Here is a 45,751-nt window from a genome sequence, read left to right as displayed (position 1 = left end):
ATTAAATGGGTTAACGATATGCTGGTAATGACGTTTGTGTGACAAACACTATTTCACTGAGGAGCCGTATGATGCGAAAAGTATCAAGTACGGTTTTGGAGAGCAACGGCTCTCGTGAGAGAGTCGTTGACTTTAATCATTAGGGAAGAAGGTATTAAAATTCTGTCAACAAATACGGTAGGACATACCGAATTTCAAGCTTGTGGAGAGAGCGTAAGACTAGTTGGTACTAGTACCAAAAAGCAGCACTCGAAGAAACAAGAATCTCCCGTCAAGCTAACGCTGTGACGGGAGAGTGTCAATCTTCGACTTTGTAGCCAAATTCAGCCAAACGTAGGCGAGATTGTCGCCATTTTGGTTGCACTTTCACAAATAATTCTAAATAAATCTTCCCAGCAATTAACTTTTGCATTTGTTCCCTAGCGGCGCTACCAATTGCTTTAAGCATTCCGCCAGCTTTACCGATTAAAATACCTTTTTGAGAATCACGTTCAACATGAATTGTTGCCCAAACGCGAGTAATTGTTGCCGATTCTTCTACTTGCTCAATTGTCACTGCTACTGAGTGGGGAACTTCTTCGCGAGTTAGCAACAAAATTTGTTCGCGGATTAATTCGCCCATAATAAAACGTTCTGGTTGATCGGTGACTAAATCCGGGGGATAATAATAGGGCCCTGTTTCTAATTTACTAATTAATAAGTCTTTAAGTGTTTCTATTCCTTCACTTGTCAGAGCGGAAAATTTGACAAAAGGCCAGTTATATTTTTTAGCTATTTGAATGTAACTATCATCAATCGGTTGAAAATTTGCGGGTTGTTGGTCTAATTTGTTCAATCCTAAAATTACTGGGGTTTTGGTTTTTTCTAATAGTTCGACAATAAAGCGATCGCCTCCTCCCGCCTCTTGGGAAGCATCCACCAAAAACAACAATAAATCCACTGATTGCATCGCAACTTGGGCATTTTTTACCAAAACTTCCCCTAAGCGGTGATGGGGTTTATGAATACCGGGAGTATCGACAAAAATTATTTGGGCTGTTTCTGTGGTTAAAATTCCTTGCAAGCGATTGCGGGTAGTTTGCGCTACTGGGGAAGTGATGGCAATTTTTTGTCCTACTAACAAATTCATTAGGGTAGATTTGCCCACATTAGGACGACCAATAATGCCGATAAAACCTGATTTAAACCCCGGTGGTGCAACGGGGATAGTAAATATTTCTGATTGCTGGAAATTGTCTTCTTGGTTACTCATTTGCTCATCAACCTTGATAATTGCTTTTGCCCTGATTCTGCTTAATTAAGCCAAACGATCGGTTTTCAAATAATCTAGCTTTGGTAAGGTTTTAGTTTGATTATTCAGTATTTCAGTAGCAGCTTGAGCAGTGACAGGGGGACTAAAGAAATAACCTTGGATACCATCACAATTTATCGATCGCAAAAATTTTAATTGTTCTGCTGTTTCTACTCCTTCGGCAATTAATTTTAAGTTTAATGCGTGCCCCAAATCAACGATCGCGGTAATAATTGCGGCATCTTTGGGATGGCTGATAAAATCATGAATGAATAAGCGATCGATTTTCAATTTATCTAAGGGAAATCTTTTCAGCGACCACAGGGAAGAGTAACCTATACCAAAATCATCCATAGAAATATGTATTCCCATACTTCTTAAAGTATGCAACACTGCAATTGTAAAGTCTACATCTTGGATGGCAATACTCTCAGTAATTTCTATTTCTAAATACTCTGGTTTTAACCCGGTTTCATGCAACACTTTAGCAATAGTTTTTACCAAATCTTGTTGCTGAAATTGTCTAGCAGAAAGGTTGACTGCGACGCGGATTGGTGGTAAACCAGCTTGTTGCCAAAGTTTGTTTTGTTCGCAGGCGGTTCTTAATACCCATTCGCCAATTTGAAAGATTAATCCCGTCTCTTCCGCCACCGGAATAAATTGATCGGGGCGAATTAATCCTTTCTCTACAGATTGCCAGCGAATTAATGCTTCCATCCCGACAATTTTACCTGTATTTATATCTAATTGGGGTTGGTAATGTAATAAAAATTCGGCTCTTTGTAGGGCTTTGTATAAATTATTTTCCAACACCATGCGTTCTAGGGCTTTATCCCCGATCGCTGGTGTATATACTTGATAGTTATTTCGCCCTTTTTGCTTGGCTTTATACATAGCAGCATCGGCATTTTTCAGCAGCGTTTCTGCATCTTCACCATCATAAGGAGCAAAGGCAATTCCAATACTAGCTTTGACGTAAAATTCTTGACCGCTAAAATTAAAAGGAGCGCTAATTACGTGCAGAATTCGTTCTACAATATGAACAGCATTTTCCGCACTCTGAACCCCAGCTAATAAGATCGTAAATTCATCTCCGCCCCAACGCGCTACTAGATCTCCTTCTCGTAAACAAGCTTGCAATCTTTGGGCAACTTGTTGTAATAATTGATCGCCTGTAGCATGACCGAGAGTATCATTAATGTTTTTAAAATAATCTAAATCGAGAAACGCTACCGCCAGCATTTTGCCACCTTGTTGCAGATGAGCTAATTCTAGGGAAAGGCGATCGCTAAATAGCAATCTATTCGGTAAACCTGTCAGTAAATCATGAGAAGCTTGATGTTTAATTGTATCTTCCACCCGCTTTTGCATCACAGCCATATAAAGATGTAATCCCAAAGCTTGCCCTAACTTAATTTCATCTTGAGTCCACTCTTTACTTTGTCCTTTTCTCACATCTCGCCAAGCTTGAAAAGATCTCCGAGGACGAGAGTTTCTTTTGTCTTTTCTGAGTCTTCCCGCCCATAATGTTTCCGTTTCAATTTCATTTCTAAATATTGTCAGACAACCTACACATTGTTGATGATATCGCAATGGTACAATTAACAAAGAGCGAATGCCAGTGGTTTTAAATGCCGGAATTAATTCTTTAAATTGAGGTTCTTGGTAGATATCGGTAATAATATAAATCTGCGAAACAGGATGTTTATTATCAGGAGATTCTAGATTTGTTGCCTCTATAGATTTGCTTGAATCTTTGGGAAAAAAATTAGTTTTGATGGTTGGTTTCGGTAGTAACCAAGATTGGGATAAAATAGAGGAGTTAAGATATTCTGCCTGCTTGTTTTTGTCTAATTCAATAATTTTTTGCCAAAACAGAGTTTCTTCCAGTTCCGGTATATTTGCTTGTTTACCACAGACAAAAACTTGTGCAGATTCTCCTATGCCATTGGGCGTAATATATAATCTGCCACCAGAAGCATCTAGGACTTTGACTGCTTGTTCGAGGACGGTTTGGCGAATTTTAAAAATGTTGATTGGGGAGTGTAAAATTTGGCTGATTTGATTGATAGTTGCTTCGTGTTCTGCTTGATTTCTGGCGCGAAACAGTAGATCGGATTGAGCGATCGCGATCGATAATTGATCGACTAACAATTGCACAATTTTTAACTCTCTTTCCGTATAGCGGCGCGGTTTTGCATGATGAGAAACCAACAAACCCCAAAGTTGATTTTGGTGCAAAATTGGCACAGTTAACGAAGAACGCACCCCCATTGTCGATAGATATTCTACATGACACTCATCTACTTGACAGTAACGAATATCCTCCGAGATTAAGCTTTCTCCCGTATGTGGACAATCTAATTGACTGAGAATTTTTCGCCCAGCAGCCACATCGACAATTACCCTTTGACGGGCTTTCAAAAACATCTGACGCGCATGATATGGAATATCGTCAGCCGGAAAACGTAAACCCAACAGAGAAGGTAAACGATGATTATTGATAGACTCTGCAATTACTTCGCCACTCTCATCAGCATGAAATGAATAAATTTTTACTCTGTCTGTATTTAAAAAAGCCCGAATTTCTTCCGTCGTCGTTGTTAAAATTTCTGGTAACTCCAAGGAACGACGGATTTTAGTAGCAATTCGATTCAGTAAGCTCTCCTCGGCGCTGAGTGAAGCCGCCTCTATTTCTTCTTGTAACTGAGATGTTGTTTTACTTTCTTCTTGAGCCATGCTCTTAATCTAATTACTCCGAATAGGCTGTTATGTTACTCTTAGCTAAATTTAACTATTTGCTCTACTTTGGCATCCTTAAAAGATTTTTAGTATATGTCTTTGTATATAATTTTACTTTATTTCTCTTAGTAATTCATAAAATTAGATTTAATTTATTTAAATTTACATTAATTAAATAAATTCTCTAACAAATTTATGGTATTAGTTCCAATTCGCAGTCAGGGGAAGGAGCCTGGTTGAGCGGAGCTATTGACAAAAATTCCTTGTAATCCTCAGTTCCCTCTCTTAAAATTAGGTTAATCTTTTATTTTACACCTGATTAATTGCCAACAAAAACACAAACTTTCTGTAACAGGCATTTTAATATTGTTCATAGTCAAAGACTAACTTACGGCAATGACATTAACTCCAACAAAATCAAAAGATTGGGATGCTTCCACCCTATTTCCTGGAATTGAGGTAATTACTGATCCAGTGCAGGTGGCAAAGCTTTCACAGGATTATCATACTTTTAGTCCTGTATTGCAACCGAAGTTAGCCGGAAAAACCGGAGATGTGGTAGTTCGTCCGGTGAACGAAGCCGAAGTTCTCCGAGTAGCAGCGGCTTGCGTTGAGTATAAAATACCTCTGACAGTGCGCGGTGCAGGAACGGGTAATTATGGACAATGCGTACCTTTGCATGGTGGTGTCATTCTAGATATGACGCGAATGCAGGAAATTTTGTGGGTAAAGCCAGGGGTAGCCAGGGTAGAAGCGGGAGTGAAACTGGCGCAGTTAGATAAAAAAGCCAGAGAAATTGGCTGGGAAATGCGAATGGCTCCTTCTACTTATCGTACTGCGACAATTGGGGGTTTTATTGCTGGGGGAAGTGGTGGAATAGGTTCAATTAATTATGGCTTACTTGGCGATCGCGGCAATCTTTTAGCATTAAAAGTTATTACAATGGAAGACCAACCCCGTGTAATTGAATTGCGGGGAGATGATGTGCAAAAAGTCAATCATGCTTGGGGTGTGAATGGCATTATCACAGAATTAGAAATTCCCTTAGCGCCTGCATATCCTTGGGCAGAAATAATAGTCACTTTCGATGATTTTATGACATCTGCCAAATTTGGGCAAACTTTGGCTGATGCAGATGGGATGATTAAAAAGTTAATTTGTCTTACTGCATGGCCGATTCCTACTTATTTTACGGCTTTGCGATCGTATCTTCCAGACAACACCCATGCCGCCCTATTAATCGTATCAGAAACCAGTTTAGAACCCTTACAAGATTTAGTCCAGCAATTTGACGGCAAAATTACATATCAAAAATCAGCCCAAGATGCAGGTAAAGGTTTTAATATTGCCGAATTTACTTGGAATCATACAACTTTACACGCCCGAAATGTCGATAGTTCCTTAACATATTTGCAAAGCGTTTTCCCCCCCGATAAAAATCTCTCACTAGTTGAAGAGTTATATTATCATTTCGGTGGTGAAGTAATGATGCACTTGGAATTTTTGCGGATTGCTGGGGTAGCCGTTCCCGCAGGATTGCAAGTAGTTCGCTTCACCACAGAAGAACGCTTAAATGAAATTATTCACTATCACGAAAAACGCGGAATTTTCATCCCCAATCCTCATGTCCATATATTAGAAGATGGCGGGAGAAAAACTGTTGATATCGCCCAAGTCAAATTTAAAGAAATGGTCGATCCTTACGGTTTAATGAACCCCGGCAAAATGCGCGGTTGGATGGAACGTACTTAAATTATTTTTAGGACAATCCGTAGGGTGCGTTAGTCTAACGTAACGCACCATTTCCCTGTAATAAATTTAACCCAACAACTCACAAATTAACTATGCAATATACCATTTCTCAACTCAATCAAATGAATCAAGAAGCTTTTACCGAAGCTTTAGCAACAATCTTTGAACATTCACCTTGGGTGCCGAAAAATGCTTGGGAAAAACGCCCTTTCGCTGACTTATCCGCCCTACATCAAAGTATGGTAGAAGTCGGACAAACAGCCAGCAAAGAACAACAATTAAACTTAATTTGCGCCCATCCAGACTTAGGAACTAAAGCAAAAATGGCGGAAGCTTCCGTAAAAGAACAAGCTGGCGTAGGTTTGGATAGATTAACACCTGAAGAATATCAAAGATTTCATTCCCTGAATCAATCTTACAAAGATAAATTTGGTTTTCCCTTTATTATTGCCGTTAAAAATCATACAAAAAATAGCATTTTAGCTGCTTTTGAACAAAGGATTAAAAATTCGCCAGAAGCAGAAATGGCACAGGCATTAACCGAAATAGCCCAAATTGCCAAATTTCGTTTAAATGATTTGATTATTGTCCAAGACAGTTAAAAATTAAAAGTTTGAAAATCAACTATTAAACTTCACCTTTTCTCGACTGTTTGGAGAGATTTTTTCTGGCTTGATCTGCTCTAAAGAAAATACCTTATTATTAAACTAATAAACTGAGGAACAAAAATGCTGAGTCAGACAAGCTATAATCAAGCTTGTAAAAACTTCGAGCAAATTTACAATTTCGCACAAATTGAGCAGTCCTAATTGCTTCATCAATAGCTTTGTATTGAGTTGTTTTCCCTTGGGCTTTAAACTCTAAAACTATCATCTGACGTGGAAAACTTCTACGGCAATTAGCTTAACACAATTAAAGCCCCCCTACAAGGGCGGGGCTTGTATCCCATTTTCTTTGGTCAAAATTTTGGACTGACTGAGGATTTGGACTGACTGAGGAAGTGTATTAACTCAAAGCGATCGCATTGTTTACCTAGTCAGTGAAGATAGAATAGAATTTTTACAGGCACCCTATCATTACAGCGATCGTTAATAATTTTTCTGCATTAAGCATAAGCATCTTGATTCGCCTTATTTTCTTTCCTTATTTTAAAATCGCAGTGAGACAGACCAGAATTAATTCAATTTCAAAGCACTTACTGGCACTTCTTCCCATGATTCTACAGTTCGCAGACTCACTACCCAACCTGCCAACTTCTGCTCCTCCGTCAAGTTCTCCTGAAATGATTTATGGCAATCTTTGGCTTGCTCTTCGTCACAAGTAGCAATACAAGAATAGATAATACCTGATGGATCGATCTGTTCGTTTACCCAAATAGTCACGGTTTAGTTCCTGTAACCTTTAAAAAGCATTTTATACCAAATTCAGGTTAACTACTCCCTTGACGTTCTTCCGTCTCTCTTCTTCTTTCTTCGCGCTCTTCGCGTCTAAGTGCTACGCACCGCTACGCGAACGCGGTTCAAAAAAAAAGGAGTAATTCTGGAAAAACCCGAATTACCCCAATTAAATCACTCTTGAATCTAACTAAGCTAAAGAAGCCATTTTGACATCGCTGCTTGCCAAGATTTCTTGCAATTCATCAGCGTCTACAGTTTCTTTTTCAATTAACAAAGCTGATAAGTGATCCAACAAAGAACGGTTACTTACTAACACATCCTTAGCTCGTTTATAAGCTTCATCAACTAAAAGGCGAACTTCTTCATCTACCAACGCTGCTGTTTCTTCGGAGAAATCACGTTCTGACATGATATCTCTGCCTAAGAACATATTACCTTGCTGACGACCGAGCGCAACTTGTCCAACCCGATCGCTCATCCCAAAGCGCATCACCATCTGACGTGCTACCCTTGCAACTTGCTGCAAGTCACTCGAAGCACCAGTAGTCACCTCTTCTTCACCAAAGACGATTTCTTCTGCTACTCGTCCACCCAACAGCATCGCCATCCGGTTTTGCAGATAAGAACGACTCAATAAACCAGAATCTAGTCTATCTTCACTGGGAGTAAACCAAGTAATCCCACCCGCTTGACCGCGAGGAATAATGCTAATCTTTTGTACTGGGTCAAAGTCAGGCATTAAAGCACCAACGACTGCGTGACCAGCTTCGTGATAAGCTACTACCGCTTTGCGTTTGTCGCTCATCATCCGGTCTTTCTTTTCGGGTCCCGCTAACACGCGATCGATCGCATCATTGACTTCATCCATCGAGATTTCCGTCAAATTGCGTCTTGCTGCCAAAATTGCCGCTTCATTCAGCAAGTTAGACAAATCTGCACCAGTAAAACCTGGAGTCCGACGGGCAATTCTTTCCAAGTCTACATCTTGCGCCAAAGTCTTGCCACGAGCATGGACTTTCAGAATTTCCAAACGTCCCGCAAAGTCAGGACGGTCTACCACTACTTGACGGTCAAAACGACCCGGACGCATTAACGCTGCATCCAATACATCAGGACGGTTGGTAGCTGCAATAATAATGATGCCAGTGTTACCCTCAAAACCATCCATTTCGGTTAGTAATTGGTTTAAGGTTTGTTCCCGTTCATCATTACCACCACCTAAACCTGCACCACGCTGACGACCGACCGCATCAATTTCATCAATAAATACGATACAAGGCGCGTTAGCTTTCGCTTGTTCAAACAAGTCGCGGACGCGGGAAGCACCCACACCGACGAACATTTCTACGAACTCAGAACCGGAAATGCTGAAGAAAGGAACGCCAGCTTCACCAGCTACCGCACGGGCTAACAATGTTTTACCAGTTCCCGGAGGGCCAACCAAGAGTACGCCTTTGGGAATTTTCGCACCAACTGCGGTAAAGCGATCGGCATTCTTCAAAAAGTCTACAACTTCATTAAGTTCTAACTTCGCTTGGTCAATACCCGCCACATCCCCAAAAGTTACTTGAGTTTGTGGTTCCATTTGCACTCGCGCCTTCGACTTACCAAAGTTCATCGCCTGCGAACCCGGGCCATTTTGAGCGCGTCTGAGTAAAAAGAACAGTCCCACTAAAAGTAAAATCGGGAAAAATAAACTGCTGAGTGCTCTCAACCAGAAAGCATCATCAGCTGGTGGTAAAACTGAGATGTCAACGTTATTGTTAGTTAAAAAATTGATTAGATCTGGATCGTTGGGGAGGTTGACTATAACTGTTTTGCCTTTCGGATCGTCTGGATCTGTCAGACGGGCAAACGATCGATCGGCACTAATACTGACTTTTGCTACTCGTTTGCTTTCAACTGCCTGGATCAACTGGCTGTAGCGCCAAGTTTCTCTCGTTTGGGGTTGTTTGTCAAAAAAAGCGGTTGCCAATGCAACTACTACTAAGGCTAGCAGTGCATATAGCCCTGCATTTCTCCACTGCTTATTCACTCTTGGTCAATCCTCCAAGCTTTTTTATCGTTCCGGCTTTATTGCGTACTCTTATGTTAATTTATCTTAACCTATCTGAGAAATTCGCAACATATCAGGTATGGAATCTCGCAGTTTTTCATGAGAAATATGAGAAAGGGACTGGCGACTGGGGAATGGGGACTGGGAAAGGCAGAAGGCAAAAGTTAAAGAGTCCCCTTGTCCCAAGAGTCCCCTTGTCCCCTTGTCCCCCCATCTCCCCATCCCCCCACCACTGTATGAATGGGTACGACTTCGACGACGCTGTTACTGTATGCGATCGCTTCCATCCCCAATACTAAATCAGCTGTCCAAGGTTCTTCCTCTACAATCTGATTCTGACTTAAAAGCCAATCAATTAACTGCTTTCGCATTAACCCCGGTAAAATTCCCGCTGTTAATGGCGGAGTCCACCATCTCCCATCTTGCCATCCCCAAAGATTTCCTGTACTCGTTTCTAACCAGTTGCCAGATTCATCTATTAATATCGCTTCCTTAGCTCCATACTTTTTCGCTTGATTCAATGCTAACCAAGCAGTTAAATAATTGCCTGTTTTATGTTCTCCTAGACTACGCCTAAATTCTGCTCCTTGTGCTAACCACGCAACTACACCTTTCTCCTGTCTCTCAACTAAATCTTCCGGCAACTGTCGCCCCACTATCCACTCCCTACCATCGGGAAAAATCGTAATTCTTAATACCGGAAACTCCCTCCCCAAAACTTCTGCACCTTCTCTGATCCTCTCCCATTTTGGTTCTTGCCAGCCAAATGTTTTAATGCTATTGCTTAGGCGGCCCCGGTGTCCTCTCCAGTTCGTTCTCCCATCATCCAACGAATGATGATAAACTCTTAAAGTCGTGAAAACTGTCGCCCCATAAAGTAATCCCGGATCGTCGATTCCTAACTCTATTCTCCCCAACTCAATCAGCTTTCCCGCATACCACATCTTTTAATCAAATTGTTGAAAAAAATCTTAAATTTAGCAAAAAAAAATTTATTTTTCGGCTTTTGGGATTGTTTTTTTAGCCTTTTAAGTTTATAATTTAGATAATGGGAATATCGCCAAAAATATTATTTGTAGCAATATTCCCATTATTTAAATTATACGCCAAAAACCGCCCGGACACAAGCCAATTTAGCTTCTTTTATTTTCGCCAACCTATACAAAAAACTTATAACATTTTGCATTTTTTCATTCCTTCTGCTGTCTGCCTTATCAATTAAACCAAGAGCGAACTAAATTCAAAAACCCTTCCCAGAAGTTTGGTTTAGAGGAGTTTTGGAATTGGTGGTAAGATTGCCAATCGGCGGCAGTTTGGCAGTTAATTGTGGATAAAGTCGGGAAGATGGGAGTGAGATTTGCGATCGCCTTAATTTTCAACTTTTGCTGCATAGCCAAAGCAAAAACATGAATTAGCTCACTAGCTTCAGCACCGACAATATGAGCACCGAGAATTTCACCATTGGCACGAGTAATAACTTTGCAAAAGCCTGTAATTTCACCGCGAATTTGAGCCTTATCAACCATTTTAAAATAGCGGCGTGTCAGCAAAACATCAGCATAGCGGCGTTTAGCTTGAGCTTCAGTTAAACCAACCCTTGCTAATTCTGGATCGGAAAGAATTGCCCAAGGAATGTAGCGATAATCAACTTGGGAAACAGGGAAACGGAGGAGATTTTTTAAAGCTATTTGTGCCTCATAATTAGCAATATGAGGAAAGCGATAGCCACCCAAAACATCACCACAGGCATAAATTCGGTGATTCGTAGTTTGGAGTTTTGAGTTAACTATAATTCCATTACTATTGCACTTGACACCCACAGCATCTAAATTTAAAGCAGTAGTATGAGGCTGGAATTCAGTAGCAATTAAAATTTCATCAGCATCGATCGCTCTATTTCCCGCTTGAATCCACTTTTTATCTTGTAACCATCTAACTTGAGTTACATTATATTCCGTAAAAACTTGAATACCTTCAGCCTCTAATTGCGACTGAATTAAAAGCGCCGCTTCCTCATCTTCCTTAGCTAAAATCCGAGAACTACTAACTACTAAAGAAACCTTTGTCCCCAACCGAGAAAAAGTTTGCGCCAGTTCCACACCTACCGGATCGTTACCAATCACAATCAAGCTTTTTGGTAACTCAACATTTGCCAATTGCCAGATGCTATCAGGAGTCAGATAACCAGCACTTTCTAAACCGTCTATTTCGGGAATAACTGGAGTAGAATTAGTTGCGATTAAGTACTTGCGCGATCGCAAATATTGGTCTTTAACCGCAAAAGCAATATCAGTTGCATGACGACAAAATTCCCCTTCCCCAAAAATCACATCTACACCCAAAGAAGCCAACACAGCAGGAGAATAATTTTCATCCAAACTAGCAACTATTCCTTTCGCCCACTTTAAAGTCTCGCCAAATTCTAAACTTCTATTTAACTGTTCCTTTTCCGACCAACCAAATATAGCAGCATCTTCCAAAGTTCGCGCCACTTTCCCTATATAACAGAGAGACTTATTATATTTAGAACTAGATTCTGACCAAGTAGAACCGAACAATGGAGAAGCTACCAAAGCAACACGAGCATTAGAATTAGTTGCTTTCACAGCAGCATAAATTCCAGCTGGACTACCACCAATTACCACTAAATCATAATCAAGCATAGGGACTTTTGGGACTTTTGGGACAAGGTGATAAGGAGAATTTTTATCTTTTGCCTTCTGCCTTCTACTCAGATCTTGCAGAGTATGGAGGTAGAACCTCCTTTCGTCTCGTTTTCGTCTCGTTACCAGGTTCAACCTGGTAACGAAAAACAGAGGCTCTGCCTCAAAGTGCTCTTATCTCAGTTCTACCTCATAATAGAATTTTTGCTAATCCAGTAATTAAACGTTGATTATCTGTTGGGGAACGTACTGCTACGCGAAAATAGCGATCGCCCAATTCAGGAAAACTCAAACAATCACGAATCAAAATTTGACTTTCTTTGAGTAACTTTTCTTGCAGTAAACAACTAGACATCGCTGATTTTACCAATAAGAAATTAGCTGCACTCTCATAAGGTTTTAAACCGGGAAGATCGGCTAAACCTTGAAATAATTTAATGCCAGATATTTGTAACCAATCCCAAGTTTGCTGTTGAAAAACTCGATCTTTTATTGCCGCTTGGGCCGCTGCCGCTGCTAAAACATTGACAGGCCAAGGGTCACGTTTAGCTTGCCAGCGTTTCAATCGATCTGGGTGGGCGATCGCATACCCCAATCGCAGACCAGGTAAACTATAAAACTTAGTCAAACTTCGCAGAATCACCAAATTCGGAAACTCACACACCAAAGGAATTAAACTTTGCTCTCGATCCGGTGGCAGAAAATCCATAAAAGCTTCATCCACCACCACCAAAGCAAACATTTCCAACAAAGGCAGAATAGTTTCTTTGAAAAACAATTTACCCGTCGGATTGTGCGGATTATTCAACAGCAAACCATTGTTGAGTGACGAGGAAGTTAATTTTTGCCAATCTAGAAACTCTAGACTGAGCACCTCTTTTGCTGCACTCAGCAAAGGCAATTCCACAACACTGGCATTAAACGCCTTAAGAGCCCGCCAGTAATCATTAAAAGCAGGCGTAATCAGGAAAGTCCGATCTAATTGGGACAAATCCCAGCCAACCCAAGTCAGTAACTCTGCTGAACCATTACCCGGAAGAATCCAGTCAGGAGGTACTTGATGCACCTCCGACAAAGATGCCCTTAGCTGATGATAATCCGGGTCAGGATAAGCTTTCAGGTTTGGTAAGTGCGACATAATCGCCGCAATCACTGACTCAGGTGGGCCTAAAGGATTGATACTGGCGGAAAAATCTAAAATAGCATCAGGGGAACAGCCGGAGAGTGCAGCTGCCCAGGCAATATTCCCCCCATGCAGTGGTCGATTGAACAAAGAACCTGTCCCTGTGACGATTATTGAGGCGCGACCTTTTCCTTAAACAGTTTGCCTGGAGAAAAAGCCGGAACTCTGGTTTCTGGAATTTCCATTTTATCGCCAGTTTTCGGATTTCGGCCTTCACGAGCTTTCCGTTGGCGTGGTTCAAAAGAGCCAAAACCCACTAGCGTTACCTTATCACCAGAAGAAACCGCTTCCACGATCGCATCCAAAGCTGCTGTCAAGACAGCATCTGCTTGCTTCTTGGTTACATTAGCTTTTTCAGCTATTACGTCAACTAATTCACCTTTGTTCATGTTCTTGCTTGAACTCCTTAGAAATCAGCATTTGGTGACTTTTCACCCCATCCAATCCCTGTGGTATGGGGCACCTGAATGAATTTAGGTCTAAGTAAAAATTCCTATTCACTCAGCAACGAGAGAGGGGTTCAACAAACAAAACGCTGAAATGCCCATCTACCCAATGTTTCACTGCCTTATTCTAAGGTGTACAAGCTGAATATGGAATGGTGAAACCTTTAAGATATATGGATTTCAGGACTTTTTTAAGCAAAACCTTAGATTTTTGCCCAAATTTTCCCTCTGAAGTCCTAGCCTCAAAAGCCCTGAAATCCCCACTGAGTAAGCATTAGAGACTAATTAGCCGCCAACGGGAGAAGATGAAGACGGCAAAAATTAATTTTTCCAAACTTCCCCGTTTTTTCGTGCGATCGCCTTTACTCTACTTAAGGTTGCGGGTTATTATTCGGCGGAGTAAAACCACGTTGCCGCAGCAATTGTTGTACCTCTGGGCTCGGTCGATAACGATAACCAAACGGTGCATTACCTGAGTCATCAAGAATCTGAGGAGTCAGCATCACAATCACTTCATTACGCTCATTGGTTCTACTTGTTTGTCTAAAAAGCGCCCCGATAATCGGAATATCACCCAAAAGCGGTACTTTTCTGACTGCTGTACGGTCTTCATCCTGAATAATTCCCGACATAATCAAAGTTTGAGCATCGCGGAGACGAAGTAACCCAGAACGCAATTGTCTCTGTTGCAGCAGCGTAATTACTGCACCGCCCGTTAATTGTATCTGAGTCCCAGGTGTACTAACTGTCGGATTCACAAACAGAGTCACAAAGCCGTTATCGTCGATGCGATCGATTCGGACTTGTAAAGTCAAACCAGCATTGCCTTTTTCAAACCTTTGGGTCGGAACAATAAGCCCACCCACATTCTCTCTTTCAGTAACTACGTTGGTAATGATTTCCTGACCTATATTTACTGTAGCTGTCTCACCCTCTTGAATCACCAATGTCGGGTCTGTCAGGATTTTGCCATTGCCACTGACAATCTGCGCCTGCAAAAATCCTAATAACCTCTGAGGGAACTGAAACAGCTGTGGTAACTGTGGGAGACCAGTTTGAGAACTGATTCCTGGTTGTAGGGGATTAATATTTGTACCAAATGGTGGACGGATTAAGTTACCGAAAGGAAATTGGGGGTTTCCTGAGCTTGACGGGAAACCTGTACTGCTACCAAAAGGAGCATTTGGTTGAGCATCACTGAAAGGTGTAAGTTGGCTTGCATTGGGAAGGAACTGATCGTTACCAATAACAGGTGGGCTAAACTGTCCGGTCACGGGGTCTCTAACCTGTTCAATTGTTGGTGGTCTAACTCGACCAAAGTTAAGGGCTGCGGCTCCATTATCAAAGGTAAAGAAGGCTCCGCCAACTCCAAAGGAGAAGCTAGCACCAGCAGTATCGGAGTTATTTAAATTCAGATCGATGATTTTGACGTTAACTGCCACTTGACGACGACGCGCATCCAGTTGGCTCAAGAAAGCTGTCGCAATTTCTACTTTCCGGGGGTCGCCTACTAAAGTAATTGAGTTTAATCGCTCGTTAGTCAACACGGACAAACCGGAAAGAATTAACGGCCCAACACCTCTTTGCGCCCTTAGTACTTTAATATCTGGTTCTCTAATTTCTACTGTCCTAGCAGCTGCACCTTCACCAATAGTATTAATTTGTACCCGTTCAATGGGTAATTGAGTTTCCGCACCTTGGGCAGTTAAAAAGTTAGCGGCAGTTGCAGCCGGAACCTGATTCAGACGCAGACTCCGCACAATAATGTTACTAGCTGCTTCTGGTAAATTATTCCCCACAAAAATCGTATTTCCACTGCGGTTAGCTTGTAACCCTGTAATCCGCAATACATAATTAAAAACTTCTTGTAGCGGTTCGTTTTCAATATCTAAAGAAATTGTCGAATCCAAAGTAGCCGCAGCACCTTGTTGTCCTTGTTGTTGTTGTTGTTGTCCCTGTTGTCCCGGTGCCCCGGCTTGCCCAGTCAAAAATACTACATTGCGATTAGCAGCACGGGCTAACAAAGTCAATACTTCTCTGACGGGAGCATCACGTAATAACAATCGTGGCACTCGTTCCGCTGTTCCCAAATCGATCGCACTAGCAGTAGAATTTACCTCCGAAACCGCAATATCTCCCACCGGGGGCGCAACTGCTCTAGGTAGAAAAGGTGGGGCGGGACTCACAGGTTGTACTGCTCCGGCTGCTGGTGCTGGGCCACCCTCATAAGTAATTGTCGGATTCGGAACTAAGGGTGTTTGATTAGCTGGTGCCTGAGCAGTTGTCGGATTATTGGGGGCGGGTGCTGCGTTTGGCTGAACTGCGGTAGGTGTTCTAGGTGCTGCTGCTGCACTACCACCCCCCATATTCAAATTGAAGGTGATGCCTTCGCTTTGTTTGGCAACTTCTCCTGAAGGCGTTCCATTTGCCCCTACAACTTGTAACCGGATGCTATTAGGAGCTAATTGAGTTACCGTAACAGCAGCAATCCCTGGTGCGGGGTTTTGCTGATTAAATTCTTTACCTTGGGGTAAACGTAGCTGAGTATTGGTAATGTCGGCTACAAAAACATTTTGGCGATTGACGGTAAATATTTGTGGGCGATCGCCTTCCTTCGTATCCAATATTACCTGTATACTGTTACCTACTGGCTGCACTCTTACTCCCGTCACTTGAGTGGGAGCCGCCCATACAGGCTGTGTGGCTAGGAGAACCGCTGTTCCCCCAAATAACAATCCACCGAGTCCTTGATTATACTTCACCTTGCCTCCTCACACTAACAAGTTGACTGACCCAGGCTATATTATATGGCTAGCATTGACTTACGCTGCTTATAGCACTTCAATTGACTATAAGCAATAGAGAGAGCTACTTAGGGGCTAGGAGTTGCTCCCGGACTAGGAGTTCCTCCTTTATCTGATGCTGGTGGTGGTTGTACCGACTTTTGTTCTTCTGGGGTCAGCGGTCGGAGCATATTTAATTTAAAGGAAGTTGTAATACTAGTTGCTGGTTTACCCACAGGAACTATTTGACCCTGCTGCCTGTCCACCACTATTCTTTGGAAAGAACCATCCAACAAAGTCCTAAAGTTGTTGGCTACCAAGAGATTCTTTTGTCGTTCTAAGTCGATCAGAAATACTCTAGTTTGATCGAAAGTCCCTTGCATTTCCATGTTGTATACCTGACGGTATATTTGGTTATTTGCTAGGGTACCAAAAGAACCATCATTAACAATACCAGAAGCACCTGGGTCTGGGTCAAATCTTGTCAATTTCGCCTTAATATCTTCTGGCTTCAGATTGGTATTTCTAGCTTCAATACGCTTGTTCAGATCGAGCAGCAAAGTTTTCAGGCTTTGTTCATTACCAAATAAAGCCGCAACTGTGTTTTTTTGTCGTCTTGCTTCATTGCTTTCGGCAACTGCTTTTTGCATTAACTCAGGAAAATTTTCTCTTTCTTTGAGTTCTGATTCTTTTTTCGCCAAATCTGCTCTAAGTTCATCATTTTTTTGCATTACTGGCATCACAAACTGATAGAACAGATAACCAGCTGCACCTAATCCTAAAACTCCTATTAAGGCACCAATTACAGGTGGGGTCAATTGAATCCCAAACAGACTACTAGAACCACCATTTTCGGTTGTTTGTTGTTCAGGTCCGTCTAAGGTCAAATCAGCATTACTCATTTTTTAATAACTCCTTGTTGTTTGAGGGCTTCCATGCGAGCAGTTAATCCTAAATCACCCAAATTGTATAATTGGGGCAGTAATTGAGAAGCCGTTTTATCACTCAGGCTGGTGAGAACTTTAAATTGTACAACCGGGGGTAATGCTGGCACTTGGAAATTATTACCATTCGATTGTTGAGTCCCCGGATTACGTTCTAATTTAATCGGGTTATCCACCAATCTAGCGGTGACTAAGCGAGTTTCTTTGTTGTTTAAAAATGCCGATCGCTGCAAAGTTAATATCAAGTCATTCACATTATTAAATGACGAAGCTATCCCGGTTATTTCTACTTTGTCTTGCGGCACAACTACTGGAGCATTAGCTGTAGTAGTAGTGGGAGCAGAACTGGTTGTGGTAGTAGGTGGGTTGGGTACATTTTGACAACCATTACTAGAAGAAGATGTACCACTAGCTGGAATTTGAGCAATACAAGTAATTTGAATTCCTGGTGGTACTCTTTCGCTAATATCTTTTATCATTGCTGACCAAGGTCTAATTTGCTCAAACACACTAGCTAACGCCTGAGTTTGTTGTTTATATGAATTAGTTTCTTGGCGAATTTTTTGTAATTCTCCTTGTTCTTTAGCAGCTTTATCCAAATCTGCTTGAACTTGAGCAATTCTTGCTTCTAAGCTACTTTGTTCTGACTGTTGCCACCACCAAAACCCAGCTACCGCTAAGGGCAGAAAAGCTGCAACTGCAATGCCCGCAACTAATGGTACATTACCACTGACATTAAAGTTCTTCTTTTTCTTGTTCTGCTCTGGTTTCACAAACTCAGGCCGATCTTTCAGAAAATTAACATCTAAACTGTACATTTTTAAACCTCCCTAAGTCCTAAGCCCAGAACAACACCTAAACCAGGTCGTTGTACTGAGGCAATTTCATCTCCAACTTCCAAAGATAGTGCCGCTACTGGGTCTACTTGAATAGTAGGTAAACTCAACCGAGATGTGAAAAATTCATCTAGTTGACCAATACCACCACCGGGCCCTGCTAATAGTAATTGTGCCACTTCTAAATTGTTACTTTGATTTAAATAAAAATCGATCGAGCGGCGTAATTCATCAGCTAATTCTCCCAACACCCTCAGCATAGCTGACATTCCCGGATTAATCCCCGTAGAACCAGTGCGAACACTATCTGGTGGTGTCGAAGGAATAGTCATACTTTTCAAGAAATCAGTATTTCTGGTACTCGGTAAATTCATCGCCCGGTTGAGAGCACTTTGAATTTGGAACATTCCGATCGCCACAGTCCGCGAAAATTGCGGCACCCCATCTACAATAATCGCAATTTCTGTACTTTCAAATTCCACATCTACTAATACCACAGCTTCTTGCGGAGAAAACTGCCGTAATTGTTCCCGAATTGTCCGAATTAGTGCAAAACTATTAATCTCTAAAACATCAAGAGTTAAACCAGCTTGTTTAAACGTCTCGATGTAAGTATTTGTCACATCTTCCCGCACTGCTGCTAAGAGCACTTGCACTTTTTCAATCCCATCCTCATCGGTAAAGAAACCGAGTTTCTGATAATCCACATCAGCTTCTTCCCGGGGAAAAGGCAAATACAAACCTGCCTCATGATCTAATACCATGCTGCGGAGTTCTTTATCATCCAATTCCGCTGGAACTGGTATGATTCTAACAATTGCTCCCGCTGCTCCCGGTACAGCACTAGCAACTTTTGTTGCCTTAATTTTTTTTTCCGTTAATGCAGTTTGAATGATTTCCGCCATCGTTGGCGGGTCGGTAATCATTCCTTCTTGGAAAACTCCTTCTGGCACCTCTACCGAATGTAAGGTAGATATTTTGTAGCCATGCCCTTGTTTTCGCAGTTGGGCAATATTTACCCTTTCCGGCCCTAATTCAATGCCAATACCAGGTTTACGCTTGGAAAATAGATTACTTATGAAGTTAACCACTGTTGTAGCCCGTTTTGTGTCAAGTTTAATTTGCAACAGCAAGTAGAAAAATTATTGATTGAGATAAATTTAATATACCTGCTACCCAATTTAGTCTAGGATTACCACGTTTGTCCTGAAAGTGCGATCTTTTATTGACATGATTCGACACCAAACTTGGAAACGTTTAACTGTGTTTGCTTTATTAGGACTATTGCTCAGTTGGATTGTCAGTTGTGGTACTGGCAATGTGAGCAATAATCAAGCTACATCTGGTCGTCAGGAAGTGGAATTCTGGACGATGCAGTTACAGCCGCAGTTTACAGACTACTTTAACCAGCTAATTGCTAGTTTTGAAGCCCAAAATGCAGGTGTCAAGGTGCGTTGGGTAGATGTACCTTGGAATGATATGCAAAGCAAGATCTTAACAGCGGTTTCTGCTAAAACTGCCCCGGATGTAGTAAACTTAAACCCGGATTTTGCTGCCCAATTAGCTGCCCGTAATGCTTGGCTGGAATTAGATGGTAAAATTCCCAAAGCTTTGCGCCAGTCTTATTTACCAAATATTTGGCAAGCTAGCACTTTTAACGGGAAGAGCTTTGGCATTCCTTGGTATTTAGCAACTCAAATAACTATTTATAACAAAGATTTGTGCCAACGGGCGGGTATTACTAAACCTCCCGCTACTTACGCGGACTTAGCACAAGTAGCAAGGCAAGTAAAGGAAAAAACGGGTAAGTACGCTTTTTTTATTACTTTCGTCCCAGAAGATTCGGCGGAGGTGTTGGAGTCTTTGGTGCAGATGGGTGTAAAGTTAGTGGATGCTCAAGGAAAGGCGGCGTTTAATTCTCCTGAAGGTAAGGCAGCTTTTCAGTATTGGGTAGATTTATATAAACAAGGTTTGTTGCCGAAGGAAGTTTTAACCCAAGGTCATAGAAAGGGAATTGAACTTTACCAAGCTGGAGAAACGGCAATTCTAGTAACGGGTGCTCAGTTCCTCAATACTATTAGTAAGAATGCGCCGCAAATTGCTAAAGTTTCGGCTACTGCACCCCAAATTACTGGGAAAACTGGTAAGAAAAGTGTGGCGGTGATGAATTTAGTAATTCCCCGAAATAGCGATCGATCTGATGCCGCTTTGAAGTTTGCTTTGTTTGTCACTAATGACCAAAATCAATTAGCTTTTGCTCAACAAGCTAATGTTTTACCTTCGACTGTCAAGGCGTTAGCTAATCCCTATTTTCAGTCTGTTGCTGCTAATTCTTCGACTCTAGAGCAAGCGCGTGTCGTCAGTGCTAGTCAAATGAAACAGGCGGAGGTTTTAGTTCCAGCTATTAAGAATGTGAATGTCTTGCAACGCTTAATTTACGATAATTTGCAAGCGGCGATGTTGGGCGAAAAGTCGGTGGACAAAGCTCTAAGTGATGCGGCGACGGAATGGAATCAAAGTTAGGTACGTTCTTAGGTACGTTGTTGCGCTTCAGCGCTATCGGTAGTGGCGCTAAAGCGCAACAACGTACTATTTATAGTTGCCAACAGCGGTTTTTTGGTGTATATTTTAATAATGGGAATCTGTGCGCTCTTATATAGTGGTTAGATTTCCATTAAACCATGTCTAAAACGAATATAAGGCAAATTTGCTAAATTGACAAGAACTAGGAAAAAGAAAGGATTTAGCGAGGCGATTTTCAGAGAGATTTTTGGGCTAATTGGAAGAAGTAACCGAGTAGATAGAGAGAACCGCATAAAACAGTTAAACCTGGATTTGAAGTCACAGCAACTTCCAAGGCAGAGGAAAGATTGGGATAAGTTTGAATTAAAGATAATTGGGGACAAAGCTGTTGAGCGAGGGATGCTAAATCTTCAGGGTTAGCGGAAGAATGGTCGGGGACGGGGACGAGATGTAATTGGTCATTTGGTTGGAGTAGAGCTTGAAAGACATCAGCATGATCTTTTGTGGAAAGCATACCGATAATCCAAGTTACGGATTGAGGATTGAGACTATTAATATAGTGACGAAGAGCGATCGCAGCTGCCGGATTATGAGCGCCATCTATTAATATAGGACGATCGTTCCAATTAACCCATTGTAATCTTCCCGGCCATTGAGCCGAACCCATACCAGAAACAATGGCATTTAAAGGAATATTCCAACCTTGCTTTTGGAGGAATTGAAGAGAAGCGATCGCCAAAGCCGAATTAGCAAGTTGAAACTCACCCAACAAACCCAAAGGAAACTCTATTCCTTCATACTCAACCCATCTTTCCTCCTCTTTTCTCCGCGTCCTCTGTGTCTCTGCGGTTTTTAATTCCTGAGCCGCCTTTGGGAAAACCGCAGGACAATTTAACTCTTGAATTTTGTTTTTGACAACCGCCATAGCTTCTGGGGGTAACTGACCGATAACAGCCGGACAAAGAGGTTTTAAAATCCCCGCTTTTTCGATGGCGATCGCAGGCAAAGTTGAACCTAAAACCTGCCAATGTTCGCGACTAATAGAAGTGATGATGGTGACGAGGGGGCGATCGCAAACATTAGTCGCATCCAACCGACCGCCCAACCCCACTTCAATCACCGCGATATCCACCTTTTGTTGAGCGAAATATAACCAAGCGGCGGCGGTAATTACTTCAAACTGAGTGGGAGATTCAGTCTCTAAATCAATTGCAGATTTTACTTGTAAGATTACTGATTCTAACTCCGACAAAGGAATAGGATTGTCATTTATACAAATGCGTTCGTTCCAACTGACCAGATGGGGAGAAATATAACGACCGACGCGATAACCTGCGGCGGTTAGTACCGAAGAAAGATAAGCACAAACCGAACCTTTGCCATTAGTTCCAGCGACGTGGACGATCGGAACTTGACGATGAGGATTGCCTAAATTAGCGAGTAGGTTTTCGATGCGTTCTAAACCCAAATTAACGCCGAAGTGGTGGAAAGGTTGGAGGAGAGAATCGATGGACACGGTAGAGCTTTGTTAGGAGATAAGATTAATGTTACAACATTTGCCAATTTTTTATGAACTACATTCTTTCTAATCATGCTCAAATCGAAATAAAACGCAGAAATATACCACTTGCCTTTGTTGAATCTGTCTTAAATAATCCCCAGCAAATAATTTCTGAAAGGGAAGGTAGAAAAGCTTATCAATCACAAATTGACTTTGGCAATGGTAAAATATTTTTACTGCGCGTTATTGTCATAGATGATGTTGAGCCAGCAGTGGTAATCACAGTTTACAGAACTAGTAATATCAATAAATATTGGCAAACACCATGAAAATTACCTACGATCCAGAAGTTGATGTGTTAAGAATTGTCTTTAACAACCTACCCATAGAAGAAAGTGATGAAGAAAAACCAGGGTTCGTGATTGACTACGATCGAGATGGGAATATTGTCGGGTTAGAAATTTTAGATGCTTCTCAACGAATGGATAATCCTAGTTCTGTTGAATATACGATCGCCACATAATTACCGTCAATCAACTTAACATAAGTTTCTGTAGATGAGTTATTAGCTTAAATGGGCAGAGCGATCGCATTTTCTTGGGGAAGATTAGCGATCGCTCTGCATAATTCAGTATTTACTAGTTATGAGCCAAATAAAAAATTGACTGCACTTTTTTTCGGATTATTACCAAGGGATTGTTCTGCCCGCTCTTTTGAGAATTATTTCCATCTCTGCTGCATCATCTGGAGCCGGAGAGCCTTTGGTATAAGAAAACCGTGCTTCTCTGTACTGCGGTTCTCCTACAGGTACTTGAAATGGAAAGGAGCGATCGCCACGAGTAATCGTACCAACCCGCGTTTCCTGCGTCAAAATTCCTGACACAATCAGAATTTGACGGGGATTTACTTCAATGGGTTTTGTCTCTGATACTTCTCTTACAGTAGAATCAGTTTTACCATATTTAGATTCCAGTGTGTTTTTTAAGGATGCGGTAGCTTCTATTCCAAGGCTAATTGCTTTAATGGGTACAGAAACACTAGTCGTAACACCTATACTGTTCTCGGTAGTGTTAGTAGATTCATACCGCACTTCATTAGAGTATGTTGTTTTAAAAGAAAACTCTTTTTTCAGTGGTTGTTCATTCCCTAGATTATCGAAAATTTCATCTTTCCGGCTAATTCTGACATATTCTGTTCTCTCATCCTTAATGAAAGGAATAGGGATACCAGTAGCAACTGGGAATGTCACATCAATCTTACGATCGTCTTCATCTGTAGCTAACCATCGATAAGCCGGAAAATTCCAAGTAAAACCGGATATTTCAACCTTAATCCAATCTACATACCAGCCAGCACCGCTTCCAGCGTTATTGTGCCAAAGGCGGACTTTTTCTATATTCCCTAACTCTTTATCAGTCCTTACTTGGTAAGTATCTTGATCCCCACGTTCAAAATCATCGTAACCACTCTTGTCTAACAAGTACCCACTACTGTCAGTCTCTCCAAGATCGCCGAATAGTTGGATACGCACGTCAGCGTCAGTTCCTGCTCCCCCAACATCGCCAGTCTTAATGGTTACATTGTAAATTGGCATAGTTATGTCCTTGAACGATCTAAAAATGAAAGTTGTGTAAAAAACTTAGTACATAGGGCTTGTTGATCCGCCACCTTGTACCATGAGAAAAATCTCCAAATTTGTTCTTTACACTAATAAGACGTTGCCAGAGGGCAATTTCTGAATTTTTTGAGTTAGAGGCGTTTTTTTGCCTAAAAAATGCACCCGAAAAATCAGCATTAAGGACGAGAGCGCTTTCGTAACTTAGCTCTCAGACGTTTGATCCGGTGTTTCACTTCGTCACGAACTGGATAAAGCAACTGTTGAGTTAAGGCATTTCGATAAAGTTCGATCGCCCCCAAAGCATCACCCAACCCTTCTAAAGCTCTTCCTTGCCAGTAATCAGCCATAACTGGGTGAAATAACCGGAATTTTTCACTTCCCTGACAAGCTTCTTCCCACCATTGACGACTGGATCGATCGTTCCCCAACGCCTGGTAACTTTCCCCCAGCCACACCGCAGCAGACACAGATTGCCGATATCCTCCTGTTTCGGGTAACAACTGCCATCCTTTCTCTAACGCCGTCACAGCTTTCTGATGTTTCCCCGCCAAAGCTAACACTCGCCCATGACAAAACCAAGCATCAGCTAACTGGGGTTGAAGTTGTGTTCCTCGCAGCGAAAGACTACATCCCCGTTTAATCTCCTGAAAACTTTCTACTAAAAGCCGTCCCGCCGTCGCCCAAACACTCCAGCGTTCCGGGAAACGCTCTAGCATTTCTTCGACTAGGGAAGCCAGGAATAAGTTATCCTCCTCTGCCATTTGGAGATCCTCCCCAGCCCCTCTTGCCAAGGGGGGAGTCAGAGAGAGAGGCAAAATCTCACATAATGCTCGATAGATTTCCCAATCATCTGGATACAAGCGATAGACTTTGAGCATCACTTCAGCTGCCGCCTGATATTCGCCTGTGTCGAACAAACACCGCCCATAGTGATACCAACCGTTAGGGTTATAGGGATATTTTTCAGTAAACTCTGCCAACACCTTGATGCCTTGCGCCCAATCTCCCCGGAAAATGTGATAATATGCTAAAGATTTGTGAACATCAGCCGCATTCGGAGCTTGTTGTAGAGCCGCGCTCATCATCTTTTTAGTTAGTTTTCCCTGTTCACCAGATACCAATTTGATCTGGCAACGTTGATCCAAGTGCCGTTGCAGTACTCGAAGATCGTCGGCAGCTAAAAGGATTAATTTGTCTAGCTGCTGCTGTGCTTGGGGAATATTGCCTACTGCCATTAGCGCATCATAGCTGTGAATCAAAGCCACGATATCATTTGGGTTGAGTGACAAAATCTCGTCAAAGGCTCGTAAAGCTGCCAGAGGATTTTCTCTCCCAATCTGTAATTGTCCCAAAGCCAGCCAGTGGGCGGCGTTGTTTGGTTCTAGGTTAGCGGCAGTTTCAAAGGCGAGGATTGCTTTTTTGGTGTCACCTTGACAAGTTGCAATTAATCCGGTAATATGCTGCTCTATTACTTGATTGCTTCCCGATCCCCTGGCACTCTGATAAACCTCGATCGCCTCAGCTTTCCTTCCCATTAGCTGCAAGAGTTTCCCCAATTTCAACCAGACATCGATTAATTGGGGTTGCCGCTCAACGATCTGGCGATATTCCGTTACCGCTTGCTCCCAGTAACCCTTTGCCGAGAGCAGATTGGCTAATTCCAAGCGTTTTTTCCAACCAGAGGCATATTGTTGTACATACTGGCTTAATGTTTTCAGTTTTTGGTCTTGTCGGCTGGGCTTTTCGTCTAAGACTAAGTGAACATTCAATTCCACCCCAGAGGACTGGGTGACTGATACCAGGCATGAGGCACTGTTTCTAGACATATTGCTGTTACTTGATAATAATTAGGGCAAGAGTCAAAGTACTTTTTTTTACTGAAGGTTGAAGGAATCATTGCTTCAGGCGCAATAGTTCCGCAGAGGAATTTTTCGACTCCAGATTTTTCCCTTTTGCCTGATGCTGTAGAGGAATCTAACTGGGAATCATCCAACCCTAATAAGTAACTTCTTAAACGCTGTTGCAGAATTTCTCGCGCCTGGGAAATGCGTTGGCAAAGGTTGTTATAGGAGATTCCTAGCTCTTGAGTAATGTCTTGATAGGATTTTTCCAAAATGAAGTGTAAAGTAAACGGTTCGCGCAGTCTGGAGGGTAAATCCTCAATAGCACAGTGGATCATAGTTTTCAGTTCATCCTGCATTGCTGCACTTTCAGGTGTATTGAACTGGAAAACCAATTCCACTTCCTCTGTTTCAGCGATTGCATCCAAACTTTTTACCTTAAAGTTGCCCCTTTTGTTTTCTCTATGTATATCCATGCAAAGGTTATAGGTTAGTTGGATCAACCAAGCTTTAAAATTGTCGATCGTAACAGTACCATTTCGTACCTTCTCCCAAGCTTTTAACATGGCTCGACTTAGGGCTTCTTCAGCATGGATTGGATTGCCCCCCATCCACTTCAGACAGCAATGGTAAAGATGATCTTGATACTTTTCCCATTGCTGCCAAAATACTTTCTCTTGATCTTCAGCGGAATTTTCCAAAGAAGATACTATTCTTGAAGTTATTAATTGAGAATTGGACATAACTCTTATACCGAATTGAGTCTGGATCAATGTCAATCCCTAAAATCAAAAGCTGTTACTCCGTTCTCGTCTAACAATATTTATGCTGGTAGTGAATTCTGGAACACTAGGAAAGAATGTGGTCAAAACTCCTTTGGTGATATAGAAAAAATTTCCACATCACCAACTCAGGAGCGTCAATCTCAATTAACAAATAATTGACCGCACCCACTGAGGTCTGGAATAAATATCAGTAGATAATCTTGTTACTAGAAAGGAGTAGATACCTGGTGGACTAACAATCAGACTGTACATCTGGATGATATCCAGTATCAATTTAACATCTACTAAAGATAGATTTAATTAGTTTTAGAAAATTTTACAAATTTTTTAATTGAGATCTAGCAATATAAAAAAATAGAAAATAACCGGACTTGCTAGGTAAGCTTTTCAGCAATATTTCGTTCACGAATCAAACAGAATTGTCACAGCAAGGGAAAATAGTTTTGTACAAGCCTGTTTTCCTTCGGCCTTCTTGGACTAAGATAAGGAGTTTTACTCGGAAAATCTCATCTGAGCAAACAAACCGCCCCCGAAAACAGGAGACGGTTTATAATTTTACGTTGATATTCAGCCTATCTTAGGCTTGCTTGCTCAAAAAGGCTTGAACTTGAGCAATGGCATACTTACCGATATTGTAAACAGCCCAACCGCCTGCAACCAAGAGTGGTAGCGATACCACAATTACACGCCAATCCATAGTTTGTTTCCCCTCTTTAAAGTTTTATGAAGCAGCTTTCATCTTTAATTTATATTTTGCGATCAAGTGAGCAAAATTTCTAGAGTCTCGACGAAATTATTTCAAGGTAAAAGCGGAGGAGGGAAACCTAAATCTGTGCCTTTACCAGCGTGAACCAAAGCCAACTTGTGATAACGTTCGGCGTGGACGATTAATTCTTCGGCTTGTTCTTTTGAAACTTCGCGGACTCGTTTACCGGGGACACCTACGACTAAAGACAAAGGCGGAACATCTTTAGTTACAATAGAACCTGCACCAATTAAACTGCCTGCGCCGACTCTGACTCCATCTAAAATGACTGCGCCAATGCCAATTAAACAACCCCGTTCGATATAAGCGGAATGAACTACCGCCCTATGTCCAACGGTGACGTGATCTTCTAAAATTGTAGGTTGTCCGGGGTCGCCGTGTAAAACTGCCCCATCTTGAATATTAGTAAACTCACCAAGGGAAATTTTTTCCACATCGGCGCGAACTACAGCGTTGTACCAAATACTTACTCCCGATGCTACTTTTACCCAACCCATAACAGTGGCATTGGGGGCGATAAAAGCGGCCTTTGACAAATCGGGAGTAGGCCAATAGGATGACAAATTAGGGAATAAGGGGTTGATATTTTCCACAATCTGCGATCGTTCCTGATAAAATGCCTGCATAGCTCATGTCAGCTATAATAGAGCCATTGGTACCCATTCCACCGCAAAAAATGTTATTACTCACTTCATGATCAGCCCCGGTTTGCAATATCCCATATTTGGCCCCGAAATTCAGTGTCCCCACTGTCGTCAGATTATTCCGGCATTGACACTGACGGATACCTATTTGTGTCCGCGTCATGGGGCTTTTGAGGCAAATCCCACGAATGGGGAACTCATTCATCTGCAATCTGGTCGTCAATGGCGGCGGTGGAATAATGAGTGGTATCGTCAGCATACCCATCCCGATGGGATTAGGTTTGAAATTCACGAAGCTCTCGATCGCTTATATACTCAAGGTTATCGGGCAACGAGAGTGATTATTGCCCGTCGCTATCAAGAATTGATTAGTGGTTATTTGGAGAGAAGTACACCTTGGCGCGGACAGTCGGACTCTTCCCGCCCCAGACTTTACGGCTTACCCGTTGATTTTAGCCCAGACCCAGAAGAGGAACCCTGCTGGGAAGTAATTAATTTTGACTTGGAAAAGGAACCCGGTGTCCCGGTACGCTATCCTTATTACCGTTTGTTTGAATAGTGGTCATTGGTCATTTGTCATTAGTAAAAAATCGCTATTGACATAATTTAGAAATTATGCACCATGCTTCGATTCGTACTGCTAATATACACCGAGCGATCGCATTTTACGAACAGCTAGGTTTTACCGTCTGCGAACGTTTCACCACAGGTTACACCCTCGCTTGCTGGATGGAAGGTTTAGGTGGGCGCATCGAGTTAATTCAAATTCCCGAACCTCACCCTGCGCCAGATGCTTTTGGTGATGAACATTACGTGGGTTACTATCATTTATCTTTTGATTTAACCCATTCCACCCCCGACTTGCCCAGTTGGTTATCATCTTTAAAAGCACGTTTTGCAGAAGTTTCCCGCCAACAACCGGAACAACTCCCACCCCTAAAAGTGCTTTTAGAACCCACTCAGCAAGCGATCGGAAATCAAGTTTATGAAGTAACATTTATTGCTGATACTGATGGATTACCCTTAGAATTTATTAGAGTTCTGAGTCCTTCCTACCCGTCAACTGAACAATAAGAAACATTAAAACAATCAGGAATTTTCTAGTTAAGAGGCGAAAAGCTATTTCTGGAAATTAAGAAATCAGGATAAAGTTGGTAAAATACTCATCTGTTACTCAGTCTCCTGAGAAACTTGCTTTTAGTAAATCAACAAATAGCCTATTTTTTATTTCAACCAACAACAAAATGTATTTTTCGCCAAATAAACTATGTTTCTTTCATCATTGTGGCGTAAATATCGCCTTGGATTCATTTTTAGTTTCTGTCTGGGAACAACATTATTGTTTGCCAGCGTCGCAACTTCTACCCCACCTACCATTAGTCCCGACTTGCCAACTCAAAAATTTAAACCTAACGTAGAATTAGCACTTAATACTCCCCTACCTGCGCCTAATTTAACCGAAAATGTTCGCAAAACTGCACTAGAAAATGGTTTAACAGTTTTGACAAAAGAAGTAGCAATGGCACCTGTGGTTACAGTTCAAGTTTGGTATAAAGTAGGTTCGCGCAATGAAGAACCGGGAGTTAACGGTATTGCCCACCAATTAGAACATCTGTTATTTAAAGGGACAACCGATCGTCCCATTCAATTTGATTATTTGTTCAGTAGTTTAGGAAGTGAATCTAATGCTTTTACAGGTTACGATCAAACGGCTTATTATGGCACTGTAGAACGGGATAAACTAACAGCATTGCTAACTTTAGAAGCAGATAGAATGCAAAATGCCCGGTTAGATGCCCAAGATTTAGAACGGGAAAAAAGAGTAGTAATTTCGGAATTGCAAGGTTACGAAAATAGCCCAGAATATCGCCTGTATCGTTCTGTTGCTAAAGCGGCTTTTCCTAATAATATGTATGGTTTACCTGTAGGTGGAACTAAAGCGGATGTGGAAAAGTTTACGCCAGAACAAGTGCGATATTATTACGAGACTTTTTACAGTCCTGATAATGCCACTTTGTTAATTGTGGGAGACTTTCAAACGGAGCCCACTTTGCAAACAGTTAAAGAGTTATTTGGAAACATTCCCCGCCGGGGAGAAGCAGAAAGGAAAAAGCTGTTAGAAAAGCAACTAACTCCGGTTAATACTTTCTCTCCAACTACCAAGAGTAAAGCACCAATTTTATTAAAAGAACCGGGAAGTGTGCCTTTATTACAAATAATGTATCCTTTGCCAAAAGCAGGCGATCCTGACGAAGCTGCTTTGCAAGTGATGGATTATGTATTAACAGGAGGGCGCAGTTCTAGATTGTATGAAGCTTTAGTAGAATCAGGAATTGCTAACAGTGTGGAAGGGGAAGTTTCTAGTTTGGCGGGAATTGGTTGGTATGGACTTGCTGCTAGTGCTGCACCTAATCAAAGAATACAAAAAGTTGAAGGTGTGATTCGCCAAGTAATTACAACTTTGCAAAATGGAGGAGTGACGGCGGAGGAATTAAAAAGAGCAAAGGCACAATTTTTAGCAGGGGCAATTTTAGGAAATCGAGATATTAATTCTCAAGCTTCTCAATTGGGAGAAGCAATAACTACAACGGATGATTATCGTTATACTGATACTTTGATGGCAGCAATTTCGCAAGTTACTGCGGCAGATGTACAAAGAGTAGCGAAAAAGTATCTGACTCCAGCTAAAAGTGTTGTAGGATATTTTCAACCTACACAATTGCGGGAAGAAACGAAACCTCAAAGTACGAGGAATAGTCAAACTTCGGAAAGTTTTAATGCTGGTGGACGAGTAGATCCAGAGTTAGTTGCTAAGTATCTCCCAGCAATTTCTAGTACAGAAACACCAACTAAAAAAGTATTACCTGAGTCTTTTACTTTAGAGAATGGAATGCAAGTGTTGCTGTTACCTGAGAAAAGTACTCCCGCAGTAACTTTGAGTGGTTACATTCGTGGTGGTACAGAATTTGATCCGAAGAATAAGTCAGGTTTAGCGGGGTTAACGGCTGCGAATTTGATGAATGGAACTAAGACTAAGAATGTTTTAGCGATCGTCAAATCTTTGGAAAATATCGGTGCTAGTTTAGGTTTTGAGGAAGCAGCGGAAGGTGTCGGTATTGATGGCAGTAGTTTATCGGATGATTTGCCAACATTAATTAAAACTTTAGCTGATGTGTTGCAAAATGCGACCTTTCCAGCGGAGCAATTGGAAATTACCAGAGAAATGGCGATTTCTGATGTGGAACAAAGTAAAGATGACCCAGAATTTATAGCGTATAAAACTCTGCAACAAAAGGTTTATCCGCCAAGTCATCCATTTTATGATTTTCCCACAGTTAAGAGTTTGCGGAGTATTACTCGTGCGGATATTGTGCAGTTTTACAAACAGCATTATCGTCCTGATACGATGATTTTGACATTAATGGGAGATTTTGATTCGGCAACAGTGCGATCGCTAATTCAACAACAATTTGCTAACTGGAAAGCAACTGGTACTCCACCAGAAGTAACTTTTCCTGATGTGCCAATGCCGGAAAAAACTGTGCAATTAAATCCAGTAGTTCCGGGTAAAACTCAATCAATTACCTTCATGGGTTATCCGACAATTAAGCGTAACGATCCGCGTTATTATTCAGCACTAGTGTTTAATCACATCTTGGGTGGTTCAAGTTCTGCTAGTAAATTGCTCGAAGAAATTCGCGATCGCTTAGGTTTAACTTACGGCATTTATAGCAGCTTCAACGCAGGTAAACAAGCAGGTTTGTTTTTAATTAATATGCAGACTGCGCCAGAAGATGCGAAAAAAGCAATTTCTAGCACCTTGACTTTGCTGCAACAAGTTCATACTCAAGGCGTAACTAATGCAGAAGTAGAAAATGCCAAAAATTCTCTTTCGAGAAGTTACACTGTTGAATTGGCAGATCCAGATAATTTAGCTGGTGCCATTTTAATGAACCGAGTTTACGGTTTGGATATCTCAGAACTGCACAATTTCCCGCAACGAATTCAAGCCGTAACTACGGAAGAAGTGAACAAAGTTGCTAAAGAATTACTGCAACCTGATAATTTAATTATTGTCACCGCAGGGCCATCTTTATCCGCTTCCCGATAGTTCAAAACTATTATGTAGAGACGTTTCTATTATGTAGAGACGTTTCATGAAACGTCTCTACTACATACTAATTTTCATGAAACGTCTCTACTAATTTATAATTAAATACAAGTTTTTCATTTTTACCATGCTAAAAAAAATCATTCAGCAAACTTGGATAGTAATTTCCTTAACCCTCTGCTTAGTTGGAATATTTTCATTACCAGTAATTGCTGCACCTGCCACTTCCACTAATGTAGAAGTAGTAAAAGTAGATTTGGGTAATACTGCCAACGAATTGAAGTTTTTTCCTAACGAACTTAAACTAGTAGCAGGAAAACGCTACAAAATAGTTTTAAATAATCCTAGTTCGCAAAAACATTACTTCACCGCGAAAGACTTTGCTAATAATAGTTGGACGCAAAAAGTGGAAGCGGGGAAAGTAGAAATTAAAGGCGCAATTAACGAATTAGAACTTAAACCAGGTGCAACAGCAGAATGGGTATTAATGTATCATTCCCAATTCCACCCATCAGAGTATTAGCAAAATCATCGCCAAACATCAAATCGTGGGACGGAAGAGAAGTTAAAATTTACGGTAGGCATTGTATTTTTTACTCCACAGATGCTAAGATTCGGAAAGTAAATTATTTGTAGAATGCCAGGTTTTCAGCTGATGCTGGTTGAGCGGAAAATGCTGGTGTAGGTAGAGTGTTTACTATAAATAGATGTCCTGATTAGTTGTTTTAAATAAAGCTGTGGTTTCGCTAAATAACCACAGGAAATTGGGCTAAAGAAGGGATAATTTTTCTGCCTTCATTTAGCGGAAAATTATTTAATCTCTAGATGACGATATTTCTAATTTAGTTGGTTTCAATTGACTATAACTACAGTATTTCCACTAGTTATATTGATGTGGAGAGAAAAAGAGGTATTTTAGGACTTATATCATGTCCGCTTGATTAACCATCATGTAGAGACGTTATATATAACATCTCTACATTAGACCTCTCCAACAAAGAATCTCTTTCGGCAGGCAGGATGCCTACCCCACAAGAGTTTTTGGAGATATCTATTAGTTGGGGTGCGTTTAACCTGCGGTTAGTGCAACAAAGTTGCAATATCAGTTAACGTAGATTAAGACAAGATAATAAACTGTCAAACAGAAGTTAGGTAGTGGGTAGTGGGTAGTGGGAAAGTAAGATGTATGTTTGTGCTGATATCTTTATAAATCTTAGCTTTCAGGCTATATACTGTTACTAACTGCCAAATATTGACTACCGTCTACCTAACGCTCTCAATTACCACCCTTAGCTACCTGTTAATCTATGAACATTCTTGGCAATATACTCCCCCAACCACCAGCAGCCCCAAGCAATAAAAAACGTAGAGGAATTGAAATTAAGTCCCAGCGTGAGATTGATATTATGCGACAAGCCGCGAAAATTGTGGCAACGGTGCTCAAGGAGATTTCCCAGATGGTAGAACCTGGGATGACGACGGCTGACATCGATGCTTACGCGGAAAAGCGGATTCGGGAAATGGGCGCAGTTCCCAGTTTTAAAGGTTACATGGGATTTCCGGCTTCAATATGCTCTAGTGTTAATAATGAAGTGGTGCATGGTATTCCCAATGCCAAAAAAGTAATTCGCGCTGGTGATGTATTAAAAGTTGATACAGGTGCTTACTTTCAAGGTTTTCATGGTGATTCTTGCATCACTATTGGTGTTGGTGAAGTAACGCCAGAAGCGGCTAAGTTAATTCGGGTAGCGGAAGAAGCTTTATACAAAGGTATTGAACAAGTTAAAGCTGGTAATTATTTAATGGATCTGGCTGGCGCAATTCAAGATCATGTGGAAGCGAATGGTTTTGCTATTGTAGAAGATTTTACCGGACATGGTGTAGGGCGAAATCTACATGAGGAACCTTCGGTATTTAATTTCCGCACACGGGAAATGCCGAATGTGAAATTGCGGGCGGGAATGACTTTAGCGATCGAACCAATAGTAAATGCTGGTTCTAAGTTTACCCGGACTTTGCGCGATAAGTGGACTGCGGTGACTGTGGATAATGCGCTTTCGGCTCAATTCGAGCATACAGTTTTGGTGACAGAAGAGGGTTATGAAATTTTGACCGATCGCTCACAAGTTTAATTTCAGTGACAAGCAAAATATACTCGGAGGGAAGAAGAAATTCTCCCCTCTTTTTTGTTGGGGAATAGGGAACGGAATTCAGATTTTGCATCATTTCCAACACCCGCCTGCGAATCAATTCGCAGGCTAATAGCTAAACTCCACGCTCAGTGGACTAAAAACATAAGAATTGCGAATATGTTAGTCCGTTTTTAACTTGTGACAATTGCTTAATTGTCCACTCTCACTGACGGAAAAGTACGATTTTACTTTGTTACAAAGCAGTTTAAACAGGACGATGGGTAAAGTGTCAACTCAAATTTTAAACTTGGCTCAACTCTCATCTAAAGTGTGATGCAACTAAGTTAATTAGGCGATAAACTGGTTATGGATACTGGCTTAGATGAGGGTTCAATTACTTCAGAAAATGATCGTCAGCAAATTTTTCTTCCACCAGTGACAGATGCGATTATTCAACGGGCTGAAGAAGGTTTAGCGGCGGCGCGAGATCGGGAAGCTAAGGAAAGTGTACGGGAATCTTTGGCAAATGCAGAAGCAATGGCGCAAGGTAATTTCCATAAACCAGTAAATGGCGAATTGCGGCGATTATTCATCAGAACTATTATCCATTCTTTGTTTCGGGTAAAAGTGGAATACCCGGAAAGAATTCCCCAAGTTCCGGCAATTTTAGCACCCAATCATCTCAGCCATTTCGATCCTTTTCTGATTCTTTCAGAAATTCCGGCAAATCCTTTTTACTATATTTTAGGTGATGCTCGGACTCTTTATAATAAGTGGTGGAAACGAGGATTTTTGAGTTGGAATGGTGGTGTTATTCCGTTAGATCGTTTGTGGAAAGAAGAACTAGCAGTTATTGAAGGTGCTCGGAAAAATAGAGAAGATTTAGTAGATTTGGCTCAGGCGATCGCCCAAGATGTTCCTAATGGTAAATCTTTGCAAACACTCAGAAGATTAGACAAAATTATTCAAGGTATATTATCTCGTGGAAATGGGATGTTGATTTTTCCTGAAGGTAAATTGGGAACGGCGGAAGGTGAGTTATTACCGTTGAAGAAAGGAGTAGCAATTTATGCTTTGCGTGCGGGAGTGCCGATCGTTCCTGTAGCAATTATTGGCAGTAAAGATTTATATTTTAGAAAGCCAATAACTCTGAGATTTGGTGAACCTTTGATTTTTCCCCAATCTCAGCGACCAAAATCATCAGAAGTGCAAGCAGTTTTAGATGCTTTGCAAGCAGCTTTAATCGATTTATTACCTTCAAATTATCAGGAACAAAAGGGCATAAAATTATGGCGTAACTTCATTAATCACGCATTATTATGTTAAAAAAAAGTTTGTTGTAAGTGCTTTAGCACTATCTTGGAACACGCTCAGTGTTCACAACGAACTTTATAAAACGAACCTGAAAAATGTTTGAACCATGAATAAAGTTGATTTAGCATTTACTCCGGCTTTAGAACAGGCAAAACTAATTAAAGATGGCGAAGTTTCACCTTTGGAATTAGTTGAGGTTTATTTGGAACGTATCCAAAATTTAAACCCTCAATTAGGTAGTTATTTTACTGTGACAGCAGAAGCAGCTTTAGCAGATGCCAAGGCGAAAACTGAGCAGTTAGCAGTAAGTAAGGAAAATTTGCCGCCTTTTTTTGGGGTGACTATTTCAATTAAAGATTTGACTTCTGTAGCGGGTGTACCTTGTACTTATGGTACGCCAGTTTTAATGAATCAAATTGCTAGTTACGATGATGGGATTGTCAGCAAAATTAAAGCAGCTGGTTTTACTATTTTGGGTAAAACTGCTACTTCGGAATTGGGTTCTTTACCCTATACTGAACCGCTAGGTTTTCCGCCAGCGAGAAATCCTTGGAATTTAGAATATACGGCTGGGGGATCGAGTGGTGGTGCAGCGGCTTCGGTAGCAGCGGGATTAAGTGCGATCGCGCAAGGTTCCGATGGTGGTGGTTCAATTCGGGGCCCTGCAAATTGTTGCGGTGTGGTGGGAATTAAACCTTCTAGAGGTCGGGTTTCTTATGCGCCAGTGGGCGATCGATTAAGTGGAATTTCTGCCAATGGTCCGATCGCCCATACTGTAGCTGATGCCGCAGCATTACTCGATGTCATGTCTGGTTATATTACCGGAGATCCCTATTGGTTAGCCGATCCAAATCCCTCTTTTCTCGCTGCAACAAAGCAAAATCCTGGTTCTTTAAACATCGCTTTTTCTAACACCCTGCTACCAGTAGGTGAAGCCGATCCAATTTGTCAAAAACCTGTAAGAGAAACAGCAGAACTTTTGGCAGAAATGGGTCATAAAGTTACCGAAGTTTGCCCAGATTTTAATGGTTTAGTCGAACCATTTAGATTAGTTTGGCAATCAGGTGTAGTAGCAGCCGGACTGCCTTCAGTCGCCTTAGATAAAGTTAATAAATGGTTGGCAGAAAATAGTTGTGGCGCTGGCGAATATTTACAAGCTGTAGCGCAAATGCAAATAGTTGCACGGCGCATAGTTGCCTTATTTGACAATTTTGATGTTTTAGTATTACCTGTGTTTATGCACCCCACAATTCGGGTTGGTGAATGGGCAGATTTATCCCCAGAAGAAACTTTAGCAAAAGTTATTAATTGGGTAGCACCTTGTCCACCTTTTAATGCTAGTGGACAGCCATCGATTGCGATTCCAATGGGTTTTAATTCTGCTACAGGTCTACCTCTAGGAGTACAATTAGTAGGTCGTCCAGCAGCAGAAGCAACTTTGATTTCTCTAGCAACACAAATTGAAGCAGCTAAACCCTGGATGCAACATCATCCAACTTTAGCAACTTAAAAAGTTGTGAGTCTATGCGGCGAGATTCGATCTTTTACCAATTGTTCCAACAATCGCCAGAACTGTTGTTTGAGCTACTGGATAATCCTCCAGCCAATGCTCAAAATTACCGCTTTGATTCCGTTGCTGTGAAAGAACCCAAGTTTGAAATCGACGGGGTATTTCTCCCACCAGAATCGGAAACACCGGGAGTTGTCTATTTCTGTGAAGTTCAGTTTCAAAAGGACGAACAACTTTATGAACGATTGTTTGGGGAATTGTTTTTATATTTTTACCGTAACCGCGATCGCTTTGATGATTGGCAAGCTGTAGTGATTTATCCATCCAGAACCACAGAACAAAGCCAAACCCGTCCATATCAAGATTTACTGAATGGGAGTCGCGTTCATCGAGTGTACCTGAATGAACTGGGCGAAATGGCTCAATTGCCGTTGGGGGTTGCGTTAATGGTTTTGACAACGCTTCCAGAAACCCAAGCACCAATAGAAGCGCGAAATTTGCTCTTCCGTTCACGACAGGAATCACCCCCTCAAACGAGCCGTGCCATCATGGAGATGGTAACGACGATTATGGTTTATAAGTTCACAAATCTGAGTCGGCGAGAGGTGGAAGCAATGCTAGGAATCACGCTTGGGCAAACACGGGTGTACCAGGAGGCAAAAGCGGAGGGACGAGAAGAGGGAGAGCGATCGCTCATTCTACGCCTTCTACCCCGAAGAGTGGGAGAAGTGCCTGAGTCAATCAGAGTACAAATTAATACCCTATCTCTTACACAATTGGAATCTTTGGCAGAAGCATTGCTGGATTTCTCTAATCTGTCTGATTTAGAGACATGGTTGGCAGAGGAGCTCCCGAAGCAGGGGAAAATAATTTGAGTCCAACTAAAGGTACAGTCAAATAGGCTGACAAAGCAAATGGAATTAAGCATTTCTACAAATCAAACACTTGAATACTTGGAATGCGTTTTACGCTTTGAAAGTAGCTTCATGTCTGATGATATTTCATCTGAAGATTATGAGTATTTTTTTGAAGTTGCTAGGGAGCAGGGTTTAGATATTTCGGAAGCTTATGCTAGATTTGCAAAATTACAAACTCAAGTCCGAACTAACCAAACGAATACAGGGGGCTTTTTGTGTGCGATCGTAATTCAGACAACTCTTCTAGTTTATTTCCTCTCTGCCTTTGAAGTTCCTAACGCACACGCCACATTCTAATAGTGCTATCATCATCATCACTCAACATAGCTGGTTTTTCCGAACTGGTAAAATAAAACGAATTGTTATCTTTATTGTTGATGATTCGCAGCAATTTACCAGTATTTAATTGCCAAAATCTCACGGTGTTATCATCGCTACTACTAACTAAAGTTTGGTTATCGGGACTAATAGCTAGAGATAAAACTGACCCACTATGACCAGTCAAATGGTATAGTGGTGATGTTTGTGGTTTGCCATCTTTTCCTAATTTCCAAATTTTAATTGTTTGGTCAGAACCGCTACTAGCTAATGTTTTTCCATCTGCACTAATTGCCAGTGCATCTACCCAATTAGAATGACTTTTAAGAGTAGCAAGTAATTTACCAGTTTTAAGTTGCCAAATTTTAATTGTTTGGTCAGAACTAGCACTAGCGAAGGTTTGACCATCAGGATTCATCACTAAGGAAGCTACCCAATTGTGATGTGCTTTGATGCTGCGAAGCATTTTGCCATTGCTGGTTTGCCAAATTTTAATTGTGCTATCAAAACTACCACTAATTATATTTTCTCCATCTGGACTCATAGTAACTGCCATTACTGAACCAGAATGTCCGGTAAGACTTTGCAGTAATTTCCCATCATTTAAGTTCCAAACTTTCAGGCTATTATCATTACTACCACTGACTAAAGTTTGCCCATTTGAACTAATTTTTAAACTCAAAACTGCGCCTAAATGACCTGTCAGAGTTCGCAGTAAACTTCCGTGTTCTAAACACCAAATTTGAATAGTACCATCGTTACTACTGCTAGCTAAAAGTTTACCACCAGGACTAATAGCAAGCGATCGCACAGGTTCTAAATGACCTTGAAGAGTCCGCAGCAATTTCCCATTTACTAAATGCCAAACTCTAATGTCCTTAGAGTCACCAGTAATTAAAGTTTGTCCGTCGGGGGTAATAGTAAGTGTACGGACGTAATCAGCTTGACTGACGCGAGTGTTAACTAGTGGAGGGCGGGGTGGGGTAAACATTAATTTAAACTTATCTCCTTTTCTATAAATTTAAGGAATTTTAATTTCAGCTTCGCTTTTTGCACCCAAACTAAAGAACTTATGAATTTACCAACGTTGTTATTCCAAGTTGTTCACATTCATAGAGTAGGGGCGAAGCATTCCGGCAAATATCTTTGGGTTCAACCAACAAATTATTACCGGAATGCTTCGCCCTATTTGCCCGTGCGGAGTATACATTATCCGATCTTGAACCATTGTTTACTAATGATTTCAGCAGTGTTACGGAAATTTGCACCAGTTTCAGGGAAAGTAACAAATAATTTTGATTACTCTGTGATTATTTACTTACGCTGAAGTAACTTTAGTTCTTTGCGTATTTTTACAGGATAACTTGCCAAAATCAACCCTAATCCTACTGATTCTATCATAAGTAACCCATCTGCACTAGTAATTGCTGTGTCTTCCGGCTAATAAAATGGGGCAGTTAAGTTATTTCATGGTGAAAGTTTCTGCCCCATAGAGATTTTTTGTTCAGTTTATTATTGATGCCTAGAGAAGCTTATGTACCAGAACAGCGATCGAACCACTCCTGATAAGTTTTTTGATTTTCGGAACTTAAGAGCACCATTTCTACTCGCACTAATTGACAATCATGATGTTTTTGTTTAGCAATAGCATCTAATAAAAGACTGGCAGTTTTCGGAGAAACAAACTCGCCTTTGACAGTGTTGTTAGTGCTAGTTTGGTTCAAAGCAATTTCATTGCTTGTAGTAGCAACATTTTCTTGTAAACCTAAATCAACTTCGGCGATAATTTTGGGTTCGGGACTAACTTGTTCTACAATCAGTTTTTCATATTGAACTGGCACTTCTACCATGCGAGTTTCAATTTCTTTCCGCACAATTACTTCGCCTACTTTACGTTTTTGATGATTGATAACTAATCTTTCTTCTATTAGACGAATCACTTCTTCTTCGACAACATCTGTGCTGGATGAATCGGAAATTTCCGGATCGTTGACATAGCTATCAGGCAAACTTGTTTCCGTAACTTGTTCCTCTGTTGTTGGAAGTTCAGGGGATGCCAGAATTGGCTGAATCTCTGATTTATCAATACTTGTCAAAATGGCTTTATTCGGGTAATCAACTTGCTGAATCTGATTACTTGTTAGAGAAAAAGTGTACGACTGTGGCAAATCTGTTCCCAATATCAGCAAGTTAATTTGGCGAGTGTTACTCAAGTAAATATCCTTAATTATGCCTATTGGCAAACCTTTTTTATCCAAGACTCGGAAGTTGTGTAGCTTGTTTTTCAACTTAGCTAACAAAGCTTTAACTCGGAGATTGTGTGTCACGCTTTCCGGTTTTTTTGCCCCAGTTTGATTATCCATTGTTTCCCTCATTGTTAATTTGATGAAAGTCTATTTAAAAGTATAGGCAGAGCTTGATATTGCCCCGCCTGACTAGTTTTTAAGCGCTCATTTCAGTTAAGATTTTGGCAACTCGTGATTCCCAGTTGCTCAAATGCGATCGGTGTGTTCGATGATCGGATTACCCTCAGTATCGATATCTAATCTTTCCCGACGAATTGTTTCTTGGCGATCTACGGTATCGCGATCGACTACTTTCTTAATTGTCACTTCTTCACGCACAAAAGCTTCTTTATGAATGTCGGGAGTTTCTTCATAAATTTCCATGCGTACTACTTCTCCTTCGCGGAAGTCAGCGTCGCCCGGAGTAACTGTTCTCCCTGCATCCATCGGGGTAGTGCGTTCAATGATCACTCGTTCTTTTTCTACGGGAACTGAAACTCTAGCAGTTTCAGTTTCAACGTGCTTACCAATTGCTACTTCTCCTGCTTTGCGGCGAGTTTTGTTAGCAATTAATCGTTCTTCGTAGAGTCTAAATGTTTGGTGATCGCGCTCGTTCATTCCGAAGAATGTCGGTTCTTGTTCGTAAGTATAATTGTTGCGATCGAAGTTACGATAACCTGTAGTACCCATCGCTTCTGGAGTAGAAACTGCATAATCTGCATCTACAGGAGTATTGTAAGAATTGCGATATACATTTCGGACTCTTTCTTCGTAATCGTAATCTGCTACAGTGCGCTCGTTAAATTCTGGTAAATCCTCAGCTTGTTTTCTGGTGATATTGGTGGCATAGACGCGATCGGCATTATAATCGATGCGGGAAAGACCAACAGGTAATAAAACTTTCTTCCCAAAAATCCAAAATCCTAAATCAACTACCAAATAGCGAAAATGTCCTTCTTCATCAACTAAGACATCGCTGACAGAGCCAATTTTTTCATCAGCTTCAGTATAAACTCCAAAACCTTTAACGTCGTCACCTTCAAAGGTTTGGACATAATTAGGATCGAAGTCTTTCAGTTTCATTAATGCCATATTCTTATTCTCCATTAACCGATTTTATTTGATATCTCTTAACTTAATAAATTCACTTATTTATTTGCCTCTTCCTAGAGATGGAACTGATTGCTTATGGCTAAATTATTGATAATTGGCAATAATTTGCTAAATATTTAATTGGAATAATCTTTAATAGAACAGCTTACGCTTCCACCTTTTCAAAAGGCAAATGTAGCGCAAGCTGTGTTGGCTCTAGCAAAGCCGTATGCCGTAAAGTTCTACCAAGAAAACTTTATTCAGGGCGACGAATTGTTTCTTCTTTCAAACTACCCTGATTGTTGATATCCAACTCTTCACGACGCAGGGTTTCTTCTGCACTTACATTTTCCCGATCGACTTCTTTTCTAATAGTAACTTCTTCCCGCACGAAGGCTTCTTTACGAATTTCTGGCACTTCTTCGTAAATTTCCATGCGTGCCATTTCGCCTTCTCTAAAGTTAGTTTCGTTCACACTAGTTGCAGTTCCAGCATCTACAGGAGTAGTGCGTTCAATGACTACTCGTTCTTTTTCCACTGGTACAGAAACTCTGGCGGTTTCAGTTTCCACGCGCTTGCCAACTGCTACTTCCCCTGCTTTGTGGCGCATTTTGTTAGCAACTAAGCGTTCTTCGTACAATCTCAATTTTTGATGATCGGTTTCGTTGATCCCATACAAACTTGGCTGTTGTTCATAGTCGTAGGTATTGCGTTCATTAGCCGCAACTGTTGGTTGTGGAATAACAGCTGGTTGCAGAGTAGGTTCAGGATTATAAACTCCTCTTACTTGATCTTCGTAATCGTAATCGACTCTCTCAAGATCATCAAATTCAGGCAATTGTTCTACTTGTTCTTTGGTTAATCCAACTGCATAAATGCGTTCTGCGTTAGCATCAATGCGAGAGCGACCAACAGGTAGTAATACTTTTTTTCCAAATACCCAAAATCCTGTTTCTACAACAAAGTACCGGAAACGACCAGTTTCATAGTCAACTAAAACATCTTTAATTGTACCAATCTTTTCGTCACTGCGATCGGCATAAACATCCAACCCCTTGACATCTTCACCATCAAATAGTTCGTCACGGTAATTAGGGTAATAATTTTCAATCTTAGCTAACGCCATAATTTACTTCCTCGACTCTATCTACAAGATAATGTTATAAAAAAAATCCTTTAGATACCTCCTTCCAGCGAATTATTTCTTTTGTTTGCCAGTATGTCATCCGGGGGAAACAGTTACTTAGAATCTATTTAATCAGTAAATAAATCTTTATTTTACTTTGGCGCGTCAAATGCTACAATCAAAAATTTAAACAAATGATTAGGAAGTCGATCGAATTAATTTGGGTAAATAAATGCTGACGAAAAAGTGTTGAATTTAGGAAAAGAATCAGTAAATATTAGCATACAAAAATTTTTCCGAAAGTAAATGAATGGAAATGTCTAGTGAATTGTGGTTAAAAGTATTACAGCAGGAACGAGCGATCGCAGTAATTCGCGCTCAAAATTGGGAGCAAGGTTGTCTTATGGCGAAAGCTGTAGCAGCAGGAGGAATGAAACTGATTGAGATTACTTGGAATAGCGATCGCCCAGAAAAAACTATTAGTTATTTGCGCTCCGAGTTACCAGATTGTCAAATAGGCAGTGGCACTTTGTTAAATTTAGAACAGCTGGAAAAGGCGATCGCCTCTGGTGCAGAATTTCTTTTTACTCCCCACATTGATTTAACCTTAATCCAAACAGCAATTAAAGCGAATATTCCCATAGTTCCTGGCGCACTTTCGCCAACGGAAATTGTTACCGCTTGGCAAGCGGGGGCTAGTTGTGTAAAAGTATTTCCCATTCAAGCTGTAGGCGGAGTAAACTATATTCGTAGTTTACAAGGGCCATTAGGAAATATTCCTTTAATTCCTACTGGGGGAGTAACCTTAAAAAATGCCTTGGAGTTTTTGCAAGCAGGTGCGATCGCTGTCGGATTGGCAGGAGATTTATTTCCCCAAAATTTAATTAGCAAAGGAGATTGGCAAGCTATTAGCAGAAATGCTCAAACCTTAATGCAACAAATTAATGATTGACCCAATTAATTAATTTGATTAACATGAAATAAAATCCTCGACCCTGAGAGGTAAAAATAATGAATAAAACTCTTTCTTCCGTCTGGGTACGCTATTCTGGAGCATTATTAATCAGCACAGTAATTAGTTTCACCGGACTACCCGCGTGGTCAAACACCTCAGAGGCGAGAACAGCACAAGCCGATCGAATTGCTAATAAAATCTTAGAATTGCAAGAAACCGAACAACGCTGGATTCAAATTGACCTTTCCAACCAAAGATTAGTCGCTTGGGAAGGAACAAAACCAGTTTACGCCGTAATTGTTTCCACCGGAAAAACAGCAACCCCGACCGTTTTAGGAAGCTTCGCCATTCAAACTAAGCACCGCGTCGCCAGAATGACAGGCCCCGGTTATGACGTGCCTGATGTACCTCACACCATGTACTTTCACCGAGGTTACGCCATTCACGGTGCATACTGGCATAACCGTTTCGGCACTCCAGTCAGTCACGGTTGCATTAACGTAGCACCAGATCACGCCGCATGGTTATTTAATTGGGCGAGTGTCGGAACACCAGTGGTTGTGCATGAGTAGGTGATTAGGGACTGGGGATTAGGTACTGGGGAAAAAGAGAAATTTATTAACTTAAAACTTAAACTCAGATCTTGCTCCACTTTTGGAGGTAGATCTGAGTTTACCTCGTTCCCCGGTTCAACCAGGGAACGAGAAACGAGAAACAGAGGCGGAGCCTCTTGGTACTCTTATCTCAGTTAAAACTCTACCAGGATTTATTGATTTATATAATCTTCAGGATTAATCAAGAAATCTGGTAAATCTGTAAGCCCTAGTCAAACTTTCCCAGTCCCCAGTCCCCAGTCCCCAGTCTCAAAAACCTGGAATTTACTTACCAAAAATGTAGTTATACCTCAGAACTAGAAAACCTAAATTTAGAGGTTTACTTCTGTGAAATGAGGTAGCAAATTATGAACAGCAGAATTACTACCTTAAGTCGTTGCAGCGGCTTTTTGGTAAGTACAACATTAACTTTGGCGGCGTTATTTTCTTGGTCAATACCAGCTACAGTAGCGCAAAGTATGCGAAACCAAGAAAGCATTATTGCACAAAGAATTGCCAGATTGCAACAGTCAGAAAAACGCTGGATTGAAGTTGATCTTTCTGAACAAAAACTGATTGCTTGGGAAGGCTCAAATAAAATTTATACTTTAACCGTTTCCACTGGTAAGTCGGCAACTCCTACAATTACGGGGACTTTTACAGTCCAATCCAAGCACGTATCTGGTAGAATGCGAGGGCCAGATTACAACGTTCCTTATGTTCCTTATATTATGTATTTTTCTGGTGGATACGCAATTCATGGAGCGTATTGGCATAACCGTTTTGGTACGCCCGTTAGTCATGGTTGTGTAAATTTGCGAGTTTCAGAAGCAGAAAAAGTTTTCCAATGGGCTGCTGTGGGAACGCCTGTAATAGTACGTCGTTAACGGAAAGTTAGGAAAGATTTTTTTAGATTTGTAATTAAGATTTAAATCTGGCTCGTAAAAATTTACAAACTTAACAGTACAAAAGCCAAAGGAAGTTAAAAACAATACTCCTTTGGCTTGGCAATTTTTTAAGTTTTCTTTCTTAATTTTTTATTTGCTTTTCTAACTTTATAGAGTAATCTAGATGCCAAGGAGGATGTGAATTTATGGAAACAATCATTCGCTCAGCTTGGTTACGTCGTTCAGGTGCTTTTTGGGTAAGTTTAGCGTTAGTTATCACTAGTTTATTTGCTTGGTCTGTACCAACTTCGGCTGCATCAAAGTCAAGCCGGGTTAGATCGGGTCGTTGGATTGAAGTTGACTTATCCAGCCAGCGTTTATATGCTTGGCAAAATGGCAGAAGGGTTTACTCGATCCGCATTTCTAGTGGTAAGCGTGGTACTCCTACTCGTGTCGGTACTTATGCAATTCAAAGAAAGTATCGGGCAAAAACAATGCGAGGACGGGGATACGTTGCGCCTAATGTTCCTTATACCATGTTCTATTCTGGAGGTTATGCGATTCACGGGGCTTATTGGCATAATCGCTTTGGTACTCCAGTTAGTCATGGTTGTATTAATTTACCAGTCGGTCAAGCCCGTCAATTATATAGTTGGGCGGGGCCAGGAACAAGAGTGGTAATTCGCCGTTAGAAAAGTACGTTGTTGCGCTGAGAGCGCCTTTGGCGCTCTCAGCGCAAC

The 45,751-nt window shown here is 41.2% G+C and carries 41 protein-coding genes and 2 pseudogenes; 20 read left to right on the top strand and 23 right to left on the bottom strand.

The window, feature by feature from the left end; translation table 11 throughout:
* Nucleotides 1-138 precede the first annotated feature (138 nt).
* A pseudogene (locus ACE1CC_RS37000) lies at nt 139-288 on the top strand (RNA-guided endonuclease TnpB family protein); the annotation flags it as partial.
* Between the two features lie 10 nt (nt 289-298).
* Here the strand turns inward: ACE1CC_RS37000 and era are convergent.
* Both era and ACE1CC_RS33020 read right to left on the bottom strand, forming a co-directional pair.
* A complete protein-coding gene (gene era, locus ACE1CC_RS33025; protein ID WP_413274678.1) occupies nt 299-1,252 on the bottom strand; it encodes a GTPase Era in 954 nt (317 codons plus the stop codon).
* 45 nt (nt 1,253-1,297) lie between these two features.
* Nucleotides 1,298-4,030 carry an EAL domain-containing protein gene (locus ACE1CC_RS33020; RefSeq protein ID WP_413274677.1) on the bottom strand — a complete coding sequence of 911 codons (2,733 nt, stop codon included), beginning with the start codon at nt 4,028-4,030 and terminating at the stop codon, nt 1,298-1,300.
* 399 nt (nt 4,031-4,429) lie between these two features.
* Between ACE1CC_RS33020 and ACE1CC_RS33015 the strand changes: the two genes are divergently transcribed.
* Nucleotides 4,430-5,785 carry an FAD-binding oxidoreductase gene (locus ACE1CC_RS33015; protein WP_413274676.1) on the top strand — a complete coding sequence of 452 codons (1,356 nt, stop codon included), beginning with the start codon at nt 4,430-4,432 and terminating at the stop codon, nt 5,783-5,785.
* A 92-nt stretch (nt 5,786-5,877) separates the two neighbouring features.
* Entirely contained in the window at nt 5,878-6,387 is a 510-nt protein-coding gene (uraD, locus tag ACE1CC_RS33010; RefSeq protein ID WP_413274675.1) for a 2-oxo-4-hydroxy-4-carboxy-5-ureidoimidazoline decarboxylase, read from the top strand.
* Nucleotides 6,388-6,568: 181 nt separating this feature from the next.
* On the opposite strand, the pseudogene ACE1CC_RS33005 reads toward uraD, so the two are convergent.
* The 11 genes and pseudogenes from ACE1CC_RS33005 to pilM all read right to left on the bottom strand — a co-directional run.
* Nucleotides 6,569-6,658: pseudogene (locus ACE1CC_RS33005) on the bottom strand (transposase); the annotation flags it as partial.
* Between the two features lie 302 nt (nt 6,659-6,960).
* Nucleotides 6,961-7,167, bottom strand: a complete 207-nt coding sequence (locus tag ACE1CC_RS33000) for a glycogen debranching protein (RefSeq protein WP_413274674.1) — start codon at nt 7,165-7,167, stop codon at nt 6,961-6,963.
* A 202-nt stretch (nt 7,168-7,369) separates the two neighbouring features.
* Nucleotides 7,370-9,217, bottom strand: a complete 1,848-nt coding sequence (gene ftsH3, locus ACE1CC_RS32995; protein ID WP_413274673.1) for an ATP-dependent zinc metalloprotease FtsH3 — start codon at nt 9,215-9,217, stop codon at nt 7,370-7,372.
* Between the two features lie 185 nt (nt 9,218-9,402).
* Entirely contained in the window at nt 9,403-10,182 is a 780-nt protein-coding gene (locus tag ACE1CC_RS32990; protein ID WP_413274672.1) for an aminotransferase class IV, read from the bottom strand.
* A 270-nt stretch (nt 10,183-10,452) separates the two neighbouring features.
* Entirely contained in the window at nt 10,453-11,901 is a 1,449-nt protein-coding gene (locus ACE1CC_RS32985) for a dihydrolipoyl dehydrogenase family protein (protein WP_413274671.1), read from the bottom strand.
* 190 nt (nt 11,902-12,091) lie between these two features.
* Nucleotides 12,092-13,174, bottom strand: a complete 1,083-nt coding sequence (gene cobD / locus ACE1CC_RS32980) for a threonine-phosphate decarboxylase CobD (RefSeq protein WP_413274670.1) — start codon at nt 13,172-13,174, stop codon at nt 12,092-12,094.
* A gap of 20 nt (nt 13,175-13,194) precedes the next feature.
* Nucleotides 13,195-13,473 (bottom strand): HU family DNA-binding protein, encoded by a 279-nt coding sequence (locus ACE1CC_RS32975; protein WP_193980691.1) that lies wholly within the window; start codon nt 13,471-13,473, stop codon nt 13,195-13,197.
* A 428-nt stretch (nt 13,474-13,901) separates the two neighbouring features.
* Complete coding sequence (locus ACE1CC_RS32970) at nt 13,902-16,292, bottom strand: AMIN domain-containing protein (RefSeq protein WP_413274669.1); 2,391 nt, start codon at nt 16,290-16,292, stop codon at nt 13,902-13,904.
* 110 nt (nt 16,293-16,402) lie between these two features.
* Nucleotides 16,403-17,215 carry a hypothetical protein gene (locus tag ACE1CC_RS32965; protein ID WP_413274668.1) on the bottom strand — a complete coding sequence of 271 codons (813 nt, stop codon included), beginning with the start codon at nt 17,213-17,215 and terminating at the stop codon, nt 16,403-16,405.
* Nucleotides 17,212-18,075, bottom strand: coding sequence for a PilN domain-containing protein (locus ACE1CC_RS32960; protein WP_413274667.1), 864 nt, complete (start codon nt 18,073-18,075; stop codon nt 17,212-17,214). The genes ACE1CC_RS32965 and ACE1CC_RS32960 overlap by 4 nt, the downstream gene beginning before the upstream one ends.
* 2 nt (nt 18,076-18,077) lie before the next feature.
* Nucleotides 18,078-19,184: a type IV pilus assembly protein PilM gene (gene pilM, locus ACE1CC_RS32955; RefSeq protein WP_413274666.1), complete on the bottom strand. Its 1,107-nt coding sequence runs from the start codon at nt 19,182-19,184 to the stop codon at nt 18,078-18,080.
* Between the two features lie 139 nt (nt 19,185-19,323).
* Here pilM and ACE1CC_RS32950 point away from each other — a divergent pair, with 139 nt between their 5' ends.
* A complete protein-coding gene (locus ACE1CC_RS32950; protein WP_413274665.1) occupies nt 19,324-20,616 on the top strand; it encodes an ABC transporter substrate-binding protein in 1,293 nt (430 codons plus the stop codon).
* Nucleotides 20,617-20,851: 235 nt separating this feature from the next.
* Here the strand turns inward: ACE1CC_RS32950 and ACE1CC_RS32945 are convergent, their stop codons facing one another.
* On the bottom strand, nt 20,852-22,132 hold the full coding sequence (locus tag ACE1CC_RS32945) for a bifunctional folylpolyglutamate synthase/dihydrofolate synthase (RefSeq protein ID WP_413274664.1): 1,281 nt from the start codon (nt 22,130-22,132) through the stop codon (nt 20,852-20,854).
* Between the two features lie 53 nt (nt 22,133-22,185).
* Here ACE1CC_RS32945 and ACE1CC_RS32940 point away from each other — a divergent pair, with 53 nt between their 5' ends.
* Nucleotides 22,186-22,446 (top strand): DUF4258 domain-containing protein, encoded by a 261-nt coding sequence (locus ACE1CC_RS32940; RefSeq protein WP_413274663.1) that lies wholly within the window; start codon nt 22,186-22,188, stop codon nt 22,444-22,446.
* Nucleotides 22,443-22,640, top strand: coding sequence for a DUF2283 domain-containing protein (locus tag ACE1CC_RS32935; RefSeq protein WP_413274662.1), 198 nt, complete (start codon nt 22,443-22,445; stop codon nt 22,638-22,640). Before ACE1CC_RS32940 ends, ACE1CC_RS32935 begins: the two co-directional genes overlap by 4 nt.
* 162 nt (nt 22,641-22,802) lie before the next feature.
* On the opposite strand, the gene ACE1CC_RS32930 is transcribed toward ACE1CC_RS32935, so the two are convergent.
* The 5 genes from ACE1CC_RS32930 to ACE1CC_RS32910 form a co-directional block, all read right to left on the bottom strand.
* Nucleotides 22,803-23,711, bottom strand: a complete 909-nt coding sequence (locus ACE1CC_RS32930; RefSeq protein WP_413274661.1) for a PLAT/LH2 domain-containing protein — start codon at nt 23,709-23,711, stop codon at nt 22,803-22,805.
* A gap of 200 nt (nt 23,712-23,911) precedes the next feature.
* A complete protein-coding gene (locus ACE1CC_RS32925; protein ID WP_413274660.1) occupies nt 23,912-25,561 on the bottom strand; it encodes a tetratricopeptide repeat protein in 1,650 nt (549 codons plus the stop codon).
* Nucleotides 25,501-26,319 carry an RNA polymerase sigma factor gene (locus tag ACE1CC_RS32920; protein WP_413274659.1) on the bottom strand — a complete coding sequence of 273 codons (819 nt, stop codon included), beginning with the start codon at nt 26,317-26,319 and terminating at the stop codon, nt 25,501-25,503. Before ACE1CC_RS32920 ends, ACE1CC_RS32925 begins: the two co-directional genes overlap by 61 nt.
* A gap of 619 nt (nt 26,320-26,938) precedes the next feature.
* Nucleotides 26,939-27,058 (bottom strand): photosystem II protein Y, encoded by a 120-nt coding sequence (locus tag ACE1CC_RS32915; protein WP_413274658.1) that lies wholly within the window; start codon nt 27,056-27,058, stop codon nt 26,939-26,941.
* A gap of 101 nt (nt 27,059-27,159) precedes the next feature.
* The gene (locus ACE1CC_RS32910) at nt 27,160-27,753 is read right to left on the bottom strand and encodes a gamma carbonic anhydrase family protein (RefSeq protein WP_413274657.1); all 594 of its coding nucleotides are present in this window, start codon (nt 27,751-27,753) and stop codon (nt 27,160-27,162) included.
* Between the two features lie 67 nt (nt 27,754-27,820).
* Between ACE1CC_RS32910 and ACE1CC_RS32905 the strand changes: the two genes are divergently transcribed.
* From ACE1CC_RS32905 to ACE1CC_RS32865, 9 genes are all read left to right on the top strand, one after another.
* Complete coding sequence (locus ACE1CC_RS32905) at nt 27,821-28,330, top strand: TIGR02652 family protein (RefSeq protein WP_413274656.1); 510 nt, start codon at nt 27,821-27,823, stop codon at nt 28,328-28,330.
* Nucleotides 28,331-28,386: 56 nt separating this feature from the next.
* Nucleotides 28,387-28,845 (top strand): VOC family protein, encoded by a 459-nt coding sequence (locus tag ACE1CC_RS32900; RefSeq protein WP_413274655.1) that lies wholly within the window; start codon nt 28,387-28,389, stop codon nt 28,843-28,845.
* 193 nt (nt 28,846-29,038) lie between these two features.
* Nucleotides 29,039-31,882, top strand: coding sequence for a M16 family metallopeptidase (locus ACE1CC_RS32895; protein ID WP_413274654.1), 2,844 nt, complete (start codon nt 29,039-29,041; stop codon nt 31,880-31,882).
* Nucleotides 31,883-32,009: 127 nt separating this feature from the next.
* Entirely contained in the window at nt 32,010-32,405 is a 396-nt protein-coding gene (locus tag ACE1CC_RS32890) for a cupredoxin domain-containing protein (protein WP_413274653.1), read from the top strand.
* A gap of 784 nt (nt 32,406-33,189) precedes the next feature.
* The gene (gene map, locus ACE1CC_RS32885; protein WP_413274652.1) at nt 33,190-34,014 is read left to right on the top strand and encodes a type I methionyl aminopeptidase; all 825 of its coding nucleotides are present in this window, start codon (nt 33,190-33,192) and stop codon (nt 34,012-34,014) included.
* A 366-nt stretch (nt 34,015-34,380) separates the two neighbouring features.
* On the top strand, nt 34,381-35,340 hold the full coding sequence (locus ACE1CC_RS32880; protein WP_413274651.1) for a lysophospholipid acyltransferase family protein: 960 nt from the start codon (nt 34,381-34,383) through the stop codon (nt 35,338-35,340).
* A 94-nt stretch (nt 35,341-35,434) separates the two neighbouring features.
* Nucleotides 35,435-36,838: an amidase gene (locus ACE1CC_RS32875; protein ID WP_413274650.1), complete on the top strand. Its 1,404-nt coding sequence runs from the start codon at nt 35,435-35,437 to the stop codon at nt 36,836-36,838.
* Nucleotides 36,839-36,852: 14 nt separating this feature from the next.
* Nucleotides 36,853-37,713 carry an Rpn family recombination-promoting nuclease/putative transposase gene (locus tag ACE1CC_RS32870; RefSeq protein ID WP_413274649.1) on the top strand — a complete coding sequence of 287 codons (861 nt, stop codon included), beginning with the start codon at nt 36,853-36,855 and terminating at the stop codon, nt 37,711-37,713.
* 39 nt (nt 37,714-37,752) lie between these two features.
* A complete protein-coding gene (locus tag ACE1CC_RS32865; RefSeq protein ID WP_413274648.1) occupies nt 37,753-38,052 on the top strand; it encodes a hypothetical protein in 300 nt (99 codons plus the stop codon).
* On the opposite strand, the gene ACE1CC_RS32860 is transcribed toward ACE1CC_RS32865, so the two are convergent.
* On the bottom strand, nt 38,030-39,064 hold the full coding sequence (locus ACE1CC_RS32860) for a WD40 repeat domain-containing protein (protein ID WP_413274647.1): 1,035 nt from the start codon (nt 39,062-39,064) through the stop codon (nt 38,030-38,032). The two genes, ACE1CC_RS32865 and ACE1CC_RS32860, sit on opposite strands and share 23 nt — an antisense overlap.
* An 81-nt stretch (nt 39,065-39,145) precedes the next feature.
* On the opposite strand from ACE1CC_RS32860, the gene ACE1CC_RS32855 reads away from it, so the two are divergent.
* Nucleotides 39,146-39,400 carry a hypothetical protein gene (locus tag ACE1CC_RS32855; protein WP_413274646.1) on the top strand — a complete coding sequence of 85 codons (255 nt, stop codon included), beginning with the start codon at nt 39,146-39,148 and terminating at the stop codon, nt 39,398-39,400.
* A 205-nt stretch (nt 39,401-39,605) separates the two neighbouring features.
* Here the strand turns inward: ACE1CC_RS32855 and ACE1CC_RS32850 are convergent, their stop codons facing one another.
* The 3 genes from ACE1CC_RS32850 to ACE1CC_RS32840 all read right to left on the bottom strand — a co-directional run bounded on the left by ACE1CC_RS32850 (nt 39,606) and on the right by ACE1CC_RS32840 (nt 42,576).
* Entirely contained in the window at nt 39,606-40,436 is an 831-nt protein-coding gene (locus ACE1CC_RS32850) for a YsnF/AvaK domain-containing protein (RefSeq protein WP_413274645.1), read from the bottom strand.
* A 129-nt stretch (nt 40,437-40,565) separates the two neighbouring features.
* The gene (locus ACE1CC_RS32845; RefSeq protein ID WP_413274644.1) at nt 40,566-41,450 is read right to left on the bottom strand and encodes a DUF2382 domain-containing protein; all 885 of its coding nucleotides are present in this window, start codon (nt 41,448-41,450) and stop codon (nt 40,566-40,568) included.
* 256 nt (nt 41,451-41,706) lie between these two features.
* Complete coding sequence (locus tag ACE1CC_RS32840; RefSeq protein ID WP_413274643.1) at nt 41,707-42,576, bottom strand: DUF2382 domain-containing protein; 870 nt, start codon at nt 42,574-42,576, stop codon at nt 41,707-41,709.
* A gap of 316 nt (nt 42,577-42,892) precedes the next feature.
* On the opposite strand from ACE1CC_RS32840, the gene ACE1CC_RS32835 reads away from it, so the two are divergent.
* The 4 genes from ACE1CC_RS32835 (at nt 42,893) to ACE1CC_RS32820 (ending at nt 45,703) form a co-directional block, all read left to right on the top strand.
* Nucleotides 42,893-43,528, top strand: a complete 636-nt coding sequence (locus ACE1CC_RS32835; RefSeq protein WP_413274642.1) for a bifunctional 4-hydroxy-2-oxoglutarate aldolase/2-dehydro-3-deoxy-phosphogluconate aldolase — start codon at nt 42,893-42,895, stop codon at nt 43,526-43,528.
* A 59-nt stretch (nt 43,529-43,587) separates the two neighbouring features.
* On the top strand, nt 43,588-44,103 hold the full coding sequence (locus tag ACE1CC_RS32830; protein ID WP_413274641.1) for a L,D-transpeptidase: 516 nt from the start codon (nt 43,588-43,590) through the stop codon (nt 44,101-44,103).
* Between the two features lie 389 nt (nt 44,104-44,492).
* Nucleotides 44,493-45,011, top strand: a complete 519-nt coding sequence (locus ACE1CC_RS32825) for a L,D-transpeptidase family protein (RefSeq protein WP_413274640.1) — start codon at nt 44,493-44,495, stop codon at nt 45,009-45,011.
* A gap of 206 nt (nt 45,012-45,217) precedes the next feature.
* On the top strand, nt 45,218-45,703 hold the full coding sequence (locus ACE1CC_RS32820) for a L,D-transpeptidase (RefSeq protein ID WP_413274639.1): 486 nt from the start codon (nt 45,218-45,220) through the stop codon (nt 45,701-45,703).
* Nucleotides 45,704-45,751 lie beyond the last annotated feature (48 nt).

It is taken from the genome of Floridaenema aerugineum BLCC-F46 (assembly GCF_041929345.1).
In the GTDB taxonomy this organism is placed as follows: Bacteria; Cyanobacteriota; Cyanobacteriia; order Cyanobacteriales; family Aerosakkonemataceae; genus Floridanema; species Floridanema aerugineum.
The sequence above is the reverse complement of the archived record's forward strand: the minus strand, read 5'-3'. Positions and strand labels throughout refer to the sequence as shown.

Bases quoted from the DNA above. Each gene is read 5' to 3' on its own strand.
- era (WP_413274678.1), bottom strand. From the start codon at position 1,252: ATGAGTAACCAAGAAGACAATTTCCAGCAATCAGAAATATTTACTATC.
- ACE1CC_RS33020 (WP_413274677.1), bottom strand. From the start codon at position 4,030: ATGGCTCAAGAAGAAAGTAAAACAACATCTCAGTTACAAGAAGAAATA.
- ACE1CC_RS33015 (WP_413274676.1), top strand. From the start codon at position 4,430: ATGACATTAACTCCAACAAAATCAAAAGATTGGGATGCTTCCACCCTA.
- uraD (WP_413274675.1), top strand. From the start codon at position 5,878: ATGCAATATACCATTTCTCAACTCAATCAAATGAATCAAGAAGCTTTT.
- ACE1CC_RS32990 (WP_413274672.1), bottom strand. From the start codon at position 10,182: ATGTGGTATGCGGGAAAGCTGATTGAGTTGGGGAGAATAGAGTTAGGA.
- ACE1CC_RS32985 (WP_413274671.1), bottom strand. From the start codon at position 11,901: ATGCTTGATTATGATTTAGTGGTAATTGGTGGTAGTCCAGCTGGAATT.
- ACE1CC_RS32975 (WP_193980691.1), bottom strand. From the start codon at position 13,473: ATGAACAAAGGTGAATTAGTTGACGTAATAGCTGAAAAAGCTAATGTA.
- ACE1CC_RS32965 (WP_413274668.1), bottom strand. From the start codon at position 17,215: ATGAGTAATGCTGATTTGACCTTAGACGGACCTGAACAACAAACAACC.
- ACE1CC_RS32960 (WP_413274667.1), bottom strand. From the start codon at position 18,075: ATGTACAGTTTAGATGTTAATTTTCTGAAAGATCGGCCTGAGTTTGTG.
- ACE1CC_RS32950 (WP_413274665.1), top strand. From the start codon at position 19,324: ATGATTCGACACCAAACTTGGAAACGTTTAACTGTGTTTGCTTTATTA.
- ACE1CC_RS32940 (WP_413274663.1), top strand. From the start codon at position 22,186: ATGAACTACATTCTTTCTAATCATGCTCAAATCGAAATAAAACGCAGA.
- ACE1CC_RS32935 (WP_413274662.1), top strand. From the start codon at position 22,443: ATGAAAATTACCTACGATCCAGAAGTTGATGTGTTAAGAATTGTCTTT.
- ACE1CC_RS32930 (WP_413274661.1), bottom strand. From the start codon at position 23,711: ATGCCAATTTACAATGTAACCATTAAGACTGGCGATGTTGGGGGAGCA.
- ACE1CC_RS32925 (WP_413274660.1), bottom strand. From the start codon at position 25,561: ATGTCTAGAAACAGTGCCTCATGCCTGGTATCAGTCACCCAGTCCTCT.
- ACE1CC_RS32920 (WP_413274659.1), bottom strand. From the start codon at position 26,319: ATGTCCAATTCTCAATTAATAACTTCAAGAATAGTATCTTCTTTGGAA.
- ACE1CC_RS32915 (WP_413274658.1), bottom strand. From the start codon at position 27,058: ATGGATTGGCGTGTAATTGTGGTATCGCTACCACTCTTGGTTGCAGGC.
- ACE1CC_RS32910 (WP_413274657.1), bottom strand. From the start codon at position 27,753: ATGCAGGCATTTTATCAGGAACGATCGCAGATTGTGGAAAATATCAAC.
- ACE1CC_RS32905 (WP_413274656.1), top strand. From the start codon at position 27,821: ATGATCAGCCCCGGTTTGCAATATCCCATATTTGGCCCCGAAATTCAG.
- ACE1CC_RS32900 (WP_413274655.1), top strand. From the start codon at position 28,387: ATGCACCATGCTTCGATTCGTACTGCTAATATACACCGAGCGATCGCA.
- ACE1CC_RS32895 (WP_413274654.1), top strand. From the start codon at position 29,039: ATGTTTCTTTCATCATTGTGGCGTAAATATCGCCTTGGATTCATTTTT.
- ACE1CC_RS32890 (WP_413274653.1), top strand. From the start codon at position 32,010: ATGCTAAAAAAAATCATTCAGCAAACTTGGATAGTAATTTCCTTAACC.
- map (WP_413274652.1), top strand. From the start codon at position 33,190: ATGAACATTCTTGGCAATATACTCCCCCAACCACCAGCAGCCCCAAGC.
- ACE1CC_RS32880 (WP_413274651.1), top strand. From the start codon at position 34,381: ATGGATACTGGCTTAGATGAGGGTTCAATTACTTCAGAAAATGATCGT.
- ACE1CC_RS32875 (WP_413274650.1), top strand. From the start codon at position 35,435: ATGAATAAAGTTGATTTAGCATTTACTCCGGCTTTAGAACAGGCAAAA.
- ACE1CC_RS32870 (WP_413274649.1), top strand. From the start codon at position 36,853: ATGCGGCGAGATTCGATCTTTTACCAATTGTTCCAACAATCGCCAGAA.
- ACE1CC_RS32865 (WP_413274648.1), top strand. From the start codon at position 37,753: ATGGAATTAAGCATTTCTACAAATCAAACACTTGAATACTTGGAATGC.
- ACE1CC_RS32860 (WP_413274647.1), bottom strand. From the start codon at position 39,064: ATGTTTACCCCACCCCGCCCTCCACTAGTTAACACTCGCGTCAGTCAA.
- ACE1CC_RS32855 (WP_413274646.1), top strand. From the start codon at position 39,146: ATGAATTTACCAACGTTGTTATTCCAAGTTGTTCACATTCATAGAGTA.
- ACE1CC_RS32850 (WP_413274645.1), bottom strand. From the start codon at position 40,436: ATGGATAATCAAACTGGGGCAAAAAAACCGGAAAGCGTGACACACAAT.
- ACE1CC_RS32845 (WP_413274644.1), bottom strand. From the start codon at position 41,450: ATGGCATTAATGAAACTGAAAGACTTCGATCCTAATTATGTCCAAACC.
- ACE1CC_RS32840 (WP_413274643.1), bottom strand. From the start codon at position 42,576: ATGGCGTTAGCTAAGATTGAAAATTATTACCCTAATTACCGTGACGAA.
- ACE1CC_RS32835 (WP_413274642.1), top strand. From the start codon at position 42,893: ATGTCTAGTGAATTGTGGTTAAAAGTATTACAGCAGGAACGAGCGATC.
- ACE1CC_RS32830 (WP_413274641.1), top strand. From the start codon at position 43,588: ATGAATAAAACTCTTTCTTCCGTCTGGGTACGCTATTCTGGAGCATTA.
- ACE1CC_RS32825 (WP_413274640.1), top strand. From the start codon at position 44,493: ATGAACAGCAGAATTACTACCTTAAGTCGTTGCAGCGGCTTTTTGGTA.
- ACE1CC_RS32820 (WP_413274639.1), top strand. From the start codon at position 45,218: ATGGAAACAATCATTCGCTCAGCTTGGTTACGTCGTTCAGGTGCTTTT.